Raw genomic sequence first — 56,913 nt, 5'->3', positions numbered from 1 at the left:
CCGGCCTGGTCGCCGCAGGCGTCCACGAGGGATCGGGATCGCCGGCGTCGCTTGGTCGGAGCACACACAGGTGGGATCGTCGGGTCGTCCGAGGACGGTGCGGGAAGGCGAGCGATGACCGACCTCCAGGTGCGGGCGCAACGGCTACCGGGTATCGGTTGGCGCTACACCATCCCGGCCGACAGGGGCCGCGACGTCATGGTCGTCGTCGAGGACCGTGGACCTCGGTATCTCGTGCTCCTCGACCCCCACCTGGACGAAGCGCTGACGACGGTTCGACTTCCTGCCGAACGCGCCTCCGTGCTCGCCGCGTTGTTGACCGGTGCCCGGTTCACCCTGATCCCCTCCGACGAGCCCGCCGAGGTGGGCGCCCCCGACCCACTGGAGGTCGTCGTCGAGACACTGCCGGTCGTCAGCGGTTCGCCGGCGATAGGCCTGACGCAGGACGAGGCCGCTCCCCGGTTGGGCGACGAGGCCGCCCTGCTCGGGGTCATCGACGATCGAACCCCGGAGTTGATCGACCCCGAAGGCGGTCGGGCCATCCAGGAGGGGGACAAGCTCGTGGTCGCGGCGCGACGCGGGCGGATGGAGTCGCTCCGCAGTTCTGTGTGATGGCGCCGGTCCTCCGCGGCCTACCGGTCATGGACGGGAGAGCCTGTCCTGCTGCGCCTCCCGGTCGCGTCCTGGCGGGCTGCCCCGTCGAGGCTGCCGGGACGGCAGCAGCGTCCGACCCGCACAGCCGTTGATCCATGGCGCCGCGGGAGTGGCAGCAGCAGCACCGGTGACCTCCAGCTCGAAGGACCCTCGGGCCCGCCAGACGGTGCCGGTACAGCACGGGCCTTTACAGGCCGAGGCGGTGGAGCGACTGTGGACGCGTCCGCGTTCGTCGCGGCCGATGGCGTGGCGGGCGCACCACGCCGCGCGCCGGCCTCGGTTCCCTGGAAGGAGACGGCGTGCGGGAGCTCGTCTACTACATCGGGGTCTCCCTCGACGGTTTCATCGCGGGCCCCGACGACCAGATCGACTTCTACCCGATGTCCGAGCCGTACACGGAGTGGATGGCGACCGAGTTCGGCGACGCGCTACCCACCCACCTCCGCCAGCGGCTCGGCATCGACGCGGCGCCCAACCGGCGCTTCGACACGATCGTCATGGGCCGGCGCACCTACGACCCCGCCCTCCGGCTCGGCGTCACCAGTCCCTACGCCCACCTGCGCCAGGTTGTGGTCTCCCGCACGCTCGAGTCCCCGGACCCGGACGTCACCGTCGTCCGCGACGACCCCGTCGGAGCCGTGCGTGCGCTCAAGCAGGAGGACACCGGGCTCGACGTCTACCTCGCCGGTGGCGGGCAGCTGGCGGGCGAGCTCCTCGACGAGATCGACCGCCTGGTGGTCAAGCTCTACCCGGTCGTCGCCGGCGCGGGCCGGACGGCCTTCGGCACGCGGTTCGCGCCCACCCGCTTCCAGCTGGACGACCTGCGCAGCTTCCCGGGCGGCAACACGGTCCTGTACTACTCGCGGCCACGCTGAGCGGGACACCGACCGAAGCGTGCGAGAGCCCTGTGCGGACGTCGTCTGCACAGGGCTCTCGGCAGGGGGGGTTCTGGCGACATGAAAACTCGCAGGTAGAAGGGCCCGACTGCGGCATGCGCCATCTGTCCTGCACACGGATCATCGCGAGTTCGCACACGGATCCGCGCAGATGGCCGTGTGCACAGCCCCGGGCCCGGTCGAGCCGACACGACGCCTCGGGGCCGCCCATGACGAACGGCTTCCGCGTCAGACGGCGGGCGCGGAGGCGGTCGATCGGCGTGGGATCAAGGTCGGTGGCGCCACCCTGACCCGGTCGTGATCTCCCTGCGCCCCGGAGATGAGCAGCTGGAGGGCTGCGCCGGCGATCTGGTCGAACGGTACTCGCACCGATGTGAGCGGAATGGGCAGGCGGCTGACGATCGGGATGTCGTTGTATCCGACGAGCGAGACGTCCTTGGGCACGGACAGTCCCAGGTTCTCGAACGCGGACAGAGCCCCGATCGCTGTGTTGTCGTTGACCGCGAAGACGGCGGTCGGCCGCGGATCCAGGCTCATCAGGGCACGGGCGGCGTCCGCGCCGGAGTCGATGCCGAAGGTGGACTCGACGACCCAGGACGGCGCCACGTCCACATCCGCCTCGGCCATGGCCTGCCGGTAGCCCTCCATCCGGCCGCGGGCGCTGGAGGCGTAACCCGGACCGGCGATCAAGCCGATGCGACGGTGCCCGAGGTCGAGCAGGTGCCGGGTGGCCAGGTAGCCGCCGAGCCGGTCGTCGCCGACCGAGGCGAGGCTGTGCCCGTCGGTTCGCAGGGCCAGCACGTAGGGCACCCCGCGGGCGGCCAGTTGGCTGGGGAAGTCGTCGCCGAGGCGGGCGGTGGACAGGATCACCCCGTCGACGCGGCGCTGGAGCAGCGCCTCCACCGCGGTCCGCTCGGCATCGGGCTCGTCGCCGGTGGTGGCCACGATGGTGAAGTGGCCGGACCGCTGGCCGGCGTGGGCCAGCGCCTCGTACAGCATCGCCATGACGGTGTCGGTCAGCCGCGGCACCACCACCCCGATCGTCATCGTCTTGCCGCGCCGCAGGCTGGCCGCCGACGGGTCGCGGACGTAGCCGAGCTCGGCGGCCACCTGCCGTACGCGCTGGGCGGTGGCGCTCTCCGAGCGCGGTAGCCGTTCGTCGAGGATCCGGGAGACCGTGGACTTGGACACCCCGGCGGCGGCCGCCACGTCGAGCAGCGTCACCGGCGCGGAACGGGGACGGGTCTGGGGATCCTGGGCCACGAGTCCTCCTGTCACCTCAGCCTATGCCGGACGCCCCGCCTCGTCGGCCCGGTCGGCGCCGACCCGACGCGCGGGTCGGGCGGCCGTCACGGCCGGACGGCGGGCGACGTCGGCGAGGCCCCATCGTCGGTCACGAAGGGTGACCGTGCCCCGCGATTTGCGATGCACCCAACCAGCGGGGGTTGACCGGCATCACACCCGATGGTGTGATGGGAACGTTCCCGAGAACGATCCGGGAACCAACTTACCTCATTCAGGGAGCACCTCATGTCTGTCATGGACCTTCGCGGCCTCACCCCCGCCCCCGTCACCGCCTTCACCCGCGACGGCGAGGTCGACCACCCCGCCAACGCCAAGCTGGCCCAGTGGCTGGTCTCCGTCGACGGCGTCAAGGGTCTGGTCCTCCTCGGGCACGCCGGTGAGGGCACGTACCTGACCCCCGACGAGCAGGTCGCCCTGATCCGCACGGTGGTCGAGGCGGTCGACGGCCAGGTGCCGGTCATCGCCGGCATCACCACCGAGGGCGACAAGACCGCCGCCGAGGAGGCCAAGCGGGCCGCCGACGCCGGCGCCACCGGCGCGCTGGTCTACCCGTCGCACGGCTGGCTGCGGTTCGGCTTCCAGCCCGGCGCCCCGCAGGGCCGCTACAAGGCCATCCACGAGGCCTCGGGCCTGCAGTGCATCCTCTTCCAGTACCCGGACGTCACCAAGGCGTCCTACGACCTGGAGACTCAGCTGGAGATCGCCGGTCAGCCCGGCGTCGTCGCCACCAAGAACGGCGTGCGCAACATGCGCCGCTGGTACACCGAGATTCCGGTCCTGCGCCAGGAGTTCCCGGACCTGCAGATCCTCTCCTGCCACGACGAATACCTGCTGCCGACGATGTTCGACGTCGACGGCCTGCTCGTCGGCTACGGCAACATGGCCCCCGAGCTGCTGGTCGAGCTGATCGCCGCGGGCAAGGCCCAGGACTACCCCAAGGCCCACGAGCTGCACGAGAAGTTGCTGCCGCTGACCAAGGCCGTCTACCACCGCGGCTCGCACATGGAGGGCACCGTCGCCCTCAAGCACGCGCTCGTCACACGGGGCGTGCTCGACCACGCGACCGTCCGCCCGCCGCTGCTGCCGCTCGCGCCCACGGCGGCCGATGAGATCACCCTGGCCCTCAAGCACGCCGGGCTGGTCTGAGCCGCCCGCCCCGCTCTGACCCGACGGGCTCTGGCCGATCCACCCGGCCAGAGCCGGGTGGATCGGTACACGCAGCCGATCCGGCCCCCCCGCCCACCGGCGCGCTGGTAGCTGCCGCCGCAGCCCGGTGACACTGCAGGCCCCCGACGAACTCCGCGGCCCCGCCGCGGAGGGCGAGGAACGTGAAGCGACCATGTCCCAGTCGTCCGCCCCAGACCGCTCGACCGCGGCCCCGGCGCCGCCTCCGGCTCCCCGACCGCGGCCCCCGCAGGCCGCCTCCCCCGCCACGAGCCCCACGGCCGACGAGGTACCTCCTATCACCGCCCCACCCGGCCGCCGGCGCAACAAGGTCCTGCACACGCTCAGCCTCATGGGCCCGGCTTTCATCGTCGGCGCCTGGCAGTTCGGGCCCGGCAACCTGGTCTCAGCCGTGCAGGCCGGCAGCCGCTTCTACTACTCGCTGATCTGGGTCATCGCCCTGTCCACCGCGCTGATGCTGGCGTTCGCCGACATGAGCATCCGGGTCGGGATCATGTCACGCGGCTCGGTCGTGGAGACCATCAAGGAGACCCTCGGCCGCGCTACCGGCGTCGCCGCCGGGCTCGGCGTCTTCACCATCACCCTGATGTTCTCCGTCGGCAACGCCGTCGGAACCGGCCTGGGCCTCTCCCTCGTGCTCGGCGGCAACCCGGTGTGGTGGACCCTCGCCTGCACCGCGCTGGTGGCGACGATTCTGTTCGCCCGCCAGGCCTACAAGGTCATCGAGAAGATCGTGCTGGCCATCGTCGCGACCATGGCCGCCTCCTTCGTCGCCACCGCGATCATCACCCGACCCGACTGGGGCGACGCCGCGGCCGGGATGCTGCCCACCATCCCCACCGGCGTCGGCCTGCTGCTGGTCGCCCTGGTGGGCACCAACTTCTCCCTCAACGCCGCCTTCTACGCCGGCTACGCCTCCCGCGAACGCGGCCTGCGCCGTGAGCAGTACCGCGAGACCACGCTGGCTGACACCATCCCCGGCATCGTGGCCCCAGGCATCATGACTGCCCTGGTCATCGCCGCCGCCGCAGCCGTGCTCGGCGGCGCCGGCGGCCAGGAGGGCGCCACCCTCGAGCAGTTCTCCGGCGTCCTCGAACCGCTAGCCGGCGAGGCCGGCCGCGTCATCTTCGCCCTCGGCTTCACCGGCGCGGCGCTGTCGGCCATGATCGCCAACGCTACCGCCGGGGGCACGCTGCTCTCCGACGGCCTCGGCTGGGGCAACCGGGTCTCCTCCCACAGGGTTCGCCTGGGCATCCTCGGCGTGCTGGCCTTCGGCGCCACGGTCACCGTCCTCGCCCGAGGAACATCGCCGGTCCAGCTCATCATCGTGGCCCAGGCGCTCACCGTGATCGTCGCTCCGATGCTCGGCGTGCTGCTGGTCATCCTCGCCAACAACCGCCGGCTCATGGGCGACCTGCGCAACCGCTGGTGGCAGAACGCCGTCGCCGCGGTCGGGCTCGTGGCCATCCTCGCCACCTGCTACCAGCTCGTGGTCACCACCTTCTGACGCACCCGGCGAGCACGAGCGGCCGCCCGGTCCTCTGACCGGGCGGCCGCCGTGGTCCGAACTCATCCCTGCAGTCCCCAGACCGGACCACGGCCCCGGCGGCCTGGCCGTACCAACCTGCGCGGCACGAACGAGAGGCCGGTGGTCACCGCTGTCCGCGGCGGCCACCGGCCTCTTCGTCGACATGGGCCCAGGCATCTCGCCAGGACCCCGGGGTGGGGTGGAGGTGGCGGGAATCGAACCCGCGTCCTACGACGCATCACCAGGGCTTCTCCGAGCGCAGTCCGCTGTGTCTCTGCTCGACCCCATCGATCTCACGGACGAGTCGATGTGACGGGCCCAGTCGCTGTTCGGTGTCCCGCGCGCGCCCGCGACCGGCACGCACGGTGAGTCATCTAGCTGATGCCAGGATCCGGGCCGATGACGAACCCGGGCTGACAGAGTCGCCTACGCTGCTATCAGGCAGCGAGGGCGAACTCGCGCTGACTGGAGTCGGCGCTTGTGTTGTTTCCGACGCGTGGTTAACGAGCTCATCGTCGGCTTCCTCGGCTCGCTTCCCCTGGTCATCCGACCGCAGTCGAGACCATTCACCCCCTGTGTAGTTGTGCAGACAGCGTAACGGCACCCGCCACCGGGTTGTTCCCCCGCAGCGCCGGCGTCCCCCACGGACCGCCCCTCACGAGTCGATCATGGGGTTGTCGCCCGCGATACGGCTGCACACGCCGCCGCAGCCGACGACAGCCCCATGATCAACGGCGGGAGCGGGGCTCCGCGCAGCGCCGGCCGTGCTCAGATCCAGCCGCGGCGCTTGAAGACGGCGTACAGCGCCAGGCTCACCCCGACCATCGCCAGCAGCGCCATGGGGTACCCGAACGACCAGTGCAGCTCGGGCATGTCGTCGAAGTTCATCCCGTACACCGTCCCCACCAGGGTGGGCGCGAACAGGATCGCCGCCCACGCGGAGATCTTCTTGACCTCCTCGCCCTGCGCGATCGAGGCCTCGGTGAGCTCGCGGATCTCCTCGTTCTGCCGCTGCGCCACGAGCGTGGCGTTCACGGTGAGGATGTCGCGCAGCTGCAGCCGGAAGGCCTCCACCCGCTCGGTCACCTGGACGACGTGGTCCTCGACGTCGCGCAGGTAGCTGCGCAGGTCCTCGTCGACGCCGTACTTGTCGAAGCCGGCGGCGATCGCGGCGAGGATGCCGGTCAGCGGCTGCGCGGCGCGCTGGAACTCCAGCACCTCCTGCGACAGCTCGTAGATGCGCCGGGAGACCCCGGGGTCGCCGCGGAAGACCTCGGTCTCGATCTCGTCGATGTCGTTGGCCAGCCCCGCGACCACCGGCGAGTACCCGTCGACGACGGCGTCGAGGATCGCGTAGAGCACCGCCTCGCTGCCCTTCTCCAGCAGCGCCGGCTCGCTCTCCAGCCGCCGGCGGACCCGGGAGAGGTCCGGGGACTCGCTGTGCCGCACGGTGATGGCGAAGTTGCGACCGAGGAACAGGTGCAGCTCGCCGAACTCCACCTCCTCGGCCGCGTCGAGGTACCGCGCGGCCTTGAGGACGACGAACAGCGTGTCCCCGTAGCGCTCGAACTTCGGCCGCTGGTGGGCCTTGATCGCGTCCTCGACCGCCAGCTCGGGCAGGTCGTACTGCTCGGCCAGCTCACCGAGCTCGGCGGGCTCGGGCCGGTAGAGGCCCAGCCACACGAGGCGCTCGGGGTCCTCGACCAGCCACTCGTGGCTCTCCGCGACGCTGTCCGGCGTCGCCACCCGCCGTCCCGACGAGTAGACGGCGTTGTCGACGATCAGCGACTGCCGCTGCGGCGCGGCCGGGGGCGGCGGCGCGGGCGCGAGGGTCAGCTCGGGGCGCGGCCGGCGGGCCAGGGTGGACAGGGCGGTGAGGGACGCACGACGGCGGTCGACCACGGCGGACTCCCGGGGGACGCTGGAGCGGGGGACACGTCGGAGGTCCGCACCCGTGGTCCCGCTGCAGGGTCCCGCCGCGAGCTCGCGAGCGGCGGGGGCAGCGAGGTCCTTCCTCAGGCGGTGCGGACCCCGGTACCGGTACTGGGCGGTTCACTGCGCATGCGCTCAGCACCTCCCGTCGTCCGCCGAGCCGGCCCGGAGAGATGGGCCGTCGTCCATCGTGACACGCGCTGTCCACCCGCGCCGCCCTCGCGCAGGTGAACAGCGGGTGATCAGACGTCGTCCACGGGTCGGCTCCCGCGGCGGTCAGCCCACGGAGAGCACGAGGTCGATCATCACCGGCAGCAGGACGACGATCAGCAGGGCGCCGAGGACGTCGAAGGAGATGCCCGACCGGATCATCTTGGTGATCGGCACGACCCCGGAGCCGTAGACGATCGCGTTCTGCGGCGTCGAGACCGGCAGCATGAACCCGAAGGACGCCGCGAACGTCGCTGCGAGCGCCGGCACGAACGGGTTGATCCCCGCCGCCACGGCCACCGGGATGATGATCGGCACGACCACCGCGGCCGATGCGGTGTTCGACGTCGTCTCCGAGATGACGATCGCCAGGATCACCGCGAAGATCGTGATCGCGAAGGTGTTGGTCAGCCCGAGCAGGTCGGCCGAGCCGTTGCCGATGGTCTCGGCCAGGCCGGTGTCGGCCAGCAGCGAGCCGAAGATGATGCCGGTGCCGAAGAGCAGGATCGTGCCCCAGTCGATCTTCGCGGCGTCCGACCAGTTGAGGGTGAACTCCCGGCGCCCCCAGTCGGTGGGCAGCAGGAACAGCAGCGAGGCCCCGAGGACGGCGACGATGCCCTCGTCGAGCCGGTCGCCGATCGTGGTGTAGAGCGCCGAGTCGGTGCCGGCGGTCAGCGCGATGACGCCGGGGAAGATCCACAGCGCGACGGTGATGCCGAAGGCGACCAGGGTGTTCTTCTCCGCCCGCGAGACCGGCCCCAGCTGGGCGCGCTCGGCCCGCACGTACTCGTGCACGCCCTCGATCCTCTTGATCTCCGGCCGGTTGAGCAGCAGCAGGACGGCGGCCAGCGCGACGAACATCAGCGCGCAGATCGGCAGCGCCATGAGCATCCAGTCGAGGAACCCGATCCGCTCCCCCGTCGCCTCCTCGATCAGCCCGCGGCCGATCAGGTTGGGCGGGGTGCCGACCGGGGTGATCAGCCCGCCGACGCTCGCGCCGTAGGCCAGCATCAGCATCAGGGCGACGCCCACCCGCAGCCGCAGCGGGTCGAAGTCCGGGGCCACCATCTCCTTGTCCTGCAGCAGCTTGGCGATCACCGACAGGATGCCGATCGCCGTGGGCAGCAGCATCGCGACGGTGGCGGTGTTGGAGACGAACGCGGACAGCAGGCAGGTGATCAGCCCGAACGCGATGATGACCCGCGCGGTCGAGCCGCCGACCCACCGCATCGACAGGATCGCCATCGCGAACCGCCGCGCGACGCCGTGCTTGAGCATCGCGGCGGCCAGGATGAACGCGCCGATGAAGGTGAAGACCGTCGTCGAGCCGAGGGGGCCGACGGCGTCGTCGGCCGGCACGACGCCGAGCACGGCGATGGCGCCGACCCCGATCAGCCCGCCGATCGGGATGGGCACCGGCTCGGTGATCCACAGGACGATGACGCCGAGCAGCACGGCGGCGAGCAGGTGCTGGTCGCGCGGCAGGTCCAGCGGCAGGAGCGCGAAGACGATCGTCACGACCGGGGCGAGGAACAGCCCGACCGTGCGGCGCCCTCGCTCGAAGCGCTCCTCCGCCGGGCTGAGCTGCTGTTCGCCGAGGCTGCGGTAGGTGGCCGAGCCGCGGAACGCGGCGTCGACGTCGGTGCGCTGCCCGGCCCCGGGCCGGCGGTCGGTGGCGGTCATGGCGCCCTCCCCTGGACTGTGACCCAGACCATAGGGAGGCCCGGCTCAGCCGGGAACCTCTCCGTCCGGCGGCGGCACGGTGAGCGCGACGAGGAAGCGCGACACCATCCCGTAGCCGCCCACCAGCACGGTCAGCTCCACGACCTGCCGGTCGTCGAGGTGCTCCCGGACGCCGGCGAAGACCTCCTCGGGGACGGCGACCTCGCGCGTCGAGGCGTCGGTGAAGGCGAGGACGGCGGCCTGCACCGGCGTCCACACCGGCTCGCCAGCGGCGTCGGGACGGCGCAGCACCTGCAGCTGCGGCTCGCCGAGACCGGCGCGGCGGGCGATCGGCTCGTGCGAGACCCACTCGAACTCGGCGTCGTTGAGCACCGCCACCCGCAGCACCACCAGCTCGCGCAGGTCGGCGGGCAGCGTCGTCGCCCCGCGCAGCGCGCCGAGCAGGGCGTTCCAGCCCTCGGCGACCGGCGGGCTGTGCAGCAGCAGGCGGTCCAGCGTGGAGAGCCGCCCGCCGCGGCGGGCGCGCAGCAGCTCCGCCGTCGGTCCGTCCTCGTCGGCCTCGGGCAGACGCGGCCGGCTGCCGTGCCGGTCGGAGGAGGCGGCGTGCTCGCTCACCGGGCGGCGAAGACGCCGGCCGGGTACGCGCCGTTGGCCACCAGCCGGGCCGACAGCGCGCGGCCCAGCTCGACGACGCGAGCGGTCCGTTCCGCACCGAGGTGCACCCAGGGCGCGGCGGAGAGCTCGTCGGTGCCGGCCTCGACCTCGGCGCGCAGCGCGATCCCGGCCTCGGTCAGCGCGCCGTCGGCCACGAGGCCCCGCGCGGTGAGCCGGTCGGCCGCGGCGGTCCACTCCTCGTCGCTCCAGCCGCGGGTGGCCTTGGCGGCGGCCTCGGTGAAGCCGCGGCCGGTCAGCGTGTGGGTGACCAGCGACTCGAGGCCGGTGAGCCCCGCCTGCAGCAGGCACGCGACGTGCCCGTCGCCGCGGTGCTCGCGCAGCAGCGTGGCCCCGTGCCACAGCGACAGCACCGGCTCCTCGGGCCAGGGCTGGTCGGCGTGCGCGGCGTAGAGCGGGCGGCCCTCGGGGGTGAGCGCGGTGCAGGCCTCCCGCAGCAGGCCGGCGAGCTCGGTCACCTCGGGCGCGGTGGCGGCGTCCGCACTCCCGAGCAGCCGGGTCAGCGAGGCGCGGGCGCCGTCGAGGCGGGCGGCGAGCACCTGCTCCGGGGAGGCGAGCGTCCAGGCGCGCGGCACGTGCCGGGCCACGATCGCGGGGGCGAAGTTGGCGAACGTCGCGACGACGGTGCCCGGCCCGACCGCGCCCATCGCCGCCGCGCGCCCGGCGAAGTAGCACATCCGGCCGGGGCGCAGCCCGACCGCGGTGAGGTACTCGTCCTGCTCGGGTGAGAAGTAGACGTGGTTGTGCAGGGGCTCGACGGCGCGGTGCGCGCGGGCGACGTCGGGGGCGGGCTGATCGGCGCTGAGCATGCGCGGACCCTAAGAGGGCCCCCTGCCCCCCACCACTCGCAGGCTCGCGTCGGGACCCTGCGGGGGCCTACTCGGGGCCGGCTTCCGCTGGGCCGAGCGAGCGCAGCCACCGGCGCTGCCACGGCGTCTCGACGGCGCGCGGGGAGTACCGCTCCCGCACCCACCGGACGGCGTCGGCGGCCGGCAGCCCGTCCAGGACGGCGAGCGCGGCCAGCGCGGTGCCGGTGCGACCCACCCCGCCGTGGCAGGCGACCTCGACCCGCTCCCCCGCCCGCGCCCGGTCCAGCGCCTGGGTCAGCGCGGCGAGGGCGTCGGCGCGGTCCAGCGGGACCCAGAAGTCCGGCCAGCGCACCCGGCGTGCGGGCCACGGCGGCAGCGGGCCGCGGCCGAGCACGACCGCCCGGTCGGCCGGGGACGCAGGCGCACCCAGCCGACGCCCCCGGACCCGCGCCCCGCCGGGCAGCTCCACCACCCCGGCGTCGTCCGCCCAGCTCACGTCCACGGTGGGCGGGTGCGGGCCCACTGGACGCGGGTGCGGACCGGCGCGAACCCCAGCCGCCGGTACAGCCCGAACGCCCCGGTCGGGTTCTCGGTGTCGACCTGCAGCCCCGCGGTGTCGCAGCCGGCGGCTGCGCCCGCCCGCAGCGCCGCGACGATCGCGGCCGACGCGATGCCGCGCCCGCGGGCGGAACGCAGCACGCCGAGCTGCCCGAGGTGGGCCCGCGAGGCGCCCGTCGCGCGGGTGTCGGCCTCGTACACGTAGGTCAGCACGTATCCGGCGACCGCCCCCTCGACGAGGGCGAGCACCGACAGGTCCGGCCGGAAGGCACGCGTCCCGGTGAACCAGGCCCGCCACGTGGTCGCGTCGCGCTCCGTCGAACCGTGGTGGTCGGTGAAGGCCGCGTTGTGTGCCCGCCGCACCTCGTCGTCCCGGTCCCGGGTGAAGGGGACCAGCTCGACGCCCGGCACCGCCGGGACCTCCGGCAGCCCGGTCAGCGGCCGCTCCACGTCGGCGTACCAGCGCTCGGCGGTGAAGCCGGCGCGGCGGACCAGCGACTCCAGCGAGCCCGTGCCCGGGTACACCGAGACGTTGAGCCGGGCCGGCAGCTCGGGGTGGTCCCGGCGGTGCACCTCGGCGCCGCGGCGCAGCTGCCAGTCCAGCAGCGCCCGCCCGACGCCCCGCCCGCGCCAGTCCGGGTGCACCCGGCCCTCGAGCAGGACGCGGTGGTCCTCGCGAGTCCGGCCCGTCGACACGACCACGGCGACCGCCACGAGGGTGCCGTCGGCGGCCCACACCGCGCGGCCGTCGCTGGACAGGTCGACGAGGTCGTCGACCCACCACTCGGCGAGGTCGTCGGCGTCCAGGTGCTCGCCGGTGTCGTCGACCGGCTCCGCGGCGGCGAGCAGCCCGGCTGCGGCGGGTAGGTCGTCGGTGGTCAGCGGGCGGGTGGTGAGGCCCGCGGGCAGGTCGCGCACGCCGGGCAGCGTAGGAACGGCGACCACCGCGGTCGACCGGGTTCCCGGGGTGCCTTGCGGCCGGGCGCGAGCGGACGCCAGCATCGGCCCACGCCGCCGAGAGGAGGGCCCCGTGCCCCGCTTCCTGCTCATCGCCCGGTACGAGGCACAGGGCGCGCGGGCGGTGATGGCGGCCGGCGGGTCGGCCCGGCGCAGCGTGTTCGCACACGCCGTGCTCGACCTGGAGGGGCGGCTGGAGAGCTTCGACTTCGCGCTCGGGGACGCCGACGTGTACGCGATCGTCGAGCTGCCCGACGCCGCGGCCGCCGCGGCGCTGTCGCTCACCATCACCGGTGGCGGCATCGCGTCGGTCCGCACGGTCCACCTGCTGACGCCGGAGGAGGTCGACCGGGCCGCCCGGCTGCACCCGGACTACTCCCCCGGCCCGGGCTGAGGGGTCACCAGCCGGGCAGGAACAGGCAGAACGGGTGACCGGCCGGATCGAGACAGACCCGGACGCCGTCCTGCGGCTGGAACTCCGCCACCGTCGCACCGGCCTCGACGGCGAGCGCGACCGCCGCGTCGAGGTCGTCGACCTCGATGTCGAGGTGCAGCTGCATGCGCGGGTCGCCGGGGCCGGCCGGCCACACCGGCGGCACGTGGTCGGTCTCGAGCCGGAAGGACAGCCCCGCGCCGCCGTCCTCCGGCCGGAGGGTCACCCAGCCCGGCTCGTCGCTGCCGATCGGCCAGCCGAGCAGGCGCTGGTAGAAGCGCGCGAGCCCCCTCGGGTCGGGGGTGTCCAGGACGGTCGCGGTGAGTCGCACCCGTCCAGCCTGGCCAGCCGGGCGCAGCCCTGCCAGAGCAGCGACGCGCCCCGAGGTCAGGGCGCCAGCCCGAACAGCCGGGCGCCGTTGTGCCAGAGGACGGCGCGCAGCCACTCCTCCCCGAGGCCCAGCCGGTGCAGGGCGGCCAGCTGGTGGGCGTACGGGTAGGGGATGGAGGGGAAGTCGCTGCCGAGCACGACCTTGTCCCGCAGCGCGCCCAGCCGCGGCCGCAGAGCCGGGTCGAAGGGCATGAGCCGCTCGGTGAAGTCGGTGGCGAACATCGTGGTGTCCAGGTGCACCCGCTCGTGGCGCTCGGCCAGGTCCAGGAAGGCCGCGTACTCCGGCATGCCCAGGTGGGCGATGACCAGCTGCAGCCGCGGGTACCGCTCGAGCAGGCCGGTCATCGGCGCCGGCCCCGTGTGCTCACCGCGCAGCGGGCCCGAGCCGCAGTGGATGACGACGGGGGTGCCGGTCTCCTCCAGCCGCGCCCACACCGGGTCCAGCAGCGGGTCGCGCGGGTCGAAGGCGCCGACCTGGACGTGCACCTTGAACACCCGCACGCCGGCCGTCAGCGCCGCCTCGACGTAGGACGCGGCCTCCGGCTCGGGGTAGAAGGTCGCCGACTGCAGCACCCGCGGGTGCGCGGCGGCGAACCGTGCCGACCAGTCGTTGAGCCAGGCGGCCATGCCGGCCTTGTGCGGGTAGGGCAGCGTCGGGAAGGCCCGGACCCCGAGCCGGTCGAGCACCGCCAGCCGCTCGTCCTCGGGCAGCGGGTACTGCACCGGCCAGGCCGCGCCGTAGTGCGTCTCCGCAGCGGCGAAGTAGTCCCAGACCTTGGCCTGCACCGGCTCGGGCAGGAAGTGCACGTGCACGTCGACCAGCCCGGGCAGGCCCAGCGCGCGCCAGTACCGGGGGACGTCGGCGTCGTCGGCCGGCGGCGGGACGGCGTCCCCGGCTCGGCTGCGCCCTCGTTCCGCTCCTCGGTCGCGGGCGCTCCCTGCGGTGCTCGCTCGGGCGCCTTCGGGGCTGCTCACCGGAGCGTGACGACGACCTTGCCGCGCACGTGCCCGCCCGCCACCAGCTCCTGCGCCTCGGCGGTCTGCTCCAGCGGGAACGCCCGGGCGATCGGCACCCGCAGCTGGCCGGCGTCGGCCATCCGGCCGAGCTCCTCGAGGTGCTCGTGCTCGGGACGGACGAACACGTAGCGGCCGCCCATCCCGTTGACCACCGGGTCGACGACGGAGGCGATGCGGGCGCGGTCGCGGACCTGCTTCGGTGCGTCAGCCAGGGTGTCGCCGCCGACCAGGTCGAGGACGGCGTCGACCGGCTCGGACAACTGCGCGCTGATCGGCCCGGCCGAGTAGTCGAACACCTCGGCCGCCCCGGCGTCCCGCAGGAAGCCGTGGTTGCGCGGGCTCGCGGTGCCGATGACGTGCGCGCCCAGCGCGACGGCGATCTGGACGGCGGAGAAGCCGACCCCGCCCGCGGCGCGGTGCACCAGCACCCGGTCGCCCTCGCCGACGTCGAGCGCCTCGGTCAGCGCCTGGTAGGCGGTCAGCCCGGCCAGCGGCAGCCCGGCGGCCTCGGCGAACGACAGCGACTCCGGCTTGTGCGCCAGGCACCGCTGCGGCGCCGGCACGAACTCGGCCGTCGTCCCCCACTGGACGTCGTCCCGGCGGACGTAGCCGAGCACCTCGTCGCCGGCGGCGAACGCGGTGACCGCGGGGCCCGCGACCTCGACGACCCCGGCGACGTCCCAGCCGGGGATGATCGGCAGGTGGTGCGGATAGGCGCCGGTCAGGCCGCCGGAGCGGATGAGCACGTCGACCGGGTTGACGGCGGCGGCGTGCACGCGCACCAGCACGGTGTCGGGGCCGACCGGGGGGTCGGGCAGGTCGTCGCAGAGGGTCAGGACCTCGGGGCCGCCGTACCGGTCGTAGGCCACACCGCGCACTACCGCCGTCCCTTCACGTACCGCCCGAAGGCCCGCTGGATCTCCCGGCGCGAGTCGCGCTCGGCCAGGTCCTGCCGCTTGTCGTAGGACTTCTTGCCCTTGGCGAGGGCGAGGGTCGCCTTGACCTTGCCGTCCTTGAAGTACAGGTCGAGCGGCACGAGGGTCAGGCCGCCCTCCTTGGTCTTGCCGATGAGCTTGTCGATCTCAGTGCGGTGCATGAGCACCTTGCGCTTGCGCCGCGGGGCGTGGTTGGTCCACGTGCCCTCGGCGTACTCGGGGATGTGCACGTGCTGCAGCCAGACCTCGCCGTCGTCCACCGTGGCGAAGCCGTCGACGAGCGAGGCACGGCCGGCACGCAGGCTCTTCACCTCGGTGCCGGTGAGCACCAGGCCCACCTCGTAGGTGTCGAGGATCGAGTAGTCGTGCCGCGCCTTCTTGTTCTGGGCGATGAGCTTGCGCCCCTGTTCACGCGGCATGTCCCCAGGTTACCGGGGCCGGAATGCGGCGAGATCTGCACAGTGGCGGCCTCCAGCGCGCTGGAGGCCGCCACTGTGCAGATCTCGCGGACAGGACGGCGGACTCAGATGCGCACGTACAGCCGCAGCGTCACGTAGGCGGCGACGGCGGCCAGGCCCACGCCGGCGGCGGCGATCACCGGGCTGATGAAGGCGATGGCGCTCCAGTCGACCGGCGGGATGATCCCCGCCCGGATCGGCCCGGCCAGGGTCCGGTCGACGAACAGGATCTTGGTGACGACCAGCCCGCCGATGGCCAGCAGCGCACCGATCAGCCCGGCCAGCGCGGCCTCGAGGATGAACGGCAGCTGGGTGTACCAGCGCGAGGCGCCGACCAGCCGCATGATGTTGGTCTCGTTGCGCCGGTTGAAGGCGGCCAGCTGGATCGTGTTGGAGATGAGCAGCAACGCCGCGAGCGCCTGGACGACGGCGACGGCGATCGTCGCGTTGCGGGCGCCGTTGAGCAGGCTGAACAGCCGGTCGAGGAAGTCGCCCTCGTCGCGCACCTGGTCGACGCCGTTCTGCCCGTTCGGGAACTCCGCGGCGATGACCTCGTAGCGCTCGGGGTTGACCAGCTCGACGCGGAAGCTCTCGGGCAGGGCGTCCGGTGGCGTGTTCTGCACGAGCTCCGGCTGCTGGCTGAACTGCTGCTGGAAGCGGGCGTAGGCCTCGTCTTTGGACTCGTAGAGGTAGTTCGCCACCTCGGGCGAGTCCGCGAGCTCCTGCTCGATGGCCGACCGCTGTTCGGCGGTGACGTCGTCGGCCAGGAAGATGGAGACCTGCACCTTGTCGTAGTAGATCTCCTTCATGTCGGAGATCATCCCGGCGATCAGCAGGCCGGTGCCCATGAGGCCGAGCGAGATGGCCGTCGTCAGGATCATCGCGACCGTCATGGTCAGGTTGCGACGCAGCCCGGTGGCCACCTCGGAGAGCACGAAGTTGACGCGCATGGATTCCCTGTCGTGAGGTCAGGCAGGTGGAGCGGGCGGCCGGGTCAGCGGCCGACCCCGTAGACACCGCGCGACTGGTCGCGGGTGAGGACCCCCCCGTTGAGCTCGATCACGCGGCGGCGCATCGAGTCGACGATGTGGTAGTCGTGCGTCGCCATGACGACCGTCGTCCCGGTCCGGTTGATGCGCTCCAGCAGCAGCATGATGCCCTCGCTGGTCTCCGGGTCGAGGTTGCCGGTGGGCTCGTCGGCCAGCAGCACCAGCGGCCGGTTGACGAACGCGCGGGCGATGGCGACGCGCTGCTGCTCGCCACCGGAGAGCTCGTTGGGCAGCCGGTGGGCCTTGCCCTCCAGGCCCACCATCTCCAGCACCTCGGGGACGACGCGCTTGATGGTCCGCTGGGGCTTGTTGATGACCTCCAGCGCGAAGGCCACATTCTGGGCCACGGTGCGGTTGCGCAGCAGGCGGAAGTCCTGGAAGACGCAGCCGATGGTGCGGCGCAGCTTGGGCACCTGCCACTTGCTCATCGTGTTGAGCGTCTTGCCGTTCACGATGACGGTGCCCCTGGTGGGGTCGTCCTCCTTGAGCAGCAGCCGCAGGAAGGTCGACTTGCCCGAGCCCGAGGAGCCGATGAGGAAGACGAACTCGCCCTTGTCGATCTCCGTCGACACGTCATCGAGGGCCGGCCGCGCGCTGGCCGGGTAGAGCTTGGTGACGTGTTGCAGTTCGATCACGAGGGGCCACGGTACCTCTCCGACCGGGGAGACTGGAGTGTCACGCGCGGTCGGCCGCCGTCCCGTCCCGACGGAGCGTGAGCAACTCCGCACGGGGCCCGGGACGCCCGTCACCCAGCGTGGCGCATCCGGCGTCCGGCCGTGGGACCGGTGTGACGAACGGGACGCCTGATCCCGGCCTCCCTGCAGGGTCCCGACCCGAGCTCGCGAGTGGCGGGGGGCAGGGAGGCCCTCTCTCAGCTGGAGGCCACGGCCTCCTGCTGACGGCGCCACCGGATGCCGGCCTCGATGAAGGGGTCGATCTCCCCGTCGAGGACGGCGGACGGGTTGCCGGTCTCCACCTCGGTGCGCAGGTCCTTGACCATCTGGTACGGGTGCAGGACGTAGGAGCGCATCTGGTTGCCCCAGCTGCTGCCCTCCCCGCGCAGCGCGTCCATCTCGGCCCGCTGCTCCTCCTGCCGCTTGGCCAGCAGCCGCGCCTGGAGGACGCGCATGGCCGCCGCCCGGTTCTGGATCTGTGACTTCTCGTTCTGGCAGGAGACGACGATCCCGGTCGGCAGGTGGGTGATCCGGACGGCGGAGTCGGTGGTGTTCACGCTCTGCCCGCCGGGGCCGCTGGATCGGAAGACGTCGATGCGGATCTCGTTCTCCGGGATGTCGACGTGGTCGGTCTGCTCGACGACGGGCAGCACCTCGACGCCGGCGAACGACGTCTGCCGGCGGCCCTGGTTGTCGAACGGCGAGATGCGCACGAGCCGGTGGGTGCCCTGCTCGACCGAGAGCGTGCCGTAGGCGTAGGGCTGCTTGACCGCGAAGGTCGCCGACTTGATGCCGGCCTCCTCCGCGTAGCTGACGTCGTAGAGCTCGACGGGGTACTTGTGCCGCTCGGCCCAGCGCAGGTACATGCGCATCAGCATCTCGGCGAAGTCGGCGGCGTCGACGCCACCGGCCTCGGAGCGGATGGTCACCAGCGCCTCGCGGGAGTCGTACGCACCCGAGAGCAGGGTGCGCACCTCGAGCTCGTCGATCGCCTGGCGCAGGCTCTGCAGCTCCCGCTCGGCCTCGGCCAGGGTCGCCGCATCGTCCTCCTCCTGCGCGAGCTCGTGCAGCAGGCCGACGTCGTCCAGCCGGCTGCGCAGCTCCTCGACCCGGCGCAGGTCGCCCTGCAGGTACGACAGCTTGGAGGTCAGCGCCTGCGCGGCCTCGACGTCGTTCCAGAGATCAGGCGCGGAGGCCTGCTGCTCGAGCTCGGCCACCTCGCGGCGCAGCCGGTCGACGTCGAGGACCGCCTCGATCGACTTCAGGGTCGTGTCGAGCTCGTCCAGGACGACGGAGAAGTCAGCGGCCACATCGACCCAGGGTAGTGCGCTCCGGACGGGCGTAGGCACCGGCGCGGGGGATGACACTGACGGCATGAGTGAGCCGCACCGCCCGCGCTCCCGCGAGGACCCCGCCGACTACTCGAAGGGGCTGCCCGACCACCACGACCCGACCGCCGGCCTCGGCGGCGCTCCGCCGGCGCAGTCGGCGCTGACGCTGCGGCTGCTGCTGGCCGCCTTCGGCCTCGTCGTCTGCATCGGCGGCGGCATCCTGTGGCTGACCGCCGGCCTGCCGGTCTGGGCGGCGGTGGTGCTGTTCGTCCTGGCGGCGGTGGCCGCCGTCGACCTGGTCGTGGTGGCCCGACGCAAGATGCGTGGCGAACCCGGCTGAAGAAGGACCCCCTGCCCCCGCCGCTCGGCTTCCTCCGGGGCCCGCCGGCCCCGTCCGGCGGCCCTCCTGCAGGGGCCCGCCGCGAGCCTGCGAGTGGCGGGAGGCAGGAGGGTCCTTCTGCCGAGCCTGCGAGGGGTCAGAGGGACGGGGTCCTACGACGAGCGGGGGGCAGGTGGGGGGGTCCTCCCCCCTGCAGGGAGGCCGCCCGCGGCGAGCCCCGCTGACGCCGCGCCCTCAGAACAGGGCGTCGGCCGGCTGCGCGGCGTACTCGGCGATCCAGCCGGTCAGCTCCTCGGCGGGCATCGGCCGGGCCAGGTGGAAACCCTGGGCGAAGGTGCAGCCGAGCTCGGTGGCCAGCGTGAGCTGCTCGGCGGTCTCCACGCCCTCGGCCTGGGTGCGCACGCCACAGGCCCGGGCCAGCGCGACGACCGCGGCGATCGCCGCGGCCGCCTGGCTGCGCCGCCCCTCCGGGTAGGCGACCAGGCTGCGGTCGATCTTGAGCAGCCCGGTCGGCATCGCGACCAGCTGGCCCAGCGAGGAGAAGCCGCTGCCGAAGTCGTCGATCGAGACCTCGACGCCGGAGCGGCGCAGTTCGGCGAACTGCGCGGCGGCGCGCTCGACGTCCTCGGCGAACGAGCGCTCGGCCAGCTCGACGACGAGCTGCTCGGGCGGCAGCCCCGAGGCCTCCAGCGCCTCGTGGACGTCGGCGACGAGTGTGCCGGTGGCGACGTGGTTGGCGCTGATGTTCACCGAGGTGACCAGGGGCAGCCCGGCCGCCGACCACGCCGCGGTCTGCCGGGTCGCGGTGCGCAGCACCCAGCGGGCGATCGGCGTCATCAGGTCGTGCTGGACGGCTGTCGGCAGGAAGTCGGCCGGCGCGAGCAGGCCGCGGCGCGGGTGCTGCCAGCGGATCAGCGCCTCGACGCCGGTGCACCGGCCCGAGGCGAGGTGCAGCACCGGCTGGTAGTGCAGCACCAGCTGGTCGTGGTCCATCGCGTCCCGCAGCTCGGCGGCGATGGTGGCCTTGTGCTGGGCGGCGGCCCGCAGGTCGGCGGTGAACAGCCGGACCCGGTTGCGGCCGGCCGCCTTCGCCGCGTACATCGCCAGGTCGGCGTCGCGGACCAGGTCGGTGGAGCGCACCCGGACCGGCCGGGACTCCGGCGCGGTCGCGATGCCGATGCTGACGCCCAGCCGCACGATCCGGCCGCGGAGGTCGAACGGGCGGTCGATGCTGGCCCGGCAGCGGTCGGCCAGGGCCGCCGCGCCGGTCGTGTCGCAGTCGCGGCACAGGACGACGAACTCGTCGCCGCCCAGCCGGCCGACGGTGTCGCCGACGCGGGTCACGCCGGTCAGCCGCTGCGCGATCTGGCGCAGCAGGTCGTCGCCGGCCTCGTGGCCCAGGGAGTCGTTGACGTCCTTGAAGCCGTCGACGTCGAGGAAGAGGACCGACACCGGGCCCCGGTCGTGCTGCTGCAGCTCGGTGTCGATGAGCTCGTGCAGGTGGGCGCGGTTGGGCAGCTCGGTGAGGGTGTCGTGGCGGGCCCGCCAGTCCGAGGCGCGCTCGGCGGCGACCCGGTTGGTGATGTCGGTGTGGGTGACCACGACCTGACCGGCCTGGTCGACCCGGGAGGCCTGCACGTGCACCCAGTGCGTGCCGCCGCGCAGCTCGAGGGCGTAGTCGGCCTGTACCGAGGGCCGCTCGCCGCGGGAGAGCTCGCGCAACTGGTCGATCAGCCTGGCGCTGCTGTCGCCGCTGGTGAGCCGGCGGGCCATGGCGAAGTAGTCGCCGTCCACCCCGACGCGCACCCGGTCGTCGCCGAGGACGTCGGCGGCCTTCTCCCAGGCGGTGTTGGCCAGCAGCACGGTGCCGCCGGCGTCGATCAGCAGGGTCGGCGAGGGCAGCGCGTCGAGCACGGCCTCGACGACGACGGCGGGCTGGGCCGGACCGTCGACCCGCCGGCGGACGTCGAGGGGCAGCTCGGGCTCCTCCGGTCGTCGTCCCACACGCTCTCCTGCCGGGTCCGAACGGTCCTCGTCGGTCCCGGTGTCCACGGTGCCCAGCTGGGCAGCGCTCATGCCGTGCCTCCCCCCTCCCCGCTCCGTGGCTCCCGCGTCTCCCGGACCACCCAGCCCAGGTAGTCGGGGTCGCCCCCGACGAGCGGCAGGGCGATGACGCACGGGACGTCGTACGGGTGGAGCTCGGCGGTGCGTGCGACGACCTCCGGCACCAGCGACCGGCGGGTGTGCAGGGCGACGCGCGCCTCGGGTTCGTCGTGCACGGCGCCCTCCCAGCGGTAGACCGACCGGATCGCGGCGAACTGGTGACCGCAGGCCACCAGTCTCTCCTCCACCAGTGTCCGTGTGTACCCGCTCAGCCACTGCGCGTCACTTCCGGTGACCACGATCTCGCACACGTCCTCCGCCACACGACCATCCAACAGGCGTGGGGTGACAGGTCCTCGGGGTAGGGCGGGGTCATGAGCGACGAGATGACCATCACGGTCGACAGCGAGGAGTACGTCCTCCGCCCCGAGGGCGACAGCGTCAAGGTGGGCCGCCGGGTGGCCGGCGACACGGCCTGGCTCGACGACGTCGAGCTGGCCAGCCTGCCCGAGGACGCCCGCAGCGCCCTCGAGCGCGGGGACTCCTCCGACCAGGCGCTCGTGCTCGCCCTCCGAGGCGTGGTCGCCGCGGAGGTGCGGCGCGGCGGCTGAGCGGACCCGGAGGGGGCGTGCCTACGGTGCGGGCGTGCCCCCTCCCGACCGGCTGCCGGCCGACCTGGTCCTCGAGGGCGGTGGGGTCAAGGGCATCGCCCTGGTGGGCGCCGCCGTGGAACTACTGCGCCGGTACCGGTTCGAGCGGGTCGCCGGCTCCTCGGCCGGCGCCGTCCTCGCCGCCTTCCTCGCCACCGGACTCGACGCCGACGGCGTGCTCGAGCGGACGTCCCGCCTGGAGTACGACCGCGTGCCCGACGCCTGGGCGCCGGTGCCCGTCGTCGCCCCGGCGGTCGGGCTGCTCGCCCGGTCGGGGCTGCACCCGGGGCGCTACGTCACCGAGTGGGTGCGCGGAGAACTCGCCGACCTCGGCGTGCACACCTTCGGCGACCTGCGCCGCGAGGACCCCGGCGACGACCCGGCGCTGCCGCCGTGGCAGCGCTACCGGCTGGTGGTGACGGCGACCGACGTCACCCGCGGCCGGCTGCTGCGGCTGCCCTGGGACTACCGCGACTACGGCCTGGACCCCGACGCCCAGCCCGTCGCCGACGCCGTGGGGGCGTCACTGGCCATCCCGTTCTTCTTCGCCCCGCGCACGCTGCGCGACCCGCGCACCGGACGGCGGTCGACCCTGCTGGACGGCGGGGTGCTGTCGAACTTCCCGGTGGAGATCTTCGACCGCACCGACGCCGCTCCCCCGCGCTGGCCGACCTTCGGTGTCGGGGTCGGCGACGTCCTCTCCGACGAGGAGGTCTCCGTCTTCCCCCACCGCCGCCTGCTGCCGCCTCCGGTACGCCTGCTGGACTCCCTGGTCGCCACCACGGTGAACGGGCGGGACCGCACCTACCTCGCCCAGCCGTGCGTGCGCCGCCGGGCCGTCTCCATCGACACCAGCGGCACCCGAGCGACCGACTTCGACATCGGCCCGGCCGAGCGGGCGCAGCTGGTCGCCTCGGGTGCCGTGGCGGCGCGGGAGTTCCTCGCCGGGTGGGACTGGGCCGACTACCTCCGCGAGTGCCGCGGCGTGCCACCCAGCTGACCGGCCGGGCACTGCCCGGGGCGGACAGCGGTCGCGGAACGTGACCCCGGAGGCCCGCCCCGACCGGTCCGGCGCTACTCGGTGAGGCAGGGCAGTGGGATCCACCAGAACCACGGCGGGTCGCAGTCCCGGATTCCGTCGTCGGCTGCGGCGACCCCGGGTGCGAAGAGCACCGCTGCCGCACCCACCACCGCAACGACCGTGGCCCGAAGCGCTCGCATGGTCTCCCCCAGGCATGTCTCACCCGTGGCGAGACGTGCCCGTCTCGCCAGAAGGGCGAGATGCTGTCATCCAGTCTGCGCCGATCGCCACAGGGTCCTTCGCCCCTGTGCCCCCCATCGGGCCACAGCTGGTGTCCCTCACGGACCGCTCCTGATCCAGGACGGCGAGTGCACGTCGTCAGCGTCGACGCAGCGCCCGCGTCCGACGACGAACTGGACGGTCCGGTGACGGCAGGCCGGCCCCAGGGATCCCCACGCCGCCGCAGGACCGGCGATGCGCGAGGGAGCGGCCCTCCCAACAGGGGGCCCGCTCACGCGGTGGTGCTGTCCCGCGTCACCCTCGCGCCCGAGGTGCCCACCTCCCGCGCGACGGGGGTCGTCACACTGCGGCGTCGAGGGCCGGGACCGGGCGATCCACGTCACGGCTGCCGTTCCCGGGCGGCGGCAGCTCGTGCGCGCACCGGCGACTCGTCCGACGGCGGCCGACGGTCTCCCGCATCACGGAGCGGTGACGCCCCGGTGACGCCGGCACGGAAGCCTGGGTCGCGACGCCGGACGGACCGCCTTGGGGGTGTCATGGACCACTGCTCCCCGCGGGGAGGCATCCACGCTCCGGTGTCCGATGCCCCCCTCGCAATCGTCAGGGCGATCCCGCCGATGGACGGTGATCGCGCGGAGATCCAGCTCGTGCACCTCGTCCCTTCTCCCCCCGGAGGCTCCTGCGATGTCGCGATCCACCGAGGTCCTCCGGGAGGAGGCTCTCGACGAGCGGTCCCTGCAACGCATGGACAACCGGGAACTGGACCTGCTGTTCCGGTCCAGCCCTGCGGGGGACCTCCCGCACGGACGCCTGCCCGGGACGGGGCTGCTGTTCCCGGGGACGCCCGCCTGCGGTCCCTTGGCCCGGCTGATCCACCTGCTGTTCTGGCAGGGCAAGGAGACCGAGGCCTCGGGCCGGTCGCTGAACAACCTGGTCGGACCGCTGCGGATGCGGTCGATCCGTGCCCTGCTGTCCCACGACCGCAGCTGGGTCGACGGCGAGAGGTGCGTCCTCATCGACTACTCGACGACGTCGATCGTGGCGCGCATGGTCCGCGACGAGGTCCGGCTCGTGGCCCCCGACCTGTACCTCGGGGTCGTCTGGTTGTGGAAGCGCCGGGTCGGCTGGTTCACGCTGCGCCAGCAGTAGCCCCGCCGGCAGCCGGCATCGCGGCCGACGGACCTCCGACGGCTCGCGCTGCCCGCCGATCGACCGCTGGACCCCCGTCCCACCTCGTCCCGGACGTCACACCATGAACCCCGAAGGCCCGTTCACGTACTCCGTGCTCCGTCCGCTGAGCGACCTGTTCCTGTGGACGTGGCGCCTGGAGCGGCGCATCGAGTTCCTCTACCGGCCGCAGTTCGACCGGTGGCTCCGCCCGCCGCTGTTCTCCCTGCTGCAGGGTCTGCAGAACCTGCTGCGGCGCAAGGACGAGCGCCTGGGCCTCGCCGAGGAGAGGGAGCTGCCGGACGAGGAGCGGTACAACCAGGAGGTCATCGACACGATCAGCGCGTTCACCCGCGAGAACTGGCTGCCCGGCGGAGCCCAGCGGTTCGGGAACACCAAGACCTTCGGGGTCCTGCGCGGTGACTTCACCGTCCTGCCGGACCTGCCCGAGGACCTGCGGCACGGGCTGTTCCGCACGCCGCGGACGTATCTGGCGTGGGTCCGCTTCTCCGGTCCCGGCCCCTTCGCGCCACCCGACCTCGAGGACCTGGGCCAGTGTTCGGTGGCGATCAAGGTCATGGGCGTGGACGGCCCCAAGCTCATGCCGGACGAGCAGCACACGCAGGACCTGATCCTCGTCTCACCGGCGAGCTTCGTGACGCCGGACATCCGGGAGAACTCACGGATGCAGAGGTGGGTGCGGGCCAAGGCCCCCCTCGGCTACCTGCTGGACCCCCCGGGTCGCCACCTGCTCCACCTCGCGATGCAGCTGCTGTACAGCCCCATGCACGCCAACCCGCTGGAGGTCCAGTACTACAGCAACGTGCCGTTCCTCCTCGGGGAAGGGCGTGCCGTCCAGTACTCCCTGAAGCCGCGACGCAAGCCGCGGACCAGGATCCCCGCCCACCCCGGGGAGAACTACCTGCGCGACGCCATGGTCCGCACGCTGGCCGACGGCGACTGGGAGATGGACTTCATGGTGCAGGTCCAGACCGACCCGCACCGCATGCCCATCGAGGACGCCACCGTGAAGTGGCCCGAGCGGCTCTCCCCGTACGTCCCGGTGGCGCGGCTGCGGCTCCCGGCCCAGCGCTTCGACGGAGACGCGCAGCTGGCCTTCGCCGACGTGCTCCGCTACAACCCGTGGCACAGCCTGCCGGAGCACCGGCCCCTCGGGAACTCCAACCGGGCGCGGCGCCGGATGTACGAGGAGCTGGCCGGGCTGCGCCAGTCGATGAACGCCGTCCCCCACGTCGAACCCGACGGCAGCGAGGTCTTCGGGGACGACGACCGGACCCCGGAGCCGCGACGACAGCCCGCTGTCGCCGACCGCGCGGCGTCCGAGAGCTGAGCGGAGGACGGCATGCCCCAGCAGTCCGCGGTCACGGTCCTCGCACCGCTGCCGCCGGAGCACCGGGACCGGGCGGTCGAGGCCCTGTCCCACCTGGCCGGACCGGGCCGGGGAGCCCTGGCGTTCGACCGGCACGCCGGCCTGCACTTCGCCCGGCTCCTGCTGGTGGAGGCGGCCGAGAGCCCGTCCGGAGCCGCTGCCGGCCCGGGTCTGCTCTACACCGCCGACCTGGACGGCTCGGCGGACGCGCACATCCGGGCGCTGGCCGACGTCTCGGCCGAGGGCCTGGACCGGGCCTTCAGCTGCTGCACCGGCTACCCCGATCGGCCGGACCCGGCCAGCCGGACGGCGTGGCTGCAGGCCCACCGCATCCCCGAGGCGGCCTTCTACGTCAACACGGTCGGACGGGGGGTGCCCCAGGTGGTCGCCGAGGCGCGGCTGCGCCAGGCCCTGGAGACCTACCTCGACGAGCACCGGGAGGACGTCGCCGATCTGACCCCGGCGCAGGTCCACACGGTCCTGCGCCGGCACGCCCTCACCGACCCGCAGCTGCGGTTCGGGACCGTGCCCGCCCGCCGGCCGCCGCTGACATGGCGGGCCGGCGAGCTCATCCACAAGGTCGCCGTCCCCGCCGTCCTCCTGCCGCTGACCCCGCTGCTCCTCGTGGCGCTGCCGTTCGTGGCCGTCGTCCTGCGCCTGCACGAGCTGCGGGACGTGCCCGACCGGCAGCGGCCCGACCCGGCCGCCGTCGCGCGCCTGCGCACTGCCGAGGACCGCGTGGCGGTCAACCCGTTCGCGGTCGTGGGGTTCCTCAAGCCGGGGCCGTTCCGGGCCCTGCTGACCCGAGTCGTGCTGTTCGCCATCAGCTACGCCGTCCGGCACGTGTTCAACCGCGGCAGCCTCGCCGGCGTCACGACCATCCACTTCGCCCGGTGGGTCTACCTCACGCCGGAACGGATGGTCTTCCTCAGCACCTACGACGGCAGCCTCGAGAGCTACATGAACGACTTCATCGACAAGGTCGCCTGGGGGCTCAACGCGATCTTCAGCAACAGCACGGGATACCCCCCGACCGTCCTGCTCCTCTGGCGGGGCGCCCGGGAGGAGGAGCTGTTCAAGAACAACCTGCGCAACCACCAGGTGCCCGTCCAGGTCTGGTGGTCGGCCTACGACGACCTCACCGCGCTCAACGTCGGCTCGAACGCCGCGATCCGCAGGGGGCTGGCCCGGCGCTCCCTGCCCGACGAGGAGGCCCGCGAGTGGCTCGCCCTGCTCTGACGACCACGGCACCCGCACACCCGGAGGCGACGGACATGGCACGGACCCGCAGCACGGCGCCTCTCCAGGCCGACCGCAGCGCCCCGGCGCCGGCCGCCCTCCTCCCCGCTCCCCGCGGTGGGCACGCCGTCGACCACGCCGACGTCCAGGGGCTGGTGGGCAGCGGCTACCGGTGCCTGCCGGAGGCCGTGTTCCTCGGCCTGCGGGTGGACGACGGCGCCGCAGGACGCGCCTTCCTCACCCAGCTCCTCCCCCTGGTGACCAGCATGGCCGCCGACCACAGCAGCCGGGCCCTCAACGTCGCCCTCAACCACGGCGGCCTCGCCCAACTGGGGCTGACCCAGGCGGCGCTGGACGGCTTCTCGCCGGCGTTCGCCGGGGGGATGGCCGACCCCATCCGCAGCGCCTTCCTCGGCGACGTGGGGACGCACGCGCCCTCGACCTGGTCCTGGGGCGGCCCGGACAACCCGCGCGTCGACGTCCTGCTCCTGCTCTACGCCGCGACGGACACAGAGCTCACGGCACACGCCAGGGATGTGCGGCGACTGCTCCCGGCCGAGGAGGTCGTCGCGCTGCCCACCACGACCCTGTCCCCCCGCGACCACCTCGGGTTCGCCGACGGGATCTCCCAGCCCGCGGTGGCCGGCCTGCACGGCCGGGGCGAGCGCGGCGTCGCGCTGGGCGAGTTCCTGCTGGGGTACCCGAACGGGTACGGCCGGCGCACGAGCCGCCCGCTCCTCCCCGCCGCGGACGACCCGCGCCGGGTGCTGCCGCCCGCGCCCCGCGCCGAGGCGCCGGGCAGCGTGGACCTCGGCCGCAACGGCACCTACCTCGTCGTCCGGACGCTGGCCGTCGACGTCGCCGCCTTCCGGGACCACGTCGACCGGTGGGCGGAACGGACGGGGCTGCGGGCCGAGCAGGTGGCGGCCAAGATGGTCGGACGCTGGCCCGACGGCACGTCCTTGACGGTCAGTCCCGACCGCCCCCTCGGGGACGAGCCGGTCGACAACGACTTCCGGTACACCCGCGACGGGGACGCGGCCGGCCTCGGGTGCCCGATCGCGGCGCACGTCCGCCGGGCCAACCCGCGGGACTCGCTGGACCCGCGCCCCGGCTCGGAGGCCTCCATCCGGGTCAACGACCGGCACCGGCTGATCCGCCGCGGCCGGCAGTACGGCCCCCTGTCGGACGGCGAGTGCGGGCTGCACTTCATCTGCCTGAACGCCAACCTCAGCCGCCAGTTCGAGTTCGTGCAGCACAGCTGGCTGAACAACCCGGCGTTCGCGGGCCTGCAGGACAGCCCGGACCCGATCGCCGGGTACCACCCCCCGGACGGCGGCGTGTTCCCCATGCCGGCCGACCCCGTCCGCCGCCGTCTGCTCGACCTGCCCCGGTTCGTGCGGCTCCGCGGCGGCGGCTACTTCTTCCTCCCCGGCATCCGCGCCCTGCACCACCTCGCCTACGGCCCCCCGGCCGACGGGCGGGACCCCCGATGACGTCGAGCGCCGACCTCGCCCGCGTGCTGCTCGCGGGCGTCCGCCTGACGATGGGGACGGCGGGCCTGCTCGCTCCCGGCCTGGTCATCCGCCGCCTGGACATCGACCCGGCCACGCAGCCGGGGATGCGCTACCCGCTGCGGATGTTCGGCATCCGGACCGTGCTCATCGGCGCCGAGCTGTTGACCCCCGACGCTCCCCGGCGGTGGCACGCGGAGCAGCTGGCCCCCGTCGTCCACGGCAGCGACACGGTCTCGGCGTTCCTGGCCTGGCGCCGGGGCGACCTGCCCCGGCGCGCTGGGGCGATGGCCACCGCCATCTCCGCGGTGAACCTCGTGCTGGCGCTGGCCAACCTGGGCGCTCGGCGCCGCCGCCCACCCCGCCGCCCCTCCCGTACCCGCTGACCCACCGGACGGCCCGGGGACGGCACGAGACAGACCCAGCAGGAGGCGCACATGGGAGCGCAGGTCGGGAACGCCGTCGTCGCGTGGACGACGGGTCGCCCGGCTGGCTCGGGAGCTCGACGAGGCCCCGTCGCAGGTGGAGGTGCGACGTGACCCAGGCGGATCCCGGCCGGCGTGGCGACCCGGCCCCGGAGCGGGTGGGGATGGTGATCGCCGGTGCCGGCGCCCGGGGAGCGTACGAGGCCGGCGCCCTATCCGTGATCGTCCCGCGGCTGGCCGCGGCCGGTGCCCGGCCGCGGGTGTTCGTCGGCACGAGCGCCGGAGCGATCAACGCCACCCTGCTGGCGGCAGGCGCGCACCTGTCGGCCGACGAGCAGGCCGCGGCGCTCCTCCGGGTGTGGCGCCGGATCGGGCCGCGCGACGTGTTCGGGCCCCTGCTGGCCTCCACCCCGCGGACGGCCGGGACGTGGCTCGCGCAGCGGCTGGGCATCGGGGGCGTGCGGCTGACCGGCCTCGTGGACACCACGCCGCTGTCCCGCACCGCCGACACAGCCGTCGACTGGGGGCAGCTGCGCACCAACGTGGAACGCGGGGACTGCCAGGCGCTGGCCGTCGTCGCCACCTCCGGACGCACCGGCCGCACGGTCGTGTTCACCGACCTGGCGCCCGGCTCGGCACTGCCGCCGGCCGACGAGGACCGGGCGCTGGACTACGTCGCCGCCCCGGTCGGCAGCTCGCACGTGCGGGCCTCGGCGGCCATCCCCGTCGTCTTCCCCCCGGTCCAGGTGACCGAGCCGCCCGAGCGGACCGGGTGGTACCTCGACGGCGGGGTCCGCCTCAACGCCCCGCTCAAGCCGGCGCTGGACCTCGGCTGCGACGCCGTGGTGGTGGCCGCGACCCACCCGGACACCTACGCCGTCGACCCCGGCACGGCCCAGGCCCACCACGACCGGCCCGACGTCGACGACACGCTCGTCATGCTGCTGGATGCCGCCTTCGTCGACCGCATGGTCGAGGACCTGCGGACGCTGACCAGGGTGAACGAACTCGTGGCCGCTGGTCGCCGACGCAGCAGCACCGGGCGGCCGCTGTCCGTGGTGCCGCACCTCTTCGCCGGTCCGCCGGAACGGGCCACCCTCAGCCGGCTGGCCGCCGACGTGTACCGAGAGCACTACACGGGGCTCTGGGGCGCGCTGCGCACCCTGCGGGAGCCCGACCTCCCGCTGCTGGCCCAGCTCCTCGGCGGGGACGGGCACCGCCGCGGGGACGTGCTGAGCTACCTGCTCTTCGACCCCGAGTTCATCACCCGGGCGATCGCACTCGGCCAGGAGCACGCCACCGCGATGTTCGCGGACGCCCCGGGCACGCGTGTGCCGTGGCGCACCGAGCCCGGGGCGCCACCGACGACCCCGGCGCCTCGCGGCGCGCGCACCACGGACGCCGGCACCGGCGCCGGGGACGAGGGTCCCGTCCCACAGCCGCGGCCGGCACGGGGCGGCGCACCGACACGCGCCGGAGGTGCCACGTGAGGGCCTCGCTCGCCTCCGCCCCGGTCGCCGGGGGGACGTCCTCGACCGGGTCCGCGACGGGGCCGCGGCGCGCGGCGCAGGCCGGCGGCCCCGGCACCGCGAACCGGGACACGTCCTCCCGTATCAGCGAACCGGCGGTCCGGCTCTCCCAGGAGCCGGCTCGGTTCGGCCCGCTGGACCAGTGGGACAGCACGGCACCGCACCCGGCAACCGCGCACGCCCCGAGGAGGCACCCATGACCAAGGCGTCCACGACCGAGCCACCCAGGAGCCGGGCCGCCGGCAACGGGGCACCCCGGACGACAGCGCAGCCCGCCGCCGCCACGTCCGCGAACGGCTACCATCCGGGTCTGCCGTGGCGGGTCTACCGCGCGGCGGCCCAGGCGCTGGACCGGGTGATCGGCTGGGACCGGCTGCCCGTGCCCCTGGGGCTGGCGGTGATCGCCGGCCTCCGTGACGCGCTCCGCCGGCACAACCTGCACGACACCGGCGCGCTGCCGACCACGCATCCCCCGGTCGTCGCCCCGTTCGACCCGCAGGTCCTGACCTCGCGGACGGTGGACGGCAGCTACAACGACCTCGCGGTGCCGTCCGCGGGGATGGCCGGCTCACGGTTCGGGCGCAACATCCCCCTCGTCGCCGCCGGCCGACCGGCGCCGGCCGAGGTCGTCGAGCCCAGCCCCCGCGAGGTCAGCCGGCAGCTGATGACCCGGAAGGAGCTCATCCCCGCCACGTCGGTCAACGCGCTCGTCGCCCCCTGGCTGCAGTGGATGATCCGTGACTGGTTCAGCCACGGGAAGAGCACCACCGAGGACCCGTGGCGAGTCGAGCTGGCCGACGACGACCCGTGGCCCGAGCGGCCCATGCTGATCATGCGCACCCCCGAGGACCCGACCCGCCCGGACACCGCGTCACCGCGGACGTCGGTCAACACCTGCACCCACTGGTGGGACGCCTCGCAGATCTACGGCGTCACCCCCGAGCAGCAGCGCGAGGCCCGGACGTTCGAGGGCGGCAAGCTGCGCGTCGAGGCCAACGGGATGCTGCCGACACCCAGGAGCGACCACCCGACGCTCGAGGAACCGGGGTTCTGGCTCGGCCTGGTGCCGCTGCAGACCCTCTTCACCCGCGAGCACAACGCCGTCTGCGACATGCTGGCCGACGAGTTCCCCACGTGGGGTGACGAGGAGCTCTTCCAGCGCGCCCGGCTCGTGGTCGCCGCGCTGACCGCCAAGATCCACACCGTCGAGTGGACCCCCGCCGTCATCAGCCACCCCACCACGGTCGCCGCGCTGCGGGCGAACTGGTGGGGCCTGGCCGGGGAGCGCCTCAGCACGGTGTTCGGCCGGCTCAGCGACAGCGAGCTGGTCAGCGGCATCCCGGGGTCCCCGACGCGCGACTACGGCGTCCCCTACTCCCTGACCGAGGAGTTCAGCGCCGTCTACCGCATGCACCCGCTCATGCCGGACCTGTTCGACCTGCGTTCGCACGAGGACGACCGGCGGTTCCGGGCCGAGCCCTACAGCCTGCGCGAGCTGGCCGGCCCGCAGTCCCTGGCCCTGCTGGAGACCGTGCCGGTGGCCGACCTCCTGTACTCCTTCGGCACGGAGCACCCCGGGGTGGTGACCCTGCACAACTTCCCGAGGTTCCTGCAGGAGTTCGTCCGGCCGGACGGGAGGGTCATGGACCTCGCCGCCGTCGACATCCTGCGCCACCGCGAGCTCGGCGTCCCCCGCTACTGCGAGTTCCGGCGGCTGCTGCGCCTGCGGGCGCCTGCCGGCTTCGAGGAGCTGACCGGCGATCCGGACCTCGCGCGCCAGATGTCGCAGCTCTACGGCGGGGACGTCGAGAAGGTCGACCTCATGGTCGGGCTGTTCGCCGAGCGCCTGCCCGAGGGGTTCGCGTTCAGCGACACCGCATTCCGGATCTTCATCCTCATGGCGTCGCGCCGGCTCAACAGCGACCGGTTCCTGGCCGAGGACTTCACCCCGGCGGTGTACACGGTGCCCGGCATGCGCTGGCTGGCGGACAACACCATGGCCTCGGTGATCCTGCGGCACTACCCGGAACTGCGACCGGCGATGCGCTCGGTGCCCAACGCCTTCCTGCCGTGGCAGCGTCCCGGCGGCCGGAGCTGAGGAGGCACGGCCATGGTGGCGATCGGGGTCGACGACCGGCTGCGCGGGATCCGGGAGCGGTGGGAGGCCAGCGAGGACCAGCGCGAGGCCGCCCGCAGAGCCATCGACCGAGGGGACCTGAGCCTGGTCAACCCACCCGAGGACCTCCGGGAGCGCCAGGACCGGCTGCGGCAACGGCACCTGCGACTGGAGGGCATCGTCGACCAGGACGACTCCGTCTGGCTGAGCTTCTTCAACTGCGGGCTCCGCGCGTCCCGCGCGGTCGGTCGGGTCGTCGAGGCGCCGCGGCGCCAGCCGGTCGTGCCCATCGGCACGGGCTCGCTGGTCACCGACCGCCTCCTGCTGACCAACCACCACGTCGTCCGGACGCCGGACGAGGCCGCGGGGATGGCCGTGGAGTTCGCCTACGAGTACGACGAGGACGGCGAACCGCGCAAGGAGGACCGGTGGCCGCTGGCCCCGGACGACTGCTTCGTCACCGACCCCGACCTGGACTACACCCTCGTCGCGGTCGCCCTGCGGGACGGCCGGCCGCCCGGCGAGACGTACGGCTCCATCCCGCTCATCGGACAGACGGGCAAGGCCGTCATCGGCGAGGTGCTCAACGTGATCCACCACCCCGCGGGCGAGCGCAAGCGGGTCAGCCTCCGGTTCAACCGCATGGTCGCGGAGGACGACCTCTGGCTGCGGTACGAGAGCGACACTCGGGAGGGCTCGTCGGGCGCGCCGGTCTTCAACGACCAGTGGGAGATGGTCGCGCTGCACCACGGCGGGGTGGCCGCGACCGACGACGGGGGCTTCGAGCTGACCCGCGACGGGCAGCGGTGGACACCCGACATGGGCCAGGACGCGGTGGCCTACGTCGGCAACGAGGGGGCCCGGGTCAGCCGGATCGTCCGCAGCCTCCGCGTCGCCGACGTCCCACCGGAACAGCGCCGCCTGTTGACCCCGATCCTCGGTGAGGAGCAGTGAGATGGCCGCACCCACGCTGGTCTTCCTCCACGGCCGCGGACAGGAGTTCAAGAAGCCGGAGCAGCTGCTGCGCAAGTGGCTGGCGGCCCTGAACGCCGGGCTCACCGCGGCCGGCGCCGACCCGCTGCCCGCCGACCGCGTGGTCCTGCCGTTCTACGGCAACGTCCTGTACCAGGTCACCGCGGCGTCGGCGGGCAAGGCCCTCAGGCTGGAGTCGACGCGGACGACGGACGCACCGGGGCCGTTCTCCCCGGCCACTCCACCCCACACCGGCGCGCTCGAGCGTGAGCTGCTCGTCGACATGGCCCGGGCCGCCGGGATGGCGGTCCCCGACCCCGACGAGCCACCACCGCCGGTCGAGCGGACGGGGGGTGGGGGGCGGCTGCACGAGGAGGGCCTGCGCGACCGGATCCTCTCCTGGGGCCCGGCGCGAGAGCTGCTGGTCTCGCTCGCCAAGCGGTCGCGGGTTGACCAGCTGGTGATCACCGCGCACCTGCGCGACGTCGCCATCTACCTCAGCGACGGCCGGGACGAGGTCCTGAAGGTGGTCCGGGAGGCCGTCCCCCCGGAGGGGCCGCTGCTGCTCGTCTCGCACAGCCTGGGCACGGTGGTGGCCCGGGACCTGCTGCACGACGACGACGTGCGCGAGCGGACCACCCTGTGGGTGACGATGGGGTCACCGCTGGGCCTCGAGGCGGTGCAGAGGAACCTCATGGACCCGGGCCACAGGCACCCCGGGGTCGAGTGGCTGACCGCCTACGACGTCAACGACGTGGTCGCCCTGGGACACCCCCTGGAGAAGTCCTGGGGGGCGCCGCTCACCGACCTCGAGGTGGAGAACGACACCGATCCGCACGCGATCGCGCGCTATCTGGCGCATGCACAGGTCGCCGGACCCATCGGGATCGCGGCGACCCGCTCCCACTGACGCAGCCGTCCCCTGCCTGCCGCAGCCAGACCACGGCAGGCCTGCTCCCTCCGGGACCGCGGACCGAGCTCCCGCGGCCCTCGCGCCGCTTCCGGTCAGAAGAGGCACGACTCGACCAACCGAGACGAGGCGCTCACCCGGTGGTGCGCATGGAGGCGGATGGAGATGATCCGGATCGATCGGCGAACAGCGGCCGCACTCATCCTGACCGCTCGGTTCGTACTGGGCCCGCTGTCGATCGCATGTCCCGGATTCACCAGCCGGCTGATGCTGATGCCTCCCGAGGTGAACCCGGGCACTCCGTACTTCCTGCGGTTGTTCGGCGGACGCGACCTCTACCTCGGTGTCGCGGCACTGCTGACGCCGGAGCCGACCAGAGGACAGGTGATCGGCACGGCCGCGGCAGTGGACGCGGTCGACGCGACCGCCGCGCTCATCGCGGGCGTCAGAGGCGACATCCCGGCGCCTGCAGCGCTTCTGGCGGCCGGCGCCGGAACGATGGGTTCGCTGCTCGGCCTGGCAGCCGCCGGATACGGTCCCTTGGCGCGCCGGCGGCCGGCCGCCGACCTGTCCGGCTCCGACCCACTGGTCGTCGACAGGGCGAACGGGGATCGTGCCACCCGAAGCCGCAGTTGAGCCCCGATCCCCCACGGCACCACGTTCCTGCTCACCGACTCCCCGTGGACGGCGAACCGGAGTCCACCTCCTGGACCGACACATCGGGCCGGCGGACCACCGTCCCAGGCCGAGAGTCGTCCGTGCCTCTCTGACGCGCCCGGACGTCTGGAGAGACCGACCAGCCGTCCGCTGCGCCTCTGCCGTGGAGTCGCTGGGTCACCCGGCCGCGAGACGACGGCGATCCTCCGCGGAGAGCAGCGCGTCCAGGGTCACGAAGGCGTAGTCAGCCGCGCGCATCCGCTCGATCATGTCGGGCAGCGCGTCGGCATCCAGAGTCGAGCCGTCCTGCGGGTTCGCCCCCAGATGCATCAGCACGATCTCTCCGGGCCGGAGGGCGTTCACCGCCCGCTCCGTCACCTTCTGTGCGTCCATACCGCCGCTCGTGCCCTTCCATCCCAGCGTGTCCACCGTCCACCGCACCGCGACGTACCCGAGGTCGTTGACCGCCGCGATGGTCCGCTCGTCCCGGTCCCCGAACGGGAAGCGGAACAGTGGCCGAGGATCAGCTCCCGCGGCGAGGATCCGCTGTTCTGCGCCCTGCACCTCGTCGCGGATCGCCTGGTCCGGCAGCGCGGGGAGGTGGGGATGGGTCATCGAGTGGTTGCCCAGGCGGTGACCGCCCCCGTGGATCTCCGCGACGCCGTCCGGGTTGCCGTCGACCCACTGCCCGGTCAGGAAGAAGGTCGCCGGCACCTGCTGGTCGGCGAGGGTGCCCAGGATGCTCGGCAGCCCCGCCGAATTGGCGCCCGCATCGAACGAGAGCGCGACGACGCGGTCCCCGGTCGGGATCTCGGTGACGTCCTCACCCCGCAGGTGAGCCGGGACGGCCGGCGGGTCAGCGGTCGTCGGCTCCGGAGTCGGGGTCGTGCCGGTGGACAGCGAGGCCGACGCAGCCGGCGGAGCGATCTCCGATCCACGCCCGGCGCTGTCCCCCTCACTGCAGGCCGCTGACAGGGCTGGGTGCGTCGCTGCCATTGCTGCCATCGACCGGCCGGATGTCCGGGGATCCTCGTTCATTCGAGTCGTCATCGTCTGCTCCCTGGTGCCGGGGCGTTCAGCACATCGCGGGAACCGGACCGCAGGCAAGCGGCTGCGACCTCCCGGATCCGATCCAGGACCAACGGCACGACGGACGGAGGTCAGCGGCCTCCGGGCGCAGGCGCCTCGGGAGGTACGGCGTCCCGCTGGAACCGCACCGCGGGCTCCAGCAGCGTGCCCCCGGTGCTGGCCGGAAGGGACGGTGAGCGGCGCCATCGTCGAGAAGCCGTTGCGGAAGTACGCCAGCGGGGTCGGCGCGCGGCGCCATGGCACCTGCGGCGGTCCGGGCCACAAAGGGGCGGGACGCGGTCGCTGTCGAGACTCCGGACTCCGCGGGCAGGTGCCGCCAGGGCGCTGCTTCGCTCTCCACAGGTTTGAGCCCGAGGAAGGAGCGGTACCCAGAAAGGCTGCATTTGTCGGCCCACCTCGTGAGAGGAAGGGGCGGGACGGAGATGTGTGCAATGCCGGCGACTCGGGCGGAGACGTACGAGACGCTCCGGAACACCGGCGAGGCGCTGCGCCGGTCTCTCCCGGACGGGAGCACGTTCTCCACCGTCTCCCTCGGACCCTGCTCCACCCGGGCGGTCGCCTGCGCCGTGCATGGCGGTCGCTACGTCACGGTGCTCGCCGACGCAACGCCCACCGAGCAGGTGTGCACATGGTGAACCAGCGTCAGGGCGTACCGGCGGCCGGAGACGCCGGCGCTGCGCCGCCACAGGCCCTGAGTCGACGCACCTTCCTCGTCGGCCTGTCTGCGACAGCTCTGGCGATCCCACTCACCGCAGTGACGCCTGCGAAGGCCCATGCCCGGATCCCCTTCAGGGGGGTCGACGTGCGTCCGCGAGCCGATTGGGCTCAGGGCCTGACTCCCACGGGTCCGTTGCAGCAGGAGCGACCGGGCGACACCCGCTTCCTCCTGGTCCACCACACGGCGTCCTCGAACGACTATGACCCCGGCGATGTGCCTGGTCTGCTCCGCGGCTTCTACCGGTACCACACCGGCCCGGACAAGAAGTGGCCGGACATCGCCTACAACTTCCTCGTCGATCGGTACGGCACGGTGTGGGAGGGCCGCACCGGCAGCTTGACCGGTCCGGTGATGCCCGACGCAACCGGCGGCAGCCAGGGGTTCGCCCAGTTGGGCTGCTTCATCGGCAACCACCAGGCGGAGGCTCCGACCCCGGAAGCCCGGACTTCCATGACGGCCCTCCTGGCAGCACTCGCGGACACCTATGCCATCGACACCGCGCCGGGTGCCACGACCACCTTCGTGTCCCGGGGGTCCAACCGCTGGCCGGCCGGCACCACGGTGACGACCACGACGATCGCCGGACATCGGGACATGTCTCTCACCACGTGCCCTGGTGATGCCGCCTACGCACTGGTGCGAGATGTCTTCCCCGCCGCAGTCACCGCGCTGAGGCCGACCCCCCTCTGACTCTCCACCCACGACCGTGAGCGACGTCCCGGAACGGACCGCTGCCCCGGCCCGGGGTCGGTGAACGGGTCCCGCCCACACCGGCGGATCAGCCCCTGCGTCCCGCCGGCCCACGATCCGCGGAGTCATTGCCGGCGTCGTTCGTGGATTGCCGGTGCTGCCGCACCGGCAACGCGCGAGGAGCCCCGGCAATGCGGGCATCAGGCGTCGACGTAGCGGTCGCGTTCGACGACGAACTGCCCGGTGGCGGTGTTGGCGTCGACGAACTCCGGCAGCAGCGGGATCCGCACCGTCACCGTCACGCAGACGGAGAACTCCTCCCCGCGCGCCAGCGTCGGCGCATACCCGCCCGCGGCGTCGCAGCCGGCACCGGCCGGGGCGTAGGCGACGCGGACGTCGGTGGCGTCGACCGACTGGTCGGCCACCGCCAGCCGGGCCGCGGCCTCCGCGCGGGCGGCGCCGGTGACCGGGTCCGGGGCGGTGCCCATCGCCCGCCCGGCCTCCCGGGCCGCGGCGGTGGAGGCGAACACCCCGCGCTGCACCGCCGAGAAGCCGGCCACGACGTAGACCAGCGGCACGAACACCACGATCGCGATGAACGTGAACTCCACCAGCGCCGAGCCGCGCTCCCCGGCGACCATCCCCAGCCGCGCCCGCAGCCACCTCATGCCGCCTCCTCCACCGCCCGGCCGGTGACCTCGAGCGGCAGCAGCGAGCCCAGTCCGGCCAGCAGCGTGGGCACCGCCCCCGAGCAGCGGACCACCACCAGCGTCAACCCGCTGGCGTCGACCTCCTGCGCCGAACTGCACACCAGCCCGTCGGCGGTCTGCTGCGAGGTCGCCCGCGCCACGACCGCCACCGTGCGGTCGGCACCCGCCGATGAGGGCACGTCGGCGTTGGCCGCGAACCGGGCACCCTCCTGCGCGCTGGCGGTCACCACGTTGCGCACGTGCACGTAGACCGCCACCTGCAGCACCGCCAGCAGCAGCACGACGACCAGCACGGACACGAACACGAACTCGACGACCGCCGCACCCCGCTCCGGGTCCCCGGGCGGCCCCTCTGCCGGGTCCCGCCGGGAGCCTGCGAGTCGCGGGGAGAGAGCGGCCTTCCTGCAGGGTCCCGCCATGAGCTTGCGAGTGGTGGGGGGCAGGAGGGTCCTTACTTCAGCCACCGGTCGTGACGGACGCCAGGGCGTTGGTGACCGCGGCGACGATCGCCTCGCGGAACGGGATGAGGATGGCCAGCACCAGTGCCGCCGTCATCACCGTGATCATCACCCAGCCGGGCACGTCGCCCCGCTCGGCGTCGTCCCCGCGCAGGCGGTCGGCGAGTGCGGCCAGCGCCGCCAGGACCCCCGTGAACAACGGCATGCTCCGTCCTTCCTGTCGTGTCCGCGGGCTCATCGCGCCAGCGAGACGATGCTGATCAAGCCGGGATAGAGCGCGAACAGGACGGTCACCGGCAGCACCAGGAAGACGACCGGCACCATCATCGCGATCTCCTTGCGCCCGCCGGCCTCGAGCAGCCGGCGCTTGCCGGCCTCGCGGACGTCGGCCGCCTGCGCGCGCAGCACCTCGGCCAGCGGGGTGCCGCGCTCGAGCGCCACGAGCAGCCCGTCGACGAAGCGGGCCAGCGGGTCCAGCGAGGTGCGGTCGGCGACCTGCTGGAGCGCGGCGGCCAGGGGCACACCGGCGCGCGCCCGGCCGAGCGCCGCGCCCAGCTCGCCGGCGAGCTCGCCGCCCGACAGCCGGGTCACCCGCGCGATCGCCGCGGTGGGGCTCTCCCCCGCGGTCACCGCCAGGGCCAGCAGCTCGGCGACCACCGGGAACTCGGCGAGCAGCAGCTCCTCACGCCGGTGCACCTGCTGGGTCAGCCACCAGTCGCGGCCGAGGACCCCGCCGACCAGCCCCGCCACGCACAGCAGCGCCACCGACAGCACGTTGACGTCCCCGGCCAGCAGGGAACCGGCCGTCGCCAGCAGCGCCGCGCCGAGCAGGCCGAGACCGCCCCACACCACCTGCTCGACCCGGAAGTCCTCCACCCCGGCGTCGCTGCCCAGCGCGTCCAGCCGCCGGCGCACCGCCGTGCGGCCGCCGAGCACCCGGTCGACGAAGCGGGCCCCGTCGGCGACCACCGGGCCGAGCAGCCGCCGGACGGCGGTCAGCAGGCCGGCCTCGGTCGCGGTGCCCAGCAACCGGGACGGCGGCGGGGTGTCGTGCACGTAGGGGGCCAGCCGGTCGACCAGGCGCACCGATCGGAACGGCGGCGCGAAGGTGACCACGAGCAGCACACCCGCCGCTGCGGCCAGCCCGATCAGCATCCCGATGAGCGACCCGCTCACTGGAGCACCCGCACGTCCTGCGGCAGCCGGCCGATCCGCAGCATCAGCCGGTACGAGGCCAGGCAGACCGCCGCGCCGCCGAGCAGGATCGCCGTCCCCAGCGGCGAGTCGTAGGCCTCCAGCGTCGCCGACTGGGTGGCCAGCAGGAGCAGCACCACCCACGGCGCGGCGACGGCCAGCCGCGCGGCCTGCACCACCCAGCCCTGCCGGGTCTCCAGTTCGGCCCGGGCACGGGCGTCCTCGCGGAGGAAGGACGCGAGGGTGCGCAGCACGCGGCCGAGGTCGCTGCCGCCCACCTCGCGAGCCACCCGCAGCGTCTCCACGATCCGGTCACCGACCGGGTCGGCCAGGTCGCGCTTGAGCCGGTCGAGACAGTCGCCGAAGCGGCCGCTGGAGCGGTACTCGGCAGCGAAGCGCGCGAACGGCGGGCGCAGCACCTCCGGGCCGCGGGTCGACAGCGCCGACAGCGCCTCGGGCAGCGAGAGCCCGGCCCGAACGGCGGAGGCGAGGTTGTCGACGACCTCGGGCCACACCTCCCGCAGGTCGGCCCGCCGCTTGACCGCCAGCCGGCGCACCTGGACGACGGGCAGCGCGGCGGCGAAGGCGCCGAAGAGCAGGCTCACCGTGACCGTGCCGGTGGTGAGCAGGACGACGACCGTGACGAGCAGACCCAGCCCGGCCTGCAGGGCGGTGAGCTGTGCGGCGTTGATGCTGGCCAGGCCGGCGGCGGCGAGCTGCTGCTGCCGCCGCGACGGCTTCCGGGTGCGGTCCCGGCGCCGCGGGGCACGCGGGCCGCTGCGCCAGACCAGCAACAGGCCGACGCCGAGCAGCAGTCCGAGCAGGGCGCCGGTCACGGCGCCTCCTCGCTGACGCTGGTCGGCCCCGTGCCCGACGGTGCTGTGTCCATGCGTGTCCTCGCGAGCCCGGTCACGGCCGCCACCGGGCGTCGTCGAGCAGGGTGGGCACGTCGAACCCGTGCGCGGCGAAGCGCTCGGGGTGCGGCGGGTAGCCGGTGCCGCGCACCAGCCGGCCCTCACGAGTGGTGAAGACGTCGGCGAGCTCGATGACGCCGTCCTCGGCGCGACCCGGGACGGCGACCACCTCGCGCACCCGACGCCGTCCGTCGGGGTCGCTGCCCACGTGCACGACCAGGTCCACGCTGGCCGCCACCGTGGGGACGACGAACGCGTGACCGATGTTCTCGCCGGCCAGCAGCGGCAGGGTGCACATCTTCGTGATCGCCTCGCGGGCGCTGTTGGCGTGCAGCGTGCACATGCCGGGCAGTCCCGAGTTCAGCGCGATCAGCAGGTCGAGGCACTCCTCCTGCCGCACCTCGCCCACGACGATGCGGGAGGGCCGCATGCGCAGCGCCTCCTTCACCAGCCGGCGCAGCGGGATCTCCCCGGCGCCCTCGAGGTTGGGCTGGCGGGTCTGCATGGCGACCACGTCGGGCAGTGGCACGCGGAGCTCGAAGACCTCCTCGCAGGTGATCACCCGCTCGCGCGCCGGGATCGCGGCGCACAGGCAGTTCAACAGGGTGGTCTTGCCGGCCTGGGTGCCGCCGGCGACGAGCACGTTGAGCCCGGAGACCACCGCCGCCTCGAGGAACCGCGCCGCCTGTGGGGTCAGCGTGCCCAGGGCGACGAGCTCGTCGAGGGAGTGCGCCTGCAGCACGAACTTGCGGATGTTGACCGCCATGTGCCGCCGCGTGATGTCCGGGATGACCACGTGCAAGCGCGACCCGTCGGGCATCGTCGCGTCGACGAACGGCGTCGACATGTCGATGCGCCGGCCGGAGGTGCGCAGCATCCGCTCCACCAGGTCGGCCAGCTCCCCCGGCGCCAGGATCGTCGTCGTCAGCTCGGAGCGGCCCCGCCGGGCGACGAACACCCGGCCCGGCTCGTTGACCCAGACCTCCTCGACCTCCGGGTCGTCCAGCCACCGCTGCAGCGGCCCGAACCCGGCCACCCGGTCCAGCACGTCCCGCACGACCGCGTCCGGATCCCCGATCGGCGGCAGTGCCGAGGTCAGCGACCGCTCCGAGTAGTCGGCCACCACGTCCCGCACCAGCAGGCGGACCGGCCCGGGGTCGGTGAACGGGTCCAGCCCCCGCCGGCGGATCAGCTCCCGGACCTCGCCGTCGACGACCTCCAGTGCGCTGGTCGCGGTCGGCACGGCACCCCCGTCGTTCCACCCGGTCAGGACGACGACGGACAGTAGGCGGGCGGAGCGGCCCGCAGGCCGGGGTCGCCACGATCTGTGGACAGCGGACACCCAGCCCCACCCGGTCGGGTGTCACCCACCGTGAGCGTCGGCCACGCGGGGGTGGAGGCGGTCCTCAGCCCCTGCCCCACGTGGTGGGCAGGGACTGAGGAAGCGCACCTCACTCAGGGGATCGCGCGGTCACCCCAGGACGAGGTCCTGGAGCCCGGCCGTTGCCAGCGTCTCCTGCAGGCGAGCGAGGATCCGGGCACGCGTCGGACCGATGCTGCCGACCGGCATGCCCAGGCGGGCGCTGATCTCCTGGTAGCTGATCGGCGGCGACGCCACCAGCAACTCCATCAGCTGCTGGTGCCGTTCGGGGAGCTCGGCCAGCGCGCGGCGGACCAGCACCTGGTGCTCCTGGCGCAACGCGGCCGCCTCGGGTCCGTCCTCGTCGGGGCAGTCGTACCGGACCCCCTCCCCACCGGCGCGGTCCTCGTCCCAGTCGATGAGGTGCTCACGGCCGCCCTGCCGGATGACCTGCAGGCACACCCGGCGGGCGGTCGTCTTCAGCCACCCCGCCACGTGCTCGGGTTCCCTGAGGTCGGCGACGTGCTCGACCAGCCTCAGCCACGTCGTCTGCACCGCGTCCGCGGCTTGGGCCTCGTTGAGCCGGAACCCGCGAACCACCGACCACAGCAGGCCGGCGTACTCGTCGACGATCGCGTTCCAGGCCGCCGCGTCGCCCTCGGCAGCACGGTGGATCAGCACGGTGACCTCGGCTGGCTCCATGTCCCTGTTCCTCTCGTCCGCTCGGCGCGTCACGCCGACACGGCAGAGGTTCGGGAGGCCGCGCTAGCGAAGCGCCAGCCGGACGAAGGGCCTGGTCAGGACGGGGAGATGGACGGCCGGACCTCAGCGCCCGGCGGCCAGCCGCTGCGCGAGCGCGCGGGTCCGCGGCTGGGGTGGCACACCCAGCTCGCGCAGCATCTGCTGGCAGCGACGCAGGGCGCGGTGCGCGTCGACGAGGTCGCCGTCCGCGAGGTGGACGCTGACGAGCAGCTGGTGGGCGTCCTCCGAGCAGTCGTCGGCCCGCAGGGCGCGCTCGGCGAGGGTCCGGGCCGTGGTGGTGTCGCCCCGCGCCAGCAGCAGGTTGCCGGCCCGGACGGCGCTCGCGACGAAGCGGCTGCGCAGGCGGTCCCGCTCCCACTCCAGCCAGCTCCCGCCGGCCACGTCGGCGAGGAGGTCCCCACCCCACAGCTCCACCGCCTGCAGGTAGGCCGACAGCGCCGCCGAGGGCGCGCCCTGGCGCTCCAGCCGGGCGGCCTCGTCCAGGGCCCGCTCGAACTGCAGCACGTCGATCTCGAGCGCTCCGTCGGTCACCAGGTGCAGCACCGGACCGGCGCTGCGGAGGAAGTACGGCGGGTCGAGCTCGCCGCGGTCGGGCTCGAGGACGTTCTGCAGGTAGGCGAGGGTGACACGCAGGTTCCGGCCGGCCGCCGCGTCGTCGAGGTCGGGCCACAGCTCCGAGGTGATGGCGGTCCGGGTCGGCCGGTCGTGGGTGAGCAGGTAGCCGAGGAGCTGACGCACCCGCTCCCTGCGCAGCTCCGGCGCGTTGACGACCACGCCGTCGCGGCGGAGCTCGAGCGGGCCGAGGACGCGCAGGTGCAACCGTGCGGTCGGCACCGCCGGGATCGCGCGCAGCAACGCGCGGGCGGTGGCCGCGAGGGTGGGGGGTACGGTCGCGGCCTGGGCGCGCAGGGTCACCCGGGCGGCGGGGCCGAGGTCCTCGACGAGCGCCTGTGCGCCGTCCTGACCGGCGGCGACCAGCCCGAGGGCCAGCTGCGCCGTCCACGGCACCGGCAGGAGAGCGCGCAGGACCGGCCAGGCGCTGGGCGGGACGGTGCCGGCCGCCGCCGTCGACCCGCGCTCGCGCAGCTCGACGAGGGCGCGGGCCCCGGCGTACAGGTCGGCGAGGGCGCCGGGCGGCGGGTCGGCGTCCCACCGTTCCCGGACCTCGGGCACCAGCACGTAGAGCAGCGGCACCGCGACCGGGGAGACCCGCACCGCCCCCGAGAGGCGTCCGCCGTTCGACGGGACGATCGACCGCAGTGCGGCCGCCGCCTGCTGCTCGGCGCCTCCCGACAGGTCGTGGAAGACCTCCGCCAGCGTCCGGGCCAGGGGTGCCCAGGCGACCGGGGAGGCGCCGAGGACGGGCCGGAAGGTCCCGAGGATCTCCCCTGCCTCCCCGTGCCGCCCCAGGACGTCGAGCAGGGAGACCGCACAGGTCAGCAGCTCGGGGGACGTGAGGACCTTGTCCGGCTTCATGTCGGTGAGCAGGTAGGGCAGCAGGCGCTCGGCCTCCTCCAGGCGTCCGCGCAGGCGGAAGGACTCGAGGAGCAAGCACCGCGAGACGCCGTGCATCGTCGTCGCCGGGTGCGACAGCGACCGCCGGGCCAGCACCTCGCCGGTCTGGGCGTCGCCCAGCTTCAGCAGGACCAGCTGCGCGTGCAGCCACTCCTGCACCGGGTGGAGGGCCGTCCGGGAGACCAGGCTGGGGACCGCGAGCGCCGCCCGGACCTCGTCGCTGGAGTGCGCCAGGACGCCCTGGAGGAGCGCGACGATGGCGGGCGCTCCGGGGTGCCCCTCCCCCGCCAGGTCCTGGAGTTCCTGCAGCAGGACCTCCATCCGGTGCCGGTCGTTGCGCCAGAACGCCAGCTGGACCAGCGCGTTGAAGCAGGCGTAGCGGACGCCGGGGGCCCCACCTGCGCGGGCGAGCGCCCGGTCGAGGAACACCTCGGCCGTGTCCGGGCTGGTCGACTCGGCGACCATGGCGGCGAGCAGCAGGCCCTCGGGGCTCTGCTGCACCGCGCTCGGCAGCCGGCGCAGCCACGACTCGAGGACGTCGGTGGGCACCAGCGCGGTGCAGCACTCGCAGACCTCCACGACCAGCCGCCGGACGTCCTCCCACGCGTGGGCGTCGAGCAGCAGGCTCATCGCCTCCGGGTACTGCCCCCGGCCGCGCAGGACGTCGGCCGCGGTCCGCCGCGCCTCCGCCACCTGCTCGGAGTCGAGGTGGTGCTGGAGGGCCGCTGCCCACAGCCCGTGCAGTGACCACCACCCCGAGCGGGAGTGCACGACCAGGGGCAACCCGTCGAGCAGGGACCGGAGGTCCACGTCCCGGCCGAGCAGCGCGGCGGCGATCTCCTCGTCCGCGCCGCCGACGGCGACGAGCAGAGCCAGGGCGTGCCGGCGCTCCGGTGACAGCTGGGCCAGCAGCTCCTCCCAGACGTACCCGCTGACGGCGAACGGGCCTGCCGTCGCCGTCAGCTCGGCCAGCGCCGGCCAGCCTCCGACGTCGCTGAGCAGCTCCGGCGGGACGCCGCGGGACTCGGCGAACGCGACGACCTCGTCCTCGCGGAACTGCAGCTGGTCCTCCCGCAGGACCACGGCGTCCCCGGTGGCCACGAGCCGGGAGACCGACAGCGGGAGCGGCGGCCGCGAGGCGAGGACGAGGTGACCGTTCCCCGGTAGCTCCTCGACCAGGTGGCCGAGGAACCGGCCGGCCGGCGAGCCCGGGGTCACCAGGTGGACGTCGTCGAGGACGAGGGCGACGTGGCGAGGGGCCGCGCTCCACAGCGCCTCGGCCACCGCGACCGCGGCCTGCCGCGGGTCCTCGGGCACCGGGGCGGAGAGCCCGACCGCGGCGAAGGCGCCGGAGGCCAGGACGGACAGCGTGGTGTCGTCCGGCTGACAGGTCAGCCAGCGGTCCTCCCCCACCGGGGAGAGCGCGTTCTCGCTGACCGCCTGCCCCAGCAGCGAGGTCTTGCCGAAGCCGGCGGGCGCGACGACCACGGTCAGCGGGCGCTCGAAGCGACTCCGCAGGACGTCCAGCAGCCGCGGCCGCACGATCAGGTCCCGGTTGGCGAGGGGCGGCATGTACCTGAGCGCCCGGCTCATGGGCCGACTCTAGGGACCGGGCGACCGTCGGCACACCGGATTCGTTCCGCTGACGCGTCGCTAGCGGTTGGCCCAGGCCGGCAGGTGTATCAGCACGGGTGGCTCCCGGCTCTGGACAGTACGGACCCCATGGGACCCCGACCTGGCGTTCTGTGGTCTGCCGGTGTGCGGCCGGGTGCGGGAAGGAGGCGGTCGTGGACGGGAACGACGGTCATCGGTGGGACGACGACGAACTGATGACGCTCCTGACCGGGGTGCTGGACGACCAGGAGGCCGACTGCGCGGAGGCGCCGACGTGCGCCGGGCCGGGTGACCATCCGGCCGAGATCTCCCTGGAGGCCGTCGTCGCCGCGGGGCGAGCCGCCTTCTGCTGGCTCGACGTGGTCGTCACATTGCGGAACGTCGCCCGACACCGCGGGCCGACCGCCGGAGCCTCGACCGCTGGCGAGCCCGGCCACTAGCTTGGCCGCTCCCCCAACCGGATCGACGGCGACCGAGGGGCGGTGACCACCGTGCAGGTGCCCGCGAAGAGCGTCGATGCCCCACCCTCGCTCCTCGGCGACGAGGTCCGTCGGGGCGTCAAGGCCAGGGTGGCGCGGGTACTCGGCAGCAACCGGGTGGCCCGTCTGGGGCCGGTGCGCCGACGTTGGCCCCTGTGGAGGTTCCGTCCGTCCGTGCTGGTGGTGACGCGGCGCGAGGACGTCGACGAGGTGCTCGACCGTTCCGAGACCTTCGTCTTCCCCTACGCCGCCCACCTGCCCGGCGAGTTCCTCCTGGCGTCCGGGCCGGTCGAGCACCGGCGGCAGCGGGCCGAGCTGGACGCCGTGCTGCGCCGCGAGGACGCTGAGCGGCTCCGCCGGGTGGTGGGCGTCGCGGCGGAGCAACGTGTCCAGCGCAGCCGCCGCACCGGACGGATGGAGGTCGTCGGCGAGCTGGTCCAGCCGGTGTTCGACGTGGTCCTCGACGACTACGTCGGGTGCCGCGGCCCGGACCCGGAGACCCGCCTCCAGTGGGGTCGTGACCTGTTCGAGCACATCTTCCTCAACCGCGGGGAGATCCGGTCGGTCGCGGATCGGGCCGAGGTCGCCTGGCGACAGTTGGAGGCGCACCTGGCCGCGCAGCTCGAGGAGGTCCGGCGGACCCGCGAGGGGCCGGAGACCCTGCTGCGGCGGCTGGTGGAGCGACAGGAGTCGGGCTCGGAGACCGCACTGGACGACGCGGAGATCCGCGGCAACGTCATCGGGATGGCCATCGGCTGGCTGTGGCACGGCGCGCGGGCGGCCGTGCTCGCGGTGGACGAGCTGCTGGCCCGTCCCCCCGCCCTGCAGAAGGCCCGCGAGGCCGCGCAGGAAGAGGACCTGGAGCAGCTGCGCCGCCTGCTGTGGGAGGCGCTCCGGTTCCGACCTGTCCAGGTCGGTCTGCCGCGCCGGTGCACCGCGGAGACGACGCTGGCCGAGGGCACCCCCTGGGCCCGGCGGGTGCCCAGCGGTACCAGGCTCCTGGTCGGCACCCACTCGGCGATGTGGGACGAGACCACCGTCCCCGACCCGGAGGACTTCGACGCCACGCGGGCCGAGTCGCAGTACCGGATCTTCGGCAGTGGTCCGCACCGGTGCCCCGGTGAGCACCTGATGGGCGTCCAGCTGCCGGCGCTGCTGGCGCCGCTGCTCCGCGTGGACGGGCTGCACCGAGCGGTCGGCCCCGCCGGACGGCTGCACTGGGACGGCCTGACGCCCGAACGCCTCGAGGTCCGGTTCGACGAGGGGAGGTAGCGCCGTGAGATACCGGTCCTTCCCGACACCGGGTTTGGCCCCCGTCACCGCGCGGGCCACGAAGGCGTCCGCCCAGGAGGTCGTGGCGTCGCAGCCCCGGAGGGCTGCTCTGCGGCCGGACGTGGTCGGCCGGGTGGGGATGATCACCGTGCTGACCGCGCTCATGCCCCTCGATGCGCTGCGGCTGCGGGTGCTGTTCGCGCTGACCCGCCGTTTCCCGCAGCTCGGCGGGCTGGGCCCGCTCAAGTCGGTCTACTTCACCCGGTGGAGCGTCCTCACCTCCCTGCCCTACAACGGACCTCCGCAGGTCCCGGAGCGGCTCGGCCACGGGCGGTTGCTCTGGGAGACCGTCTACAGCGCGCCCACCGAGCCCTACGTCGAGGCGTTCGTGCACGGGGTCGGCTCGAAGGTCCGGCGCATCTGGCGCAGGTCCTACGGGTTCCCGGGGACCGGGTCGGTGACCGCGCTGGCGGGCTACATCGGCGAGCTGGCCATCCCGGGCGCCCACAACTGGGCGGCCTACCCCACGGCGACCGTTCGCACGGTCCTCGCGGCGCTGGACGTGGCGAGGGAGCACCGGTACCTCGTCCAGGCGGCGCGGACCGCGAGCCCCGAGGAGTTCGCGGTGCTCTACCGCGGGTTCCTCGACCGCCGGAAGGGAGACCTGTGAGCCACACCTGGCCCGCCACGCCGCTCACCGTGCTGACTCCGGTGTGCCCTGGCGAGGAGGACGCGCTGACCGGCTCTCTGTCCCGGCTCCCCCAGGGGGAGGACAGCCCCTTCAGACGAGTGGCCGAGACCCACTTCGCCCGCTGGGTCGTGCTCTCCGGTACGCCCTGGCGCGTCCTCGGTGTCCCCCGGCGGTCCCGGCCGCTGCGGATGCACTACCTGATCTTCACCAGCACAGCCAACTGCCCGCCCGAGCAGCACGTGGAGGACCTCCGCACCGGGCTCCGGCGCCACGCCGACGCCGTGTGGGGCCACTGCGTCGGCTATCCGGGACACGCCCGCGCCGCCGAGTTCCGCCGGTACCTGCTGCACAACCGCCTCCCGATCCACCGGTGGTCCCCCGCCTACGACGCCACGGTGCAGGAGGTCCACGACGCCCTCGCGCTCCGGCGCAGGCACGCCGACCTGGCCGTGCGGACACAGGCGGACGACGACCTGGAGCTGCAGAGGGCCTTCCTCGAGGAATTCGGGAGAGACGGGACCTGAGCCATGGGCACAGCGCTCGACCTGGCCGACGTCCAGGGCAACATCCTCAACGGCTACGGCTCCCACTTCGGCCACGCCGTCCACCTGCTGCTGCACGCCGACACGGCCGAGGCCGCCCGGCAGTGCCTCCAGCAGGTCCAGGGACGGGTGACCACGGCGGCCCGCTGGTCACGCGGTCATCGCCCCCGCACCACCCTCAACGTCGGGGTCACGTACAGCGGGTTCCAGCGACTGGAGCTCCGGCCGTCCCTGCTGGACCGCTTCCCCGAGGCCTTCCGCGAGGGTCCCTCGAAGCGGGCCGCGGACCTCGGCGACACCGGCCTCAGCAGTCCCGATGAGTGGGAGGAGCCCCTGGGCGCCGGCCACGTGCACCTGCTGCTGACCATCTGCGCGCAGACGCCGGACGACCTGTCCCGGGCGTGGGAGCGGCTGCGCGACGAGCTCGGCTCGATCACCGGCCTGGCGGTCGTCGCCGAGCAGGAGACGCACGCACTGCCACGCAGGCGGGAGCACTTCGGCTTCGCCGACGGGTTCTCCCAGCCCGAGATCGAGGGCGTCGACCGGCCCAGCAGTCACCGGCCCACCTGGGACAGTGGGATCGGAGTGCCTCTGCCCGGCGGCCGGTGGCGGCCGATCAAGGCCGGTGAGTTCCTCCTCGGCCGCCCGGACGAGGACGGTCAGATCGAGACCGAGCCCGACCCGGAGCTGGTCCGCAACGGCACCTACGTCGTCTACCGCAAGCTCCGGCAGGACGTGCAGCGCTTCGAGGAGAGCCTGACCGAGGCAGCACGTCGCACGGGCCTGCCCAGAGAACTCGTGGCGGCGAAGATCATGGGACGCTGGCGAGACGGGATCTCCTTGGCCACCGAGTCCCACCGCGGCGACCCCGGTGACCTCACAGAGGTCGCGAACGACCAACCGGCCAACGACTTCCGGTACCTGCCGGACGACCGGGAGGGGCACACCTGCCCGCTGGGCGCTCACATCCGTCGGGCCAACCCCCGGGACGCACTCGACTTCGGCGGCACACTGACCGACAGTGGCGTCCTGACGGCCCGGCACCGGATCATCCGACGGGGGATGCCGTACGAGGAGACCTCCGGATCGGGGAGTGACGACCGCGGGTTGCTCTTCGTCTGCTACCAGGCCGACATCGCCCGTCAGTACGAGACCGTGCAGAAGGACTGGTGCAACGACGGCGACACCTTCGGGCTCGGGGACGACCCCGACTACCTCTTCGGGCGCGCCGGCTCGAGCGGCAAGATGGCCATCCCGATGCCGGATGGCCGCCCGAGGTTCGTCGACGTCCCCCCTGATCTCGTGGTGACCCGGGGCACCGAGTACCTGTTCGCGCCGGGGATCGGGGCGTTGCGCAAGCTGGCCGAGGGGGCCTTCGGGTAGTCGCCGAGCGGTCCCGGACCCGTCGCGCGCCCCCGGCTCAGTCGGGGTGACTCCGGCGGTACGTCATCCGCAGTTGACCAGGGGTCGACGTGGTGGGGCGAGCGCCGTCAGGCCGGGAGTTCGTCGATGCTCGACGGCTCCCGTTCCTGGACCCCGTTCACCGCGTGCCGGAAGGCGCTGGACCGCGGGTACGCCACGCGACGCGAACGCATGACGGACCCCAGGGGTCGGTGGGCCTCCAGCGTGTGCCACGGACTGAACGACAGGACGTCGTCGGCGTAGCGGCGACGGGCGTCGCTGTACGGGTCCTGGGCCGGCAGGTGCAGGACCGCGACCCGGTGGTGCGGCGACAACTCCTCGGGCCAGAGCACCGAGGCGTCCTCGATCGGCATCCGGTCGACGTCGACGCACAGTTGTGCGCGCACGTCGTACTCGGCGCTGTGCCGGGTGAAGAAGTCCGTGACCAGGTCACGCAGCGCTGACTCCCCGGCGCGCTTGCCCACGGGCCTGCCGGTGAGCGCCCGCACCTCCGCGGACCGCGGGGCGGCCGAGATCTTGGCGACGTGGTCGCCGTAGCGCAAGGCCGCCATCGAGTGGAACGTCTCCCCGAGGATGTGGTTGTTGGCCACGGCCAGCCCCTCGATGACCGGCGGGAGCGGGCGCCCGAGGCGGGTGAGCACCCGGGCGGCGACGCGGGCGCCCAGCCTGGTGATCCGCTGCCGCAGGTCGCTCTGGTGGGCCTGCCGCGCGAGCATCTTCTGCAGCTCGGCGTACTCGCCGATCGTGCCGAAGGGCAGGGTCGGCTGGTTGACCAGGAGGAAGTCCTGCGTGGTGGCGCCGTCGTCGACGGCCCGGGGACCGTCCACCCCGATCACCTTGATGGCCAGTCCGCGCAGGACAGGGACCTGATCGGAGCGGAGGTCACCGATCGAGGTGGACAAGCGGACGATGACCGGATAGCTGCGCGGGGTGGCGAACAGGCCCTGGGCGAGGTGCGCGGGCAGGTCCGGCTCGATGCGCAACTCGCCGGCGAGGACGCCGTGGCTCTTGGCGTGCGCGTCGCGCAGACCGTGCCGGTGCTTGGCGGCGACCTGGTGGTTGGTCCTCTCCATCGAGCCGACGATCCGGGAGACGACCTGCTCCTCGTCCGGGAACGGCTGCTCCAGGTCCGCCCGGTAGCGCACGTAGGGCTGTGTCGTGGTCACGGGGGTCATCGTGTCTCCGTCTCGCCGGTGCGGGTGAAGGTGACCAGCGGGTCGGTGTCCTCACCGGGGGTGTTCCGGTCGACGAGGTCCTGCAGGCGACTGGTCCGCTCGATCGCGCGCATCCCGGCTCTCGAGAAGGTCGAGGCGTTGGAGACGCTCTTCACCATCAGCGGGTTCGTGTCCGGGTCCGCCGCCGCCTCCGGCCTCCTGTCGGGTCGCCCGTCGAGGAGGACCCGACCCGGAACGCTCGTCGTCTCGATGCCTCTGCTCGTTGCCACGGCCGCTCCCGTTGACTCCTGATCCCCGACGGAGACCGTCCCACGCATGGGCCCACGGAGTCTGCGGCCGTGGCGTCACTGCTCCGTCACCGCGCCGTCACCGCGCCCGCCGTGGCGCGCCGAGGCAGGGGAGCAGCCCGGGCCGAGGCGACCTCGACGGCCTCGGCCGGCCGCTGGTCATCCCCGTCGGGGGGCTCGTGCTCTGCCCAGCTGCCGGGCAGAGCACGGGCATCCCGGGCTCCTGCGGTGGCCGGGGGGTGCCCAGCGCGGTCGGGACCGCGCCGCGGGAGCCCCCGCGACTCGGCGGGCTGACGCCCGATCAGGCGCGTGGCAGCTCGACAGCGGGAGTGCTCGGGCGCCGGCCCAGCAGCAGCAGTTCGGCGTCCGTGGCCTCCAGCGGCGCGGCGAAGAGGAAGCCCTGCCCGCTGACGCAGCGGCCGTCGAGCAGCCGGGCGCGCTGGGCCTCCGACTCGACGCCCTCGGCGACGACCTCGAGGTCCAGGGCTCGACCGAGGTCCACCAGGCCGCGGACGATCGGGGGCATCTCGCCGTCGCGCGTGATCGTGGCGACGAAGGACCGGTCGATCTTGAGGACGTCAAACGTGAACTGCTGCAGGTAGCTGAAGGACGAGTAGCCGGTGCCGAAGTCGTCGAGCGCGAGCCGTACGCCGAGGGCCCGGAGCGCGGACAGGGACTCGGCAGCGCGCTCGGCGTCGCCCACGAGTGCGGTCTCGGTGACCTCCAGGACCAGGGCGGACGCCGGCAGGCCGCTCGCGGCCAGCGCCTCACGCACGTGGTCGAGCAGGTCGGGCGAGGTCAGCTGCACCGCCGAGACGTTGACCGACATCGTCGTGTCCGCGGCCGCGGGGTGTTCGCGTCGCCAGGCGGCCGCCGTCCGGCAGGCCTCGCGCAGCACCCAGGCGCCGATCTCGTCGATGAGGCCGAGGTCCTCGGCGACGGGGACGAAGCGGTTGGGCGGCACGGCGCCGAGGGTGGGCGACTGCCAGCGCAGCAGCGCCTCGAAGCCGAGCACCCGCTGGTCGGCCAGGTCGACGACGGGTTGGTAGACCAGCCGGAACTGGTCCGCAGCGAGCGCGCCGGCCAGCTCGTGCTCCAGCCGGCGCTGCTCGACGGCAGCCGCGCGCATGTCCGGCTCGAAGACCACCGAGCGTCCCCGGCCGGAGACCTTCGCCACGTACATCGCGATGTCGGCGTCCTGGACCAGCGACTCCCCGGTCGCGTCCTCCCCCGCCACGGCGATGCCGACACTGCCACTGACCGTGACCTGCTGGCTGGCCAGCTCCACCGGGTGGGCGAGGACGTCGAGCACGCGGTCGGCCGTCGTGCGGGCCTCGTCCGCGCCGTCGCCGGAGCACCCGACCAGGATGGCGAACTCGTCCCCGCCGAGCCGGGCGACCGTGTCCCCGGCGCGCACCGCCGACCGCAGCCGCTCCGCCACCTCCCGCAGCAGCGCGTCGCCGGCCTGGTGGCCGAGGGTGTCGTTGACCGCCTTGAAGCCGTCGAGGTCGATGAAGACGACCGCCGCCGAGGCGTCCCCCCGGGCGCGGCGGCGCAGGGCCTGGTCGACGCGGTCGGAGAAGAGGGCCCGGTTGGCCAGGCCGGTGAGGGTGTCGTGGAAGGCCTGGTGGGTCAGCGCCTCCTCCGCGCGCTTGCGGTCGGTGATGTCGGTGATGTGGACGACGACGCCGCCGACGTCCGGGTCGGTGCGCAGGTCGGCCAGCCGCACGCCGAACCACCGCGGCACGCCGTCGTGGCGCCGGCACGGGAGCTCGGCGTCCACGACCGCACCGCCGGCCGACAGCGCCTCGTGGAACACGCGCCGGGCCTGGGCCGGGTCGACACCGGACAGCCGCACCAGGTCGCCGGAGGCGAGCTCCTCCGCGGTCCCCACGCCGAGGACGCCGCCCAGCGCGGCCGGGTCGCTGAGCAGGTGACCACCCACGGAGAGGACCGCGACCGCGTCCGAGGAGTGCCGCGCCAGGGCGGCGCTGTAGCGCTGCTGCGAGCGGACCAGCGCCCGAGCGGCGGCCTCGGCGCGCAGCACGCGGGCGACCCGCACGAAGACCAGCACGGCGAGCACGAGGGTGCCGCCGAAGACGGTCACCGGCGCACCGCCGGCGCCGGTCACCCCGCGGAGCACCTCGAGACCGGCGGGCACGAGCAGGGCGCCGAGGCTGACCGCCAGCCGTGCCATCGACGGGACGGCGTCGACCGGCTCCGCCGCGGCCCGCTCCGGCCGGCCGCGGTGGCCGGCGGCCGCGGCCAGCAGCAGTGCACCGAGCAGCCAGCCGGTGTCGAACCAGACGCTGGCGACCTCGGCGTCGGCCACGAGCAGGAAGCCCAGGTCGGAGCCGAGCCAGCAGGCGGCGCCGGCGGCGACCGCGAGCGGCGCACGCTCCCCGCGGGAGCGGGTGGCGACGAGCCGGAACACCAGGCCGATGAAGGCGGCGTCCAGCGCCGGGTAGCACGCCCAGACGGTGCGGGTCAGCACCGGTAGGGAGCCGTCGCCGACCGTGCCGGCGACCGACAGCTGCCAGACGAGCAGCAGCACCGCGACGAACACGCCGGCCCCGTCGAGCCAGCCGTCGAGCTGCTGTCCCCGCGAGCGGCCGCGGGTGTCGGCCATCCGCCACAGGCCGAGGGCCAGCGCGAGGTAGCCGCTCAGGTAGGCGAGGTCGGCCACGGAGACGTCGGGGACCGAACCGGTCCAGCTGTAGACGAACCACACTCCGTCGCCGGCGGTGGTGAGGGTGACGCCGAGGGCGACCAGCACGGCGGCCGACCGCCGTCCCTGCCGCAGCGCGCCCCACCAGGCCGCCCCGGAGGCCGCTGACATGACCAGCAGGTAGAGGGCGTCGGCCGCCCCGGTCCCGTACACGGCGGCGTGGGCCACCAGGACGAGCGCGACCAGCGTCAGCCGGCCCCCGGACGCCGGCCCGCGCCGGCCCGTCCCCTGCAGCATCCCTGTCCCCACCCCGCCACCGCCTCGCCTCTCGATGCTGTCGCGGACCGCATCGACGGACGCCGGCTCCCCCTGTACGACCGTGCCCGTCCCGTCACCCCTGTGGGTGAACCGGCACCGCACCGCCGAGGCCCGGGCCGCCACCGGCTGGGCGCGGGGCGGGCCGGCGTGGGGTCAGGTCCGCCCGTGGACGGTGAGGAGGACCGCGGCGTCCTGACCGAGGATCGGCCGGGCGGTGACCGGCACCGGGATGCGCCCCCTCCAGAGCCCCGGCTCGGGCTCCTCGTCGGTCAGCGGCCCCTTGTCCGGCTGCCAGTCGCGGAGTGCACCGGGGATGACCGAGTTCCACGCGGCGAAGGCCCGCGGAGGTGCCTCCCCGTCGCCGGGCTCGATGTCGACGACGAGGGTGTCCTCCCAGTCGGCCGTCTGCTCCAGGTGGTCGAAGAAGCCGAAGACGCCCCCGCTCTGCCGGACGGAGATGAGCCGGAGCCGTAGGGCGTGGCGCAACCTCGGCACGGGGGTGTCGGTCCCGGGGACGACGGGCCGGGGCGCCCTGGTGCTTAGGAAGGTGGTCAGCAGCGGCACCGGGGTGTCGGCGGTGTCCTCCTCGCGCCGCCACTCGATCTGGACCGGGCAGTGGTGCGCCGTCGTCTGCTCGTGCATGAGGATCGGCAGCCCGCGGATGGACAACTGCGTCTCCAGCTGCCAGACGATGTCGTCGTCGGCCGCGCCGCGCACCCGCAGCCCGGCGAACTCCGCGGTCACCTCCAGGTCGCCGAACAGGAAGCGGCGCAGGTTCTGGTAGCCCTCCTCGGAGTTGACCATCCCGTACCGCCCGCTGTGGCTGCGGTGCACGAAGGCCCGGTGGGCGCCGGGGACGTACGCGTTGTCGATCTGCACCAGACCGTCGCTGCGCACTCCCACGGCCTTGGACGACAGCCCTGCGGCGACGTCGTAGTCCTCGGGGTTCGTGCCCACCAGGCAGAAGACGCGCCCCAGGGGGAACCCGTCCTCCGGCATCTCGGCGGCGCGCCAGCCCGGCGGCGGTCCGTCCGACCGCCCGGACGTCGACGTCCGGGGACTGAGGTACTCGTACATCCGCTCGGGGCCGAAGACGGCGGCGCCCTGGACGTCGAACAGGTCGCGCAACCCCTCCACCACGCCCCAGCCGACGGCGAGCTCGATGCCGTCGTGCGGGGTGCCGTAGGTGAACAGGCGCTCGACGTAGTCCTCGGCGCGTTCCCCGCGGTCGGGGATGACCCGCTGGATCATCGACCGGCAGACCAGGCCGCCCATCGAGTGCGCGACCAGGTGCACCCGCGGCGCACCGGTCTTCTGCAGGACCAGCTGCACCAGCTGGAACAGGTCCTCGGCGGCCTTCTCGATGGAGAACTCCTCGGGATGGCGGCCGAAGGTCGAGGCGGACACGTCGTAGAAGCGGTGCACCCAGATGCTGGCCTCCGGCACCGACTCGTCCGCGCGGGACCTCAGGTACGCCAGCTGGCCGCCCTCGACGAGGAGCCGGTACCCGTCGTCACCGATCAGCCGCAGCAGCGGGCTCTCGAACTGGTAGAACACCGGGTCCCTGCTGGCACCGACCCGGACGTGCACCGAGCCCTCGTTGAAGCCGTACAGCGGGTCGTCGACCGCCCGGTCGATCCCCGACGTCCCGCCGGCGTACCCGCGGACGTAGACGATGGGCAGCTTCACGCTCCCCTCCCTCGGGACGACGGCCGCTCGATCACTCCGGCGGCCGACGGGTCGGCGGTCCGGGTCCTCCGTGGGTCGGGCGCGCGCCGGCCCGGCCCCGCTCGACTCCTGACGGGACGGGCGACGGAGGAAGCGGGGCCACGGCACGGCGTCCTCCTCAGAGGTCCAGCGTCCGGGCTGCGACCAGAGCGCCCGCCGCGAGCCCCTCGACGCGCACGGCCCGAGCGGTCAGGTCGTCCGGCGCTCGGCGCGGAGCCAGCACGGCCGGCTGCGGGGTCTGTGTCATGGCGGGTGTCTAGCGCTGGCAGCGTCACCGTTCCGTCACGGCGCTCGAGAGCGGGACCGCGACGAGGACGGGGGAAGGGGCGGGCGTGCCGGCCCGGCTCGGCCGGCAGAG

The 56,913-nt window shown here is 73.6% G+C and carries 54 protein-coding genes and 1 other RNA gene; 24 read left to right on the top strand and 31 right to left on the bottom strand.

Annotated elements, in window-relative coordinates; all coding sequences use genetic code 11:
* The first annotated feature begins 114 nt into the window (after positions 1-114).
* Positions 115-612, top strand: coding sequence for a hypothetical protein (locus tag ACU610_RS25500; RefSeq protein ID WP_446770480.1), 498 nt, complete (start codon positions 115-117; stop codon positions 610-612).
* Between the two features lie 341 nt (positions 613-953).
* Entirely contained in the window at positions 954-1,529 is a 576-nt protein-coding gene (locus ACU610_RS25495; RefSeq protein ID WP_446770479.1) for a dihydrofolate reductase family protein, read from the top strand.
* Positions 1,530-1,778: 249 nt separating this feature from the next.
* Here the strand turns inward: ACU610_RS25495 and ACU610_RS25490 are convergent, their stop codons facing one another.
* Positions 1,779-2,813, bottom strand: coding sequence for a LacI family DNA-binding transcriptional regulator (locus tag ACU610_RS25490; protein WP_446770478.1), 1,035 nt, complete (start codon positions 2,811-2,813; stop codon positions 1,779-1,781).
* 267 nt (positions 2,814-3,080) lie between these two features.
* On the opposite strand from ACU610_RS25490, the gene ACU610_RS25485 reads away from it, so the two are divergent.
* On the top strand, positions 3,081-4,001 hold the full coding sequence (locus ACU610_RS25485) for a dihydrodipicolinate synthase family protein (protein ID WP_446770477.1): 921 nt from the start codon (positions 3,081-3,083) through the stop codon (positions 3,999-4,001).
* Between the two features lie 370 nt (positions 4,002-4,371).
* Positions 4,372-5,547: an Nramp family divalent metal transporter gene (locus tag ACU610_RS25480; protein WP_446770476.1), complete on the top strand. Its 1,176-nt coding sequence runs from the start codon at positions 4,372-4,374 to the stop codon at positions 5,545-5,547.
* Between the two features lie 218 nt (positions 5,548-5,765).
* Here ACU610_RS25480 and ssrA read toward each other — a convergent pair.
* The 7 genes from ssrA to ACU610_RS25445 form a co-directional block, all read right to left on the bottom strand.
* Positions 5,766-6,142: a transfer-messenger RNA gene (gene ssrA / locus ACU610_RS25475) on the bottom strand.
* 194 nt (positions 6,143-6,336) lie between these two features.
* A complete protein-coding gene (corA, locus tag ACU610_RS25470; RefSeq protein WP_446770475.1) occupies positions 6,337-7,470 on the bottom strand; it encodes a magnesium/cobalt transporter CorA in 1,134 nt (377 codons plus the stop codon).
* A 306-nt stretch (positions 7,471-7,776) separates the two neighbouring features.
* On the bottom strand, positions 7,777-9,393 hold the full coding sequence (locus tag ACU610_RS25465) for an SLC13 family permease (protein WP_446770474.1): 1,617 nt from the start codon (positions 9,391-9,393) through the stop codon (positions 7,777-7,779).
* Positions 9,394-9,438: 45 nt separating this feature from the next.
* Positions 9,439-10,008 carry a carboxymuconolactone decarboxylase family protein gene (locus ACU610_RS25460; protein ID WP_446770473.1) on the bottom strand — a complete coding sequence of 190 codons (570 nt, stop codon included), beginning with the start codon at positions 10,006-10,008 and terminating at the stop codon, positions 9,439-9,441.
* Positions 10,005-10,874 (bottom strand): SCO6745 family protein, encoded by an 870-nt coding sequence (locus tag ACU610_RS25455; protein ID WP_446770472.1) that lies wholly within the window; start codon positions 10,872-10,874, stop codon positions 10,005-10,007. The genes ACU610_RS25460 and ACU610_RS25455 overlap by 4 nt, the downstream gene beginning before the upstream one ends.
* Before the next feature lie 67 nt (positions 10,875-10,941).
* Positions 10,942-11,376, bottom strand: a complete 435-nt coding sequence (locus ACU610_RS25450; RefSeq protein ID WP_446770471.1) for a protein-tyrosine phosphatase family protein — start codon at positions 11,374-11,376, stop codon at positions 10,942-10,944.
* The gene (locus tag ACU610_RS25445) at positions 11,367-12,350 is read right to left on the bottom strand and encodes a GNAT family N-acetyltransferase (RefSeq protein ID WP_446770470.1); all 984 of its coding nucleotides are present in this window, start codon (positions 12,348-12,350) and stop codon (positions 11,367-11,369) included. Before ACU610_RS25445 ends, ACU610_RS25450 begins: the two co-directional genes overlap by 10 nt.
* A 112-nt stretch (positions 12,351-12,462) precedes the next feature.
* Between ACU610_RS25445 and ACU610_RS25440 the strand changes: the two genes are divergently transcribed.
* Positions 12,463-12,783 (top strand): GYD domain-containing protein, encoded by a 321-nt coding sequence (locus ACU610_RS25440; protein ID WP_446770469.1) that lies wholly within the window; start codon positions 12,463-12,465, stop codon positions 12,781-12,783.
* A 4-nt stretch (positions 12,784-12,787) separates the two neighbouring features.
* On the opposite strand, the gene ACU610_RS25435 is transcribed toward ACU610_RS25440, so the two are convergent.
* The 7 genes from ACU610_RS25435 to prfB form a co-directional block, all read right to left on the bottom strand.
* A complete protein-coding gene (locus tag ACU610_RS25435) occupies positions 12,788-13,153 on the bottom strand; it encodes a VOC family protein (RefSeq protein ID WP_446770468.1) in 366 nt (121 codons plus the stop codon).
* Between the two features lie 56 nt (positions 13,154-13,209).
* Entirely contained in the window at positions 13,210-14,187 is a 978-nt protein-coding gene (locus ACU610_RS25430) for an amidohydrolase family protein (RefSeq protein ID WP_446770467.1), read from the bottom strand.
* Positions 14,184-15,107 (bottom strand): NADP-dependent oxidoreductase, encoded by a 924-nt coding sequence (locus ACU610_RS25425; protein ID WP_446770466.1) that lies wholly within the window; start codon positions 15,105-15,107, stop codon positions 14,184-14,186. Before ACU610_RS25425 ends, ACU610_RS25430 begins: the two co-directional genes overlap by 4 nt.
* Positions 15,107-15,583, bottom strand: coding sequence for an SsrA-binding protein SmpB (smpB, locus tag ACU610_RS25420; protein ID WP_446770465.1), 477 nt, complete (start codon positions 15,581-15,583; stop codon positions 15,107-15,109). The genes ACU610_RS25425 and smpB overlap by 1 nt, the downstream gene beginning before the upstream one ends.
* Positions 15,584-15,687: 104 nt before the next feature.
* Entirely contained in the window at positions 15,688-16,572 is an 885-nt protein-coding gene (ftsX, locus tag ACU610_RS25415) for a permease-like cell division protein FtsX (protein ID WP_446770464.1), read from the bottom strand.
* Positions 16,573-16,616: 44 nt separating this feature from the next.
* Complete coding sequence (gene ftsE, locus ACU610_RS25410; RefSeq protein WP_446770463.1) at positions 16,617-17,306, bottom strand: cell division ATP-binding protein FtsE; 690 nt, start codon at positions 17,304-17,306, stop codon at positions 16,617-16,619.
* Between the two features lie 236 nt (positions 17,307-17,542).
* The gene (prfB, locus tag ACU610_RS25405) at positions 17,543-18,655 is read right to left on the bottom strand and encodes a peptide chain release factor 2 (protein WP_446770462.1); all 1,113 of its coding nucleotides are present in this window, start codon (positions 18,653-18,655) and stop codon (positions 17,543-17,545) included.
* A gap of 64 nt (positions 18,656-18,719) precedes the next feature.
* Here prfB and ACU610_RS25400 point away from each other — a divergent pair, with 64 nt between their 5' ends.
* Positions 18,720-19,016 carry a DUF6343 family protein gene (locus tag ACU610_RS25400; RefSeq protein WP_446770461.1) on the top strand — a complete coding sequence of 99 codons (297 nt, stop codon included), beginning with the start codon at positions 18,720-18,722 and terminating at the stop codon, positions 19,014-19,016.
* Positions 19,017-19,250: 234 nt separating this feature from the next.
* On the opposite strand, the gene ACU610_RS25395 is transcribed toward ACU610_RS25400, so the two are convergent.
* Together ACU610_RS25395 and cutA are read right to left on the bottom strand one after the other, a co-directional pair.
* Positions 19,251-21,092 (bottom strand): putative bifunctional diguanylate cyclase/phosphodiesterase, encoded by a 1,842-nt coding sequence (locus ACU610_RS25395; protein ID WP_446770460.1) that lies wholly within the window; start codon positions 21,090-21,092, stop codon positions 19,251-19,253.
* Entirely contained in the window at positions 21,089-21,442 is a 354-nt protein-coding gene (gene cutA, locus ACU610_RS25390) for a divalent-cation tolerance protein CutA (RefSeq protein ID WP_446770459.1), read from the bottom strand. The genes ACU610_RS25395 and cutA overlap by 4 nt, the downstream gene beginning before the upstream one ends.
* A gap of 51 nt (positions 21,443-21,493) precedes the next feature.
* Between cutA and ACU610_RS25385 the strand changes: the two genes are divergently transcribed.
* The 12 genes from ACU610_RS25385 to ACU610_RS25330 all read left to right on the top strand — a co-directional run bounded on the left by ACU610_RS25385 (position 21,494) and on the right by ACU610_RS25330 (position 34,928).
* Complete coding sequence (locus tag ACU610_RS25385) at positions 21,494-21,730, top strand: hypothetical protein (protein ID WP_446770458.1); 237 nt, start codon at positions 21,494-21,496, stop codon at positions 21,728-21,730.
* Between the two features lie 34 nt (positions 21,731-21,764).
* Complete coding sequence (locus tag ACU610_RS25380; RefSeq protein WP_446770457.1) at positions 21,765-22,769, top strand: patatin-like phospholipase family protein; 1,005 nt, start codon at positions 21,765-21,767, stop codon at positions 22,767-22,769.
* 945 nt (positions 22,770-23,714) lie between these two features.
* Positions 23,715-24,179: a hypothetical protein gene (locus ACU610_RS25375; protein ID WP_446770456.1), complete on the top strand. Its 465-nt coding sequence runs from the start codon at positions 23,715-23,717 to the stop codon at positions 24,177-24,179.
* A 103-nt stretch (positions 24,180-24,282) separates the two neighbouring features.
* The gene (locus ACU610_RS25370) at positions 24,283-25,548 is read left to right on the top strand and encodes a catalase family protein (protein WP_446770455.1); all 1,266 of its coding nucleotides are present in this window, start codon (positions 24,283-24,285) and stop codon (positions 25,546-25,548) included.
* A 12-nt stretch (positions 25,549-25,560) separates the two neighbouring features.
* Positions 25,561-26,826 carry a hypothetical protein gene (locus tag ACU610_RS25365; protein ID WP_446770454.1) on the top strand — a complete coding sequence of 422 codons (1,266 nt, stop codon included), beginning with the start codon at positions 25,561-25,563 and terminating at the stop codon, positions 26,824-26,826.
* A 35-nt stretch (positions 26,827-26,861) separates the two neighbouring features.
* Positions 26,862-28,322 (top strand): Dyp-type peroxidase, encoded by a 1,461-nt coding sequence (locus ACU610_RS25360; RefSeq protein ID WP_446770453.1) that lies wholly within the window; start codon positions 26,862-26,864, stop codon positions 28,320-28,322.
* Entirely contained in the window at positions 28,319-28,726 is a 408-nt protein-coding gene (locus tag ACU610_RS25355; protein ID WP_446770452.1) for a hypothetical protein, read from the top strand. Before ACU610_RS25360 ends, ACU610_RS25355 begins: the two co-directional genes overlap by 4 nt.
* A gap of 149 nt (positions 28,727-28,875) precedes the next feature.
* Positions 28,876-30,255, top strand: a complete 1,380-nt coding sequence (locus ACU610_RS25350; protein WP_446770451.1) for a patatin-like phospholipase family protein — start codon at positions 28,876-28,878, stop codon at positions 30,253-30,255.
* A gap of 235 nt (positions 30,256-30,490) precedes the next feature.
* Complete coding sequence (locus ACU610_RS25345) at positions 30,491-32,392, top strand: peroxidase family protein (RefSeq protein ID WP_446770450.1); 1,902 nt, start codon at positions 30,491-30,493, stop codon at positions 32,390-32,392.
* Between the two features lie 12 nt (positions 32,393-32,404).
* On the top strand, positions 32,405-33,364 hold the full coding sequence (locus tag ACU610_RS25340; RefSeq protein ID WP_446770449.1) for a trypsin-like serine peptidase: 960 nt from the start codon (positions 32,405-32,407) through the stop codon (positions 33,362-33,364).
* A gap of 1 nt (position 33,365) precedes the next feature.
* Positions 33,366-34,292, top strand: a complete 927-nt coding sequence (locus ACU610_RS25335; protein ID WP_446770448.1) for a hypothetical protein — start codon at positions 33,366-33,368, stop codon at positions 34,290-34,292.
* 159 nt (positions 34,293-34,451) lie between these two features.
* Entirely contained in the window at positions 34,452-34,928 is a 477-nt protein-coding gene (locus tag ACU610_RS25330) for a hypothetical protein (RefSeq protein ID WP_446770447.1), read from the top strand.
* A gap of 198 nt (positions 34,929-35,126) precedes the next feature.
* Here ACU610_RS25330 and ACU610_RS25325 read toward each other — a convergent pair whose 3' ends face one another.
* Positions 35,127-35,945 carry a polysaccharide deacetylase family protein gene (locus tag ACU610_RS25325; RefSeq protein ID WP_446770446.1) on the bottom strand — a complete coding sequence of 273 codons (819 nt, stop codon included), beginning with the start codon at positions 35,943-35,945 and terminating at the stop codon, positions 35,127-35,129.
* A 721-nt stretch (positions 35,946-36,666) separates the two neighbouring features.
* Between ACU610_RS25325 and ACU610_RS25320 the strand changes: the two genes are divergently transcribed.
* Positions 36,667-37,446: an N-acetylmuramoyl-L-alanine amidase gene (locus ACU610_RS25320; protein WP_446770445.1), complete on the top strand. Its 780-nt coding sequence runs from the start codon at positions 36,667-36,669 to the stop codon at positions 37,444-37,446.
* Positions 37,447-37,646: 200 nt separating this feature from the next.
* Here ACU610_RS25320 and ACU610_RS25315 read toward each other — a convergent pair whose 3' ends face one another.
* The 8 genes from ACU610_RS25315 to ACU610_RS25280 all read right to left on the bottom strand — a co-directional run bounded on the left by ACU610_RS25315 (position 37,647) and on the right by ACU610_RS25280 (position 45,952).
* A complete protein-coding gene (locus ACU610_RS25315) occupies positions 37,647-38,114 on the bottom strand; it encodes a hypothetical protein (RefSeq protein WP_446770444.1) in 468 nt (155 codons plus the stop codon).
* Positions 38,111-38,461 (bottom strand): TadE/TadG family type IV pilus assembly protein, encoded by a 351-nt coding sequence (locus tag ACU610_RS25310; RefSeq protein WP_446770443.1) that lies wholly within the window; start codon positions 38,459-38,461, stop codon positions 38,111-38,113. Before ACU610_RS25310 ends, ACU610_RS25315 begins: the two co-directional genes overlap by 4 nt.
* Positions 38,462-38,612: 151 nt before the next feature.
* A complete protein-coding gene (locus ACU610_RS25305; RefSeq protein ID WP_100501070.1) occupies positions 38,613-38,819 on the bottom strand; it encodes a hypothetical protein in 207 nt (68 codons plus the stop codon).
* A gap of 29 nt (positions 38,820-38,848) precedes the next feature.
* Entirely contained in the window at positions 38,849-39,790 is a 942-nt protein-coding gene (locus ACU610_RS25300; RefSeq protein ID WP_446770442.1) for a type II secretion system F family protein, read from the bottom strand.
* A complete protein-coding gene (locus ACU610_RS25295; protein ID WP_446770441.1) occupies positions 39,787-40,644 on the bottom strand; it encodes a type II secretion system F family protein in 858 nt (285 codons plus the stop codon). Before ACU610_RS25295 ends, ACU610_RS25300 begins: the two co-directional genes overlap by 4 nt.
* A gap of 73 nt (positions 40,645-40,717) precedes the next feature.
* Positions 40,718-41,965, bottom strand: a complete 1,248-nt coding sequence (locus tag ACU610_RS25290) for a CpaF family protein (protein ID WP_446770440.1) — start codon at positions 41,963-41,965, stop codon at positions 40,718-40,720.
* A gap of 228 nt (positions 41,966-42,193) precedes the next feature.
* Positions 42,194-42,784, bottom strand: coding sequence for an RNA polymerase sigma factor (locus ACU610_RS25285; RefSeq protein ID WP_446770439.1), 591 nt, complete (start codon positions 42,782-42,784; stop codon positions 42,194-42,196).
* 123 nt (positions 42,785-42,907) lie between these two features.
* Positions 42,908-45,952, bottom strand: a complete 3,045-nt coding sequence (locus tag ACU610_RS25280; RefSeq protein ID WP_446770438.1) for a BTAD domain-containing putative transcriptional regulator — start codon at positions 45,950-45,952, stop codon at positions 42,908-42,910.
* 194 nt (positions 45,953-46,146) lie between these two features.
* Between ACU610_RS25280 and ACU610_RS25275 the strand changes: the two genes are divergently transcribed.
* The 5 genes from ACU610_RS25275 (at position 46,147) to ACU610_RS25255 (ending at position 50,340) form a co-directional block, all read left to right on the top strand.
* A complete protein-coding gene (locus ACU610_RS25275; RefSeq protein ID WP_446770437.1) occupies positions 46,147-46,413 on the top strand; it encodes a hypothetical protein in 267 nt (88 codons plus the stop codon).
* A gap of 213 nt (positions 46,414-46,626) precedes the next feature.
* Positions 46,627-47,724 carry a cytochrome P450 gene (locus ACU610_RS25270; protein ID WP_446770436.1) on the top strand — a complete coding sequence of 366 codons (1,098 nt, stop codon included), beginning with the start codon at positions 46,627-46,629 and terminating at the stop codon, positions 47,722-47,724.
* Between the two features lie 82 nt (positions 47,725-47,806).
* Complete coding sequence (locus ACU610_RS25265; protein ID WP_446770435.1) at positions 47,807-48,394, top strand: hypothetical protein; 588 nt, start codon at positions 47,807-47,809, stop codon at positions 48,392-48,394.
* Positions 48,391-48,939 (top strand): hypothetical protein, encoded by a 549-nt coding sequence (locus tag ACU610_RS25260; protein WP_446770434.1) that lies wholly within the window; start codon positions 48,391-48,393, stop codon positions 48,937-48,939. The genes ACU610_RS25265 and ACU610_RS25260 overlap by 4 nt, the downstream gene beginning before the upstream one ends.
* 3 nt (positions 48,940-48,942) lie before the next feature.
* Positions 48,943-50,340 carry a Dyp-type peroxidase gene (locus ACU610_RS25255; RefSeq protein WP_446770433.1) on the top strand — a complete coding sequence of 466 codons (1,398 nt, stop codon included), beginning with the start codon at positions 48,943-48,945 and terminating at the stop codon, positions 50,338-50,340.
* Positions 50,341-50,447: 107 nt separating this feature from the next.
* Here ACU610_RS25255 and ACU610_RS25250 read toward each other — a convergent pair whose 3' ends face one another.
* The 5 genes from ACU610_RS25250 to ACU610_RS25230 all read right to left on the bottom strand — a co-directional run bounded on the left by ACU610_RS25250 (position 50,448) and on the right by ACU610_RS25230 (position 56,802).
* Complete coding sequence (locus tag ACU610_RS25250; protein ID WP_446770432.1) at positions 50,448-51,554, bottom strand: catalase family protein; 1,107 nt, start codon at positions 51,552-51,554, stop codon at positions 50,448-50,450.
* Complete coding sequence (locus ACU610_RS25245) at positions 51,551-51,823, bottom strand: hypothetical protein (RefSeq protein WP_446770431.1); 273 nt, start codon at positions 51,821-51,823, stop codon at positions 51,551-51,553. The genes ACU610_RS25250 and ACU610_RS25245 overlap by 4 nt, the downstream gene beginning before the upstream one ends.
* Before the next feature lie 319 nt (positions 51,824-52,142).
* The gene (locus ACU610_RS25240) at positions 52,143-54,806 is read right to left on the bottom strand and encodes a putative bifunctional diguanylate cyclase/phosphodiesterase (protein WP_446770430.1); all 2,664 of its coding nucleotides are present in this window, start codon (positions 54,804-54,806) and stop codon (positions 52,143-52,145) included.
* Between the two features lie 174 nt (positions 54,807-54,980).
* On the bottom strand, positions 54,981-56,516 hold the full coding sequence (locus ACU610_RS25235; RefSeq protein ID WP_446770429.1) for an esterase/lipase family protein: 1,536 nt from the start codon (positions 56,514-56,516) through the stop codon (positions 54,981-54,983).
* A gap of 157 nt (positions 56,517-56,673) precedes the next feature.
* Entirely contained in the window at positions 56,674-56,802 is a 129-nt protein-coding gene (locus tag ACU610_RS25230) for a hypothetical protein (RefSeq protein ID WP_446770428.1), read from the bottom strand.
* Between the last annotated feature and the right edge of the window lie 111 nt (positions 56,803-56,913).

The sequence above is a fragment of the Geodermatophilus sp. URMC 61 genome (assembly GCF_052931555.1).
The sequence above is the reverse complement of the archived record's forward strand: the minus strand, read 5'-3'. Positions and strand labels throughout refer to the sequence as shown.

What these genes read in the sequence shown, in the direction of transcription:
- ACU610_RS25500 (WP_446770480.1), top strand. Translation starts at nt 115, where the DNA reads ATGACCGACCTCCAGGTGCGGGCGCAACGGCTACCGGGTATCGGTTGG.
- ACU610_RS25485 (WP_446770477.1), top strand. Translation starts at nt 3,081, where the DNA reads ATGTCTGTCATGGACCTTCGCGGCCTCACCCCCGCCCCCGTCACCGCC.
- ACU610_RS25480 (WP_446770476.1), top strand. Translation starts at nt 4,372, where the DNA reads ATGGGCCCGGCTTTCATCGTCGGCGCCTGGCAGTTCGGGCCCGGCAAC.
- ACU610_RS25465 (WP_446770474.1), bottom strand. Translation starts at nt 9,393, where the DNA reads ATGACCGCCACCGACCGCCGGCCCGGGGCCGGGCAGCGCACCGACGTC.
- ACU610_RS25455 (WP_446770472.1), bottom strand. Translation starts at nt 10,874, where the DNA reads ATGCTCAGCGCCGATCAGCCCGCCCCCGACGTCGCCCGCGCGCACCGC.
- smpB (WP_446770465.1), bottom strand. Translation starts at nt 15,583, where the DNA reads ATGCCGCGTGAACAGGGGCGCAAGCTCATCGCCCAGAACAAGAAGGCG.
- ftsX (WP_446770464.1), bottom strand. Translation starts at nt 16,572, where the DNA reads ATGCGCGTCAACTTCGTGCTCTCCGAGGTGGCCACCGGGCTGCGTCGC.
- ACU610_RS25400 (WP_446770461.1), top strand. Translation starts at nt 18,720, where the DNA reads ATGAGTGAGCCGCACCGCCCGCGCTCCCGCGAGGACCCCGCCGACTAC.
- ACU610_RS25395 (WP_446770460.1), bottom strand. Translation starts at nt 21,092, where the DNA reads ATGAGCGCTGCCCAGCTGGGCACCGTGGACACCGGGACCGACGAGGAC.
- ACU610_RS25385 (WP_446770458.1), top strand. Translation starts at nt 21,494, where the DNA reads ATGAGCGACGAGATGACCATCACGGTCGACAGCGAGGAGTACGTCCTC.
- ACU610_RS25375 (WP_446770456.1), top strand. Translation starts at nt 23,715, where the DNA reads ATGTCGCGATCCACCGAGGTCCTCCGGGAGGAGGCTCTCGACGAGCGG.
- ACU610_RS25370 (WP_446770455.1), top strand. Translation starts at nt 24,283, where the DNA reads ATGAACCCCGAAGGCCCGTTCACGTACTCCGTGCTCCGTCCGCTGAGC.
- ACU610_RS25365 (WP_446770454.1), top strand. Translation starts at nt 25,561, where the DNA reads ATGCCCCAGCAGTCCGCGGTCACGGTCCTCGCACCGCTGCCGCCGGAG.
- ACU610_RS25360 (WP_446770453.1), top strand. Translation starts at nt 26,862, where the DNA reads ATGGCACGGACCCGCAGCACGGCGCCTCTCCAGGCCGACCGCAGCGCC.
- ACU610_RS25355 (WP_446770452.1), top strand. Translation starts at nt 28,319, where the DNA reads ATGACGTCGAGCGCCGACCTCGCCCGCGTGCTGCTCGCGGGCGTCCGC.
- ACU610_RS25345 (WP_446770450.1), top strand. Translation starts at nt 30,491, where the DNA reads ATGACCAAGGCGTCCACGACCGAGCCACCCAGGAGCCGGGCCGCCGGC.
- ACU610_RS25340 (WP_446770449.1), top strand. Translation starts at nt 32,405, where the DNA reads ATGGTGGCGATCGGGGTCGACGACCGGCTGCGCGGGATCCGGGAGCGG.
- ACU610_RS25335 (WP_446770448.1), top strand. Translation starts at nt 33,366, where the DNA reads ATGGCCGCACCCACGCTGGTCTTCCTCCACGGCCGCGGACAGGAGTTC.
- ACU610_RS25330 (WP_446770447.1), top strand. Translation starts at nt 34,452, where the DNA reads ATGGAGATGATCCGGATCGATCGGCGAACAGCGGCCGCACTCATCCTG.
- ACU610_RS25325 (WP_446770446.1), bottom strand. Translation starts at nt 35,945, where the DNA reads ATGGCAGCGACGCACCCAGCCCTGTCAGCGGCCTGCAGTGAGGGGGAC.
- ACU610_RS25320 (WP_446770445.1), top strand. Translation starts at nt 36,667, where the DNA reads ATGGTGAACCAGCGTCAGGGCGTACCGGCGGCCGGAGACGCCGGCGCT.
- ACU610_RS25315 (WP_446770444.1), bottom strand. Translation starts at nt 38,114, where the DNA reads ATGAGGTGGCTGCGGGCGCGGCTGGGGATGGTCGCCGGGGAGCGCGGC.
- ACU610_RS25305 (WP_100501070.1), bottom strand. Translation starts at nt 38,819, where the DNA reads ATGCCGTTGTTCACGGGGGTCCTGGCGGCGCTGGCCGCACTCGCCGAC.
- ACU610_RS25285 (WP_446770439.1), bottom strand. Translation starts at nt 42,784, where the DNA reads ATGGAGCCAGCCGAGGTCACCGTGCTGATCCACCGTGCTGCCGAGGGC.
- ACU610_RS25280 (WP_446770438.1), bottom strand. Translation starts at nt 45,952, where the DNA reads ATGAGCCGGGCGCTCAGGTACATGCCGCCCCTCGCCAACCGGGACCTG.
- ACU610_RS25255 (WP_446770433.1), top strand. Translation starts at nt 48,943, where the DNA reads ATGGGCACAGCGCTCGACCTGGCCGACGTCCAGGGCAACATCCTCAAC.
- ACU610_RS25250 (WP_446770432.1), bottom strand. Translation starts at nt 51,554, where the DNA reads ATGACCCCCGTGACCACGACACAGCCCTACGTGCGCTACCGGGCGGAC.
- ACU610_RS25240 (WP_446770430.1), bottom strand. Translation starts at nt 54,806, where the DNA reads ATGCTGCAGGGGACGGGCCGGCGCGGGCCGGCGTCCGGGGGCCGGCTG.
- ACU610_RS25230 (WP_446770428.1), bottom strand. Translation starts at nt 56,802, where the DNA reads ATGACACAGACCCCGCAGCCGGCCGTGCTGGCTCCGCGCCGAGCGCCG.